The 57,671-nt window shown below is 35.6% G+C and carries 49 protein-coding genes and 1 other RNA gene (1 of these 50 cut by a window edge); 23 read left to right on the top strand and 27 right to left on the bottom strand.

Translation table 11 applies throughout. The features are described 5' to 3' along the window. The first annotated feature begins 15 nt into the window (after positions 1-15). Together GQS07_RS09145 and nhaC are read left to right on the top strand one after the other, a co-directional pair. On the top strand, positions 16-477 hold the full coding sequence (locus GQS07_RS09145; protein WP_158210525.1) for a hypothetical protein: 462 nt from the start codon (positions 16-18) through the stop codon (positions 475-477). A gap of 591 nt (positions 478-1,068) precedes the next feature. Further along, the gene (nhaC, locus tag GQS07_RS09140; RefSeq protein WP_158210524.1) at positions 1,069-2,529 is read left to right on the top strand and encodes a Na+/H+ antiporter NhaC; all 1,461 of its coding nucleotides are present in this window, start codon (positions 1,069-1,071) and stop codon (positions 2,527-2,529) included. Positions 2,530-2,827: 298 nt separating this feature from the next. On the opposite strand, the gene guaB is transcribed toward nhaC, so the two are convergent. From guaB to GQS07_RS09120, 4 genes are all read right to left on the bottom strand, one after another. Beyond that, positions 2,828-4,300 carry an IMP dehydrogenase gene (guaB, locus tag GQS07_RS09135; RefSeq protein WP_158210523.1) on the bottom strand — a complete coding sequence of 491 codons (1,473 nt, stop codon included), beginning with the start codon at positions 4,298-4,300 and terminating at the stop codon, positions 2,828-2,830. A gap of 57 nt (positions 4,301-4,357) precedes the next feature. Then, positions 4,358-5,224, bottom strand: a complete 867-nt coding sequence (locus tag GQS07_RS09130) for a hydroxymethylglutaryl-CoA lyase (protein WP_090406927.1) — start codon at positions 5,222-5,224, stop codon at positions 4,358-4,360. Positions 5,225-5,384: 160 nt separating this feature from the next. Then, positions 5,385-6,011, bottom strand: coding sequence for a LysE family translocator (locus tag GQS07_RS09125; protein ID WP_158210522.1), 627 nt, complete (start codon positions 6,009-6,011; stop codon positions 5,385-5,387). Between the two features lie 8 nt (positions 6,012-6,019). Further along, entirely contained in the window at positions 6,020-7,039 is a 1,020-nt protein-coding gene (locus tag GQS07_RS09120) for a quinone-dependent dihydroorotate dehydrogenase (RefSeq protein ID WP_158210521.1), read from the bottom strand. Positions 7,040-7,254: 215 nt separating this feature from the next. Between GQS07_RS09120 and GQS07_RS09115 the strand changes: the two genes are divergently transcribed. Next, on the top strand, positions 7,255-10,080 hold the full coding sequence (locus GQS07_RS09115) for an FAD-binding and (Fe-S)-binding domain-containing protein (protein WP_158210520.1): 2,826 nt from the start codon (positions 7,255-7,257) through the stop codon (positions 10,078-10,080). 99 nt (positions 10,081-10,179) lie between these two features. Here the strand turns inward: GQS07_RS09115 and GQS07_RS09110 are convergent, their stop codons facing one another. Further along, positions 10,180-10,665 carry a GNAT family N-acetyltransferase gene (locus GQS07_RS09110; RefSeq protein WP_158210519.1) on the bottom strand — a complete coding sequence of 162 codons (486 nt, stop codon included), beginning with the start codon at positions 10,663-10,665 and terminating at the stop codon, positions 10,180-10,182. A gap of 142 nt (positions 10,666-10,807) precedes the next feature. After that, a complete protein-coding gene (locus GQS07_RS09105) occupies positions 10,808-12,313 on the bottom strand; it encodes an NAD(P)H-hydrate dehydratase (RefSeq protein ID WP_158210518.1) in 1,506 nt (501 codons plus the stop codon). A 176-nt stretch (positions 12,314-12,489) separates the two neighbouring features. Here GQS07_RS09105 and GQS07_RS09100 point away from each other — a divergent pair, with 176 nt between their 5' ends. Further along, a complete protein-coding gene (locus GQS07_RS09100) occupies positions 12,490-13,050 on the top strand; it encodes a helix-turn-helix domain-containing protein (protein ID WP_158211356.1) in 561 nt (186 codons plus the stop codon). Between the two features lie 718 nt (positions 13,051-13,768). Here the strand turns inward: GQS07_RS09100 and GQS07_RS09095 are convergent. The 6 genes from GQS07_RS09095 to GQS07_RS09070 all read right to left on the bottom strand — a co-directional run bounded on the left by GQS07_RS09095 (position 13,769) and on the right by GQS07_RS09070 (position 16,857). Continuing rightward, positions 13,769-14,347, bottom strand: coding sequence for a GNAT family N-acetyltransferase (locus GQS07_RS09095; RefSeq protein ID WP_158210517.1), 579 nt, complete (start codon positions 14,345-14,347; stop codon positions 13,769-13,771). Between the two features lie 7 nt (positions 14,348-14,354). Next, a complete protein-coding gene (locus tag GQS07_RS09090) occupies positions 14,355-14,750 on the bottom strand; it encodes a DUF4377 domain-containing protein (protein WP_158210516.1) in 396 nt (131 codons plus the stop codon). 119 nt (positions 14,751-14,869) lie between these two features. Continuing rightward, positions 14,870-15,067, bottom strand: coding sequence for a hypothetical protein (locus GQS07_RS09085; RefSeq protein ID WP_158210515.1), 198 nt, complete (start codon positions 15,065-15,067; stop codon positions 14,870-14,872). Positions 15,068-15,225: 158 nt separating this feature from the next. Next, positions 15,226-15,888 carry a tRNA (5-methylaminomethyl-2-thiouridine)(34)-methyltransferase MnmD gene (mnmD, locus tag GQS07_RS09080; protein ID WP_158210514.1) on the bottom strand — a complete coding sequence of 221 codons (663 nt, stop codon included), beginning with the start codon at positions 15,886-15,888 and terminating at the stop codon, positions 15,226-15,228. Continuing rightward, on the bottom strand, positions 15,885-16,346 hold the full coding sequence (locus GQS07_RS09075; protein WP_233269252.1) for a hypothetical protein: 462 nt from the start codon (positions 16,344-16,346) through the stop codon (positions 15,885-15,887). The genes mnmD and GQS07_RS09075 overlap by 4 nt, the downstream gene beginning before the upstream one ends. 1 nt (position 16,347) lies before the next feature. Beyond that, positions 16,348-16,857, bottom strand: a complete 510-nt coding sequence (locus GQS07_RS09070; protein ID WP_158210512.1) for a DUF4920 domain-containing protein — start codon at positions 16,855-16,857, stop codon at positions 16,348-16,350. Positions 16,858-17,120: 263 nt separating this feature from the next. On the opposite strand from GQS07_RS09070, the gene GQS07_RS09065 reads away from it, so the two are divergent. Next, positions 17,121-18,194 carry a branched-chain amino acid aminotransferase gene (locus GQS07_RS09065; protein ID WP_158210511.1) on the top strand — a complete coding sequence of 358 codons (1,074 nt, stop codon included), beginning with the start codon at positions 17,121-17,123 and terminating at the stop codon, positions 18,192-18,194. Between the two features lie 308 nt (positions 18,195-18,502). After that, positions 18,503-19,639 carry a hypothetical protein gene (locus tag GQS07_RS09055; protein ID WP_199269094.1) on the top strand — a complete coding sequence of 379 codons (1,137 nt, stop codon included), beginning with the start codon at positions 18,503-18,505 and terminating at the stop codon, positions 19,637-19,639. Positions 19,640-19,708: 69 nt separating this feature from the next. Here GQS07_RS09055 and kdsB read toward each other — a convergent pair whose 3' ends face one another. Then, positions 19,709-20,455, bottom strand: a complete 747-nt coding sequence (gene kdsB / locus GQS07_RS09050; RefSeq protein WP_158210510.1) for a 3-deoxy-manno-octulosonate cytidylyltransferase — start codon at positions 20,453-20,455, stop codon at positions 19,709-19,711. Between the two features lie 442 nt (positions 20,456-20,897). Continuing rightward, on the bottom strand, positions 20,898-22,331 hold the full coding sequence (locus GQS07_RS09045) for an ATP-dependent RecD-like DNA helicase (protein ID WP_158210509.1): 1,434 nt from the start codon (positions 22,329-22,331) through the stop codon (positions 20,898-20,900). A 125-nt stretch (positions 22,332-22,456) separates the two neighbouring features. On the opposite strand from GQS07_RS09045, the gene GQS07_RS09040 reads away from it, so the two are divergent. Continuing rightward, the gene (locus GQS07_RS09040; protein WP_158210508.1) at positions 22,457-23,248 is read left to right on the top strand and encodes a DUF3822 family protein; all 792 of its coding nucleotides are present in this window, start codon (positions 22,457-22,459) and stop codon (positions 23,246-23,248) included. Further along, complete coding sequence (locus tag GQS07_RS09035; protein WP_158210507.1) at positions 23,245-23,820, top strand: RsmD family RNA methyltransferase; 576 nt, start codon at positions 23,245-23,247, stop codon at positions 23,818-23,820. Before GQS07_RS09040 ends, GQS07_RS09035 begins: the two co-directional genes overlap by 4 nt. A 91-nt stretch (positions 23,821-23,911) precedes the next feature. On the opposite strand, the gene rnpB is transcribed toward GQS07_RS09035, so the two are convergent. Next, positions 23,912-24,228, bottom strand: an RNA gene (gene rnpB, locus GQS07_RS09030) — RNase P RNA component class A. Positions 24,229-24,389: 161 nt separating this feature from the next. Here rnpB and murQ point away from each other — a divergent pair. The 4 genes from murQ to GQS07_RS09010 are packed head-to-tail and all read left to right on the top strand — an operon-like array spanning position 24,390 to position 26,638. After that, positions 24,390-25,208: an N-acetylmuramic acid 6-phosphate etherase gene (gene murQ / locus GQS07_RS09025; protein ID WP_158210506.1), complete on the top strand. Its 819-nt coding sequence runs from the start codon at positions 24,390-24,392 to the stop codon at positions 25,206-25,208. Further along, entirely contained in the window at positions 25,208-25,441 is a 234-nt protein-coding gene (locus GQS07_RS09020; RefSeq protein WP_090406871.1) for a DUF6095 family protein, read from the top strand. The genes murQ and GQS07_RS09020 overlap by 1 nt, the downstream gene beginning before the upstream one ends. A 2-nt stretch (positions 25,442-25,443) precedes the next feature. Then, positions 25,444-25,827, top strand: coding sequence for a DNA topoisomerase IV (locus GQS07_RS09015; protein WP_158210505.1), 384 nt, complete (start codon positions 25,444-25,446; stop codon positions 25,825-25,827). Positions 25,828-25,846: 19 nt separating this feature from the next. Beyond that, positions 25,847-26,638 (top strand): TerC family protein, encoded by a 792-nt coding sequence (locus tag GQS07_RS09010; protein WP_158210504.1) that lies wholly within the window; start codon positions 25,847-25,849, stop codon positions 26,636-26,638. Between the two features lie 172 nt (positions 26,639-26,810). On the opposite strand, the gene GQS07_RS09005 is transcribed toward GQS07_RS09010, so the two are convergent. Further along, positions 26,811-27,503 carry a TrmH family RNA methyltransferase gene (locus GQS07_RS09005; RefSeq protein WP_158210503.1) on the bottom strand — a complete coding sequence of 231 codons (693 nt, stop codon included), beginning with the start codon at positions 27,501-27,503 and terminating at the stop codon, positions 26,811-26,813. Positions 27,504-27,544: 41 nt separating this feature from the next. Here GQS07_RS09005 and GQS07_RS09000 point away from each other — a divergent pair, with 41 nt between their 5' ends. Continuing rightward, the gene (locus GQS07_RS09000) at positions 27,545-28,234 is read left to right on the top strand and encodes an SIR2 family NAD-dependent protein deacylase (RefSeq protein ID WP_158210502.1); all 690 of its coding nucleotides are present in this window, start codon (positions 27,545-27,547) and stop codon (positions 28,232-28,234) included. Between the two features lie 54 nt (positions 28,235-28,288). Continuing rightward, positions 28,289-28,705 carry a membrane lipoprotein lipid attachment site-containing protein gene (locus GQS07_RS08995; RefSeq protein ID WP_158210501.1) on the top strand — a complete coding sequence of 139 codons (417 nt, stop codon included), beginning with the start codon at positions 28,289-28,291 and terminating at the stop codon, positions 28,703-28,705. 85 nt (positions 28,706-28,790) lie between these two features. Here GQS07_RS08995 and GQS07_RS08990 read toward each other — a convergent pair whose 3' ends face one another. The 3 genes from GQS07_RS08990 to ccsA form a co-directional block, all read right to left on the bottom strand. Next, positions 28,791-30,062, bottom strand: coding sequence for a hypothetical protein (locus GQS07_RS08990; protein WP_158210500.1), 1,272 nt, complete (start codon positions 30,060-30,062; stop codon positions 28,791-28,793). A 21-nt stretch (positions 30,063-30,083) separates the two neighbouring features. Continuing rightward, a complete protein-coding gene (locus tag GQS07_RS08985; RefSeq protein WP_158210499.1) occupies positions 30,084-32,009 on the bottom strand; it encodes a collagen-like protein in 1,926 nt (641 codons plus the stop codon). A 599-nt stretch (positions 32,010-32,608) separates the two neighbouring features. Then, positions 32,609-35,782, bottom strand: coding sequence for a cytochrome c biogenesis protein CcsA (ccsA, locus tag GQS07_RS08980; RefSeq protein ID WP_158210498.1), 3,174 nt, complete (start codon positions 35,780-35,782; stop codon positions 32,609-32,611). Positions 35,783-35,990: 208 nt separating this feature from the next. Here ccsA and GQS07_RS08975 point away from each other — a divergent pair, with 208 nt between their 5' ends. Both GQS07_RS08975 and GQS07_RS08970 read left to right on the top strand, forming a co-directional pair. Beyond that, the gene (locus GQS07_RS08975; RefSeq protein ID WP_158210497.1) at positions 35,991-37,190 is read left to right on the top strand and encodes a pyridoxal phosphate-dependent aminotransferase; all 1,200 of its coding nucleotides are present in this window, start codon (positions 35,991-35,993) and stop codon (positions 37,188-37,190) included. A 1,088-nt stretch (positions 37,191-38,278) separates the two neighbouring features. Continuing rightward, the gene (locus GQS07_RS08970; protein WP_158210496.1) at positions 38,279-39,532 is read left to right on the top strand and encodes a hypothetical protein; all 1,254 of its coding nucleotides are present in this window, start codon (positions 38,279-38,281) and stop codon (positions 39,530-39,532) included. A 52-nt stretch (positions 39,533-39,584) separates the two neighbouring features. Here GQS07_RS08970 and GQS07_RS08965 read toward each other — a convergent pair whose 3' ends face one another. Together GQS07_RS08965 and GQS07_RS08960 are read right to left on the bottom strand one after the other, a co-directional pair. Then, positions 39,585-40,307: a ZIP family metal transporter gene (locus GQS07_RS08965; protein WP_158210495.1), complete on the bottom strand. Its 723-nt coding sequence runs from the start codon at positions 40,305-40,307 to the stop codon at positions 39,585-39,587. 4 nt (positions 40,308-40,311) lie between these two features. Further along, a complete protein-coding gene (locus GQS07_RS08960; protein WP_158210494.1) occupies positions 40,312-41,043 on the bottom strand; it encodes a class I SAM-dependent DNA methyltransferase in 732 nt (243 codons plus the stop codon). 108 nt (positions 41,044-41,151) lie between these two features. Here GQS07_RS08960 and GQS07_RS08955 point away from each other — a divergent pair, with 108 nt between their 5' ends. Together GQS07_RS08955 and GQS07_RS08950 are read left to right on the top strand one after the other, a co-directional pair. Next, positions 41,152-42,300 (top strand): THUMP domain-containing protein, encoded by a 1,149-nt coding sequence (locus GQS07_RS08955; RefSeq protein ID WP_158211355.1) that lies wholly within the window; start codon positions 41,152-41,154, stop codon positions 42,298-42,300. A gap of 3 nt (positions 42,301-42,303) precedes the next feature. Beyond that, positions 42,304-42,537, top strand: coding sequence for a hypothetical protein (locus GQS07_RS08950; RefSeq protein ID WP_158210493.1), 234 nt, complete (start codon positions 42,304-42,306; stop codon positions 42,535-42,537). Positions 42,538-42,576: 39 nt separating this feature from the next. Here GQS07_RS08950 and GQS07_RS08945 read toward each other — a convergent pair whose 3' ends face one another. Then, positions 42,577-43,581 (bottom strand): hypothetical protein, encoded by a 1,005-nt coding sequence (locus GQS07_RS08945; RefSeq protein WP_158210492.1) that lies wholly within the window; start codon positions 43,579-43,581, stop codon positions 42,577-42,579. Between the two features lie 286 nt (positions 43,582-43,867). Between GQS07_RS08945 and GQS07_RS08940 the strand changes: the two genes are divergently transcribed. Then, complete coding sequence (locus GQS07_RS08940) at positions 43,868-44,062, top strand: hypothetical protein (protein ID WP_158210491.1); 195 nt, start codon at positions 43,868-43,870, stop codon at positions 44,060-44,062. A gap of 406 nt (positions 44,063-44,468) precedes the next feature. On the opposite strand, the gene GQS07_RS08935 is transcribed toward GQS07_RS08940, so the two are convergent. After that, complete coding sequence (locus GQS07_RS08935; RefSeq protein ID WP_158210490.1) at positions 44,469-45,482, bottom strand: hypothetical protein; 1,014 nt, start codon at positions 45,480-45,482, stop codon at positions 44,469-44,471. Positions 45,483-45,758: 276 nt separating this feature from the next. Here GQS07_RS08935 and GQS07_RS08930 point away from each other — a divergent pair, with 276 nt between their 5' ends. Beyond that, positions 45,759-46,181 (top strand): N-acetyltransferase, encoded by a 423-nt coding sequence (locus GQS07_RS08930; RefSeq protein ID WP_158210489.1) that lies wholly within the window; start codon positions 45,759-45,761, stop codon positions 46,179-46,181. A gap of 86 nt (positions 46,182-46,267) precedes the next feature. Here GQS07_RS08930 and GQS07_RS08925 read toward each other — a convergent pair whose 3' ends face one another. Together GQS07_RS08925 and GQS07_RS08920 are read right to left on the bottom strand one after the other, a co-directional pair. Continuing rightward, positions 46,268-47,080 (bottom strand): hypothetical protein, encoded by an 813-nt coding sequence (locus GQS07_RS08925; protein ID WP_158210488.1) that lies wholly within the window; start codon positions 47,078-47,080, stop codon positions 46,268-46,270. Between the two features lie 198 nt (positions 47,081-47,278). Then, positions 47,279-49,486, bottom strand: coding sequence for an alpha/beta hydrolase family protein (locus GQS07_RS08920; RefSeq protein WP_158210487.1), 2,208 nt, complete (start codon positions 49,484-49,486; stop codon positions 47,279-47,281). Between the two features lie 204 nt (positions 49,487-49,690). On the opposite strand from GQS07_RS08920, the gene GQS07_RS08915 reads away from it, so the two are divergent. Both GQS07_RS08915 and GQS07_RS08910 read left to right on the top strand, forming a co-directional pair. Beyond that, positions 49,691-51,016, top strand: a complete 1,326-nt coding sequence (locus GQS07_RS08915; RefSeq protein WP_158210486.1) for a metal-dependent hydrolase family protein — start codon at positions 49,691-49,693, stop codon at positions 51,014-51,016. A 504-nt stretch (positions 51,017-51,520) separates the two neighbouring features. Beyond that, positions 51,521-52,930 (top strand): glycosyltransferase, encoded by a 1,410-nt coding sequence (locus GQS07_RS08910; RefSeq protein ID WP_158210485.1) that lies wholly within the window; start codon positions 51,521-51,523, stop codon positions 52,928-52,930. Between the two features lie 745 nt (positions 52,931-53,675). Here GQS07_RS08910 and GQS07_RS08905 read toward each other — a convergent pair. Further along, a complete protein-coding gene (locus tag GQS07_RS08905) occupies positions 53,676-56,645 on the bottom strand; it encodes a prolyl oligopeptidase family serine peptidase (protein ID WP_158210484.1) in 2,970 nt (989 codons plus the stop codon). A gap of 182 nt (positions 56,646-56,827) precedes the next feature. On the opposite strand from GQS07_RS08905, the gene GQS07_RS13860 reads away from it, so the two are divergent. Further along, positions 56,828-57,010 (top strand): hypothetical protein, encoded by a 183-nt coding sequence (locus tag GQS07_RS13860; RefSeq protein ID WP_410505317.1) that lies wholly within the window; start codon positions 56,828-56,830, stop codon positions 57,008-57,010. A 438-nt stretch (positions 57,011-57,448) separates the two neighbouring features. On the opposite strand, the gene GQS07_RS08895 is transcribed toward GQS07_RS13860, so the two are convergent. Further along, a protein-coding gene (locus GQS07_RS08895; protein WP_158210482.1) for a sigma-54-dependent transcriptional regulator crosses the window boundary here: on the bottom strand, positions 57,449-57,671 show its 3' portion. 1,202 nt of this gene lie beyond the right edge of the window; the window shows 223 of its 1,425 coding nt (coding positions 1,203-1,425); its start codon lies beyond the right edge, outside the window — the gene reads right to left on this strand; it ends in the stop codon at positions 57,449-57,451.

The following is a 57,671-nucleotide window of genomic DNA, read 5'->3' as shown; positions in this document are numbered from 1 at the left end:
AAACACTTTTTAAACATGAAAAAATTAGTAGCTATTTGCTCTATCTTCGCTTTAGTAATCGGAACTGCTTCTTGTAATAGTGATGATAATAATAAAATTAGACCTGAAGGAAATATAGAAGGAACTTGGTATGCTGATCAAGTTATTTACAGTTTCAATGGTGATAATTTTAGTAGAAGTTTTATGGAATTAAGAGGAACTGATGCTGTTTCTGAAACTGATAAAATTGTTATTAAAGAAAACAAAGTTACTCTTTTTGAACATAAAATTATAGAGGGTAAAGAAACTCAAACAACTGGTACTATTGATGGAAAATTAATGACTTTTGAAAAGTATAAAGATAACCCTCGTACAATAATTACAGGTAATGACAAGGAGTTAAAATTACAATATAACTTTACTGCAAAAGAAGGAAAAGCTCCAATGATTGTTTCATATTCAAGAGTTAAACCTGTTTTTGTTCCTAAAAATAAATAGTAATTAATAATATTACTATAAATACATATAAGCCCTATAATCTAATTATAGGGCTTTTTTTATGCTTCACTCTGCCATTTACAATTGACAGGCAAACCATTTCCACTAACTGATAAATAAAACCAATCAGTTGCTCTAAATACACAAATAAGCCAACTTCTCTTCTTCAATTGTTACTCTTTTTCTATTTACCCCCTAAAAAATGAGTAACCTACATTTTAAAAAAGAACAAAAAGATGAAGTAACCCCACTTTTTTATAAAAATGATTCAACTTTTTTCTTATCTCAGAAACTTGTGAAACACGCAAAAAAGCTCTACTTCAAAACAATTTATTCAGTTCACTTTTCATTATTAGTAAAAAAGGAAAACTAAGATAATGTGATAGTTATGTAGAAAGACACTAAATAAGACACTTTACAACTACTCACTAAAACACCGACTACAAACTCCTTTTACCCCTACTTTGTCCTACAAACATTAAGCTACTGCTTATTATCAATAATGTAAAATTTATCATTTTATTAAGGTTTGTAATTTCATTTTATTCAAAAATATGTATATTGAAACCCGTTAATCAGCAAAAAAACATAATGAAACCAATTAAAAAAATTAAGCCAAAACCAATTACTTTATTCCAATCGCTAATACCAATGGTATTGTTGATGATCCTACTTGCTATCAACGTTTTTGTATTTGAAGACGAAGCTTTAGCGGGAACCAATCAGTTCGTACTACTTATTGGGGGACTTATTGCTATTGGTGTTGGACTATACAATAAAGTTGACTACGAAGACATCATCAAAAAGATTACTAAAAACGTACGTGAAACTACACGTGCTATCTATATCCTACTTTTAGTAGGTGCTTTATCTGGAACGTGGTTGCTAAGTGGGGTTATCCCAACAATGATTTACGACGGTCTACAAATATTAGAACCTCAAATCTTCTTACCTGCTTGTGTTATTATCTGTTCAATTATTTCATTGGCTACTGGTAGTTCGTGGACTACTTCTGCTACGGTGGGTATTGCCTTAGTAGGTATCGGAAATACAATGGGTATTCCGGTGGGAATGATTGGTGGAGCTGTATTGTCTGGAGCTTATTTCGGAGATAAACTATCGCCTCTATCTGATACTACAAACTTAGCGTCTGCTATGGCGGGAACCGATTTGTTTACTCACATCAAGTATATGTTATACACTACGTTGCCAACGTATATCTTAACCTTGATCATTTTTATTATTATTAGTTTCAATATTGACATTGCAGATAATATTGATATTACATCTACTTTGAGTGCTATTGACTCTACTTTTAATATCTCTCCTTGGTTGTTTGCTGTGCCTATTATCGTAATCGGTGCCATCTTAAAAAAGATCAAACCTATCTTAGCTTTGTTGTTAGGAACACTTTTAGGAGCTTTATTCGCTTTGTTCTTCCAACCAGAAATTGTAGCTGTAGTGGGACAAGGGCAACAATTAAACGCTTACACTGCTTATAGAGGGATTATGAATGCCATTACAACAGACATCGCAATTCTTTCACCTATGGAGAGCTTAAACAGTCTTTTTGAAGCAGGGGGAATGAAAAGTATGTTAAACACAGTGTGGTTAATCATCTGTGCTATGTTCTTTGGTGGAGCTATGGAAGCAATTGGTGCTTTAAAGAAAATCACTTTAAGTTTATTGAGCATTGCTAAGTCGATGTTTGGACTATTCGCAAGTACAATGGCGAGCTGTGTGATTGTAAACTTAACTGCTTCTGAGCAATACTTATCTATTGTAGTTCCTGGTAAAATGTTTACAAAAGCCTACAAAGAAAGAGGCTTAGCACCAGAAAACTTGAGTAGAGCATTAGAAGATTCGGGAACAGTAACTTCTGTTTTAATTCCTTGGAATACTTGTGGGGCTTACCACTCAGGGGTATTGGGAATTGATACTTTTGCGTATGCGCCTTATGCTTTCTTCAACATTATTACGCCTTTTGTATCTTTAGCTTACGTAGCGTTGGATATCAAAATACGTCGTTTATTTACTCCTAAAGTAGCTTAATTAGCTACTTCTAACATAACGAAAACTCCTAAGGTTGCCCTGATAAAACGGCACTTTAGGAGTTTTTTTATGTCCTCGTATCAAACACAATGCTCTTATTAATAGCTGTTGTACACTCTTAAAAGCCACAACAACATACCCTTAGTAGTCTTACAAATCACTATAACACGAGTTTGACCACGCTATAAATGTGGGGTTAATCAATGTAAACAATCTGCTATACCTCTTAGAAATAAGCATAAAAAAAGACCGTTTGCATATACAAACGGTCTTTTTATGGTTTATATCAACCCTTGGACTATCTTGAGTAGTTAGGTGCTGATTTCGTAATTGTAATATTGTGAGGGTGACTTTCTCCAATTCCCGAAGCTGTTAATTGAACAAAACGAGCTACCTCTTGTAAAGTAGGAATATCCTTAGCCCCACAGTATCCCATTCCGGCTCTTAAACCTCCGATAAACTGTAACATACTTTCGTTTAATTCCCCTTTGTAAGGTACACGTCCTTCAATTCCTTCTGGAACTAATTTCTTAACGTCATCTTCTACATCTTGGAAATAACGGTCTTTAGATCCTTGTTTCATTGCTGCAACTGATCCCATACCTCTATAAGCTTTGAACTTTCTTCCTTCAAAGATGATAGTTTCACCTGGAGATTCTTTCGTACCTGCCAACATTGAACCTAACATAACACAGTCTGCCCCAGCTCCAATAGCTTTAGGAATATCTCCTGTGTAACGTAGTCCACCATCACCAATAACAGGAATACCTGTTCCTTTTAATGCAGCTGCCACTTCCATAATTGCTGAGAATTGTGGGAATCCTACACCTGCTACAACACGTGTAGTACAGATAGATCCAGGTCCAATACCTACTTTCACAGCATCTGCTCCGTTCTCTACTAAGAATAAAGCTGCTTCTGGAGTAGCAATGTTACCTACAACCACGTCAATTTCTGGGAATGCGTTTTTAACTGCTTTTAATACACCAACAACACCTTGTGAGTGTCCGTGTGCTGTATCGATAATTAATGCGTCAACACCTGCCTTAACAAGTAATGAAGCTCTATCTACTGCGTCTGCTGTAACTCCTAAAGCGGCAGCAACACGTAAACGACCAAATTTATCTTTATTTGCGTTTGGTTTTAATGTAAGTTTAGTGATATCACGGAAAGTGATAAGACCAACTAATTTGTAATCAGCATTGACTACTGGAAGTTTTTCAATCTTAGCTTCTTGAAGAATTTCTTCTGCTTGTTGTAATGTAGTACCTTCAGCAGCAGTTACTAAATTCTCTGTTGTCATAACCTCTGTAATAGGACGGCTGTTTACTTTTTCAAAACGCATGTCTCTATTTGTGATGATACCTTTTAAAATACCTTTATCATCAACAATTGGAATACCTCCGATGCTGTATTCAGCCATCGCTTTTTTAGCATCCCCTACAGTTGCTTCTAACGAAAGAGTAACAGGATCTATAATCATTCCTGATTCTGCTCTTTTTACTTTGCGAACTTCTTTTGCTTGCTCCTCAGCTGTCATGTTTTTGTGGATTACACCAATCCCTCCTTCACGAGCCATAGCAATAGCCATATCGCTTTCCGTTACTGTATCCATCGCTGCAGATACAATTGGAACATTTAAAGTAATGTTTTTAGAAAATTTAGTTTTTAAGCTTACTTCCCTTGGTAAGATTTCCGAATAATTAGGAACTAATAAGACGTCATCGTAAGTTAATCCTTGACCGATGATTTTAGCTGTGTGTGCTTTCATGTGCAATTGTAGTTGAATTGCACGCAAATTTAGCTTTTTTCTACAAACTAAAAAAATCTAATGATAAAAATTAAATATTTTTAACGCTTCATTATAAGAACTCTCAAATGACATCGCACTTAAATTAGTGTCAACCTTGTTTGCTGTGAAGTAACTTAGCATCTTCTCAGTAGGCATATTTCCTGTTAAATCGTCTTTTGCCATCGGACATCCTCCATACCCTTTTATAGCCCCATCAAAGCGAATACAACCTGCTTTATAGGCTGCATCTACTTTTTCAAACCAACTATCTGCTGTGGTATGTAAGTGTGCTCCAAACTCAATATCTGGGTATGCTTTAATTAAATTGCTATATAAATAGTCGATTACCTCTGGTGTAGAACTACCCACAGTATCTGAAAGCGAAAGAATCTTCACTCCCATTTTTGCCAACTTCTCTGTCCAATTACCCACAATATCAACATCCCAAGGGTCTCCATACGGATTACCAAAGCCCATTGATAAATAAGCTACTACCTCTTTGTTTGACTTTGTTGCTATATTTAATATCTCATCTAAAGTAACAATTGACTCGGCAATAGTTTTATGTGTGTTACGCATCTGAAAGTTCTCCGAAATAGAGAAAGGAAAACCTAAGTATTGTATTTCCTTGTGTTCTGCTGCTTGCTCTGCTCCTCTTGTGTTGGCAATAATAGCCAATAACTTACTCTCCGTTTTAGACAAATCTAATTGACTTAAAACCTCAACAGTATCTTGCATTTGAGGAATTGCCTTAGGCGATACAAAACTTCCAAAGTCAATCGTATCAAATCCCACGCGAAGTAAGGATTGGATATACTGAACTTTTTTCTCAGTCGGAATAAACATTTTAATGCCTTGCATAGCATCGCGAGGACATTCTATTATTTTTACGGTTGGCTTCATAGTGTTTCAAATATATAAGAAAAGCATTGAATTCACAAAATGAAATATTTGAATTTTACAGCCTAATGAATAACGACTTATTTCATTGATACAATGCATTATAACCAAAAAAAAAGCTCCTTACTCATCAAGTAAGAAGCTTTTCTATCTATTTTTATTTTTAGCTCAACAGTAAAAAAATACCTAAACCGCTAAAAACCACTATCTGTAACCATTTCAAAAACAGATTAACCATTTTGTTATCCCTCATATAATCTGTTAGCTGTGCGGCTATACTGCAAATTATGAAGAAAATCACAAGGGCCTCCGTAATAAACACACCTCCTAAGACTAATACTTGGTGTTTTACACTTCCTGCTGCTTCTGATATAAACCCTGGAAATAATGCTAAAAAGAACATCATTACCTTCGGATTTAGGATATTCATCAATAATCCCTTTTTCATAAAACCGACTACGGTCTTATCGTTCTTTCCTGTTTGATTTTCCTCAATAACGATGGCGTTCTCTTCTTGAAAAACCTTATAAGACAACCAAAATAAGTACAACGCTCCAAATAACTTAACTCCCTTAAAGATGAGTTCAGATTGAATGATCAAAGCGGAGATACCAAAAGCAAACAATGACAAGTGAAACATTAACCCGCCCATTTGTCCGATTACCACGGCATATCCGTACTTTTTCCCTCTCGTTATACTTTGTGACACTACGTATAGTAAGTCAGGTCCTGGTGTAATAATTAATAAAAAACAAGTAATAAAAAAAGTATAAAGTACTTCAGTTGACATAGTTTCAATTAATATTTAGAAAGAATCTCTTCGTTTATTTTTTTGATTAATCCTGGTCCTTCATAAATAAATCCAGAATATAATTGAATCAAGCTCGCACCTGCTTCTAATTTTTCGATTGCATCCTCTGGTGAGTGAATACCTCCTACTCCAATAATAGGGAATGCTTTATTACTTTTTTCAGATAAGAAACGAATAACCTCTGTACTGCGTTTAGTCAATGGTTTTCCACTTAATCCTCCTGTTTCTTCTTTGTATGGCGAAACCAACCCTTTTCTCTCAATTGTAGTATTTGTTGCAATTACTCCCGCAATCTTCGTTTCTGCTATAATATCAATGATATCTAACAACTGCTCATCTGTCAAATCTGGAGCAATCTTTAATAGAATAGGCTTTGGTTTGTCTTTTTGTGCATTCTTTGTTTGCAACGCATTCAACAATGCCGTAAGTGGCTCTTTATCTTGCAACGCACGTAAATTAGGTGTATTTGGCGAACTCACATTCACTACAAAATAATCTACATACGGAAACAACGCGTCATAACAAATGTTGTAATCGTCAATTGCATTCTCATTAGGTGTTACCTTATTCTTACCGATATTACCTCCAATAAGAGTGCCCTTGTTCTTTTTCAAACGTTGAACTGCTTCTTCAACACCACCGTTATTAAATCCCATTCTGTTAATTAATCCGTGGTCTTCTTTCAAGCGAAACAAGCGTTTTTTAGGATTACCAGGTTGTGCTTTGGGAGTTAATGTACCAATCTCAATAAATCCGAATCCGAAATTCTCCAATTCACTGTATAATTTCGCATCTTTGTCTAATCCAGCTGCTAACCCTACTGGGTTTTTAAACTTTAATCCAAAAACTTCTCTTTCAAGACGGGGATCATTAATTTGACAATTAGCTCGAATTAGAGCAGAAACTCCAGGAATCTTATTGACTAATTTTAAAGTACTAAAGGTAAAATGGTGTACTTTTTCCGGGTCAAACCTAAAAAAGATAGGCTTTATAAAGCTTTTATACATAGCCGATTACTTGTGTAGTTGTGTGTTTAAATTTTTGCAAAGGTATGCTTTTTACTCCTTATTTCATACCTCCATTTCACTACATTTTGAACCAATTTATCAAACGGTTAATTTGATGAGATTTTTATATTTAAATCCAATATAAATAAGACAGATTCTCAGCAATCTCACACTTTGTTTCGTAAATTGTGGGGAAATAAAAAAGAACATATCTTATGTTACCACTGCAATATCAACAATTCAATGATGAATTAGCGAAACAAATTGACTCTAATCGAATTATTACCAACCCTATACAACTTTTAGCGTATGGTACGGATGCGAGTTTTTATCGCTTAATTCCTAAAGTCGTAGTTCAAATTCACAATGAGAAGGAAGCAATTGCAACACTACAAACGGCTGCTAAATATCAATTACCTGTAACTTATCGCGCTGCTGGAACGAGTTTATCTGGTCAGGCAATTAGCGACTCTATTTTAATGGTGGCTACGCATAAATGGAAAGGCTACGAAATATTTGACCAAGGACTAAAAGCAAAGTTCCAACCGGGAATTATCGGTGGACGTGCAAATATCATCTTAGCACCGTATGGCCGTAAGATTGGTCCGGACCCTGGTTCTATCAACGCAGCTATGATTGGGGGAATTGCAGCTAATAATGCCAGTGGTATGTGCTGTGGTACATCGCAAAACTCATACAACACCATTGCTGATATCCGCATTGTGTTTTATGACGGAACTGTTTTGGATACTGCGGATGAGGATAGTAAACGTGCTTTTCAAGCGAAACACCCTGAGATATTAAGAGAAATCGGTTTCCTTAGAGACAACATCAAAAATGACGATGTACTTTATGACCGTATCAAACGCAAGTTTAAAATAAAGAATACAACCGGATATAGCATCAACTCTTTCATTGATTATGAAGACCCTTTTGACATCATCAAACACTTGATGATTGGTTCGGAAGGTACGTTGGCGTTTATTTCTGATATTACTTATAATACCGTAATCAACTACAAGCACAAAGCGTGTACGTTGATGATTTTTGAAACTATCGAAAAAGCGTGTCAAGCTGTGCCTTTCTTAAAGAAAAGTCCGGTTGCAGCTGTTGAATTATTAGACAGAAATAGTATTCGTTCTATTGAAGACGAGCCAGAAGCTCCTGACTATTTCAAAACACTTCCAGAGTCGGTTTGTATCCTTCTTGTTGAGGCACAAGCAGAAAACGATGAGGAAATGCAGTCAAAACAAGCACAAATTAGAGAGGCTATCGCCACTACTCCTACTTATAAACCATTCGAATTTACGTCTGAACCTAAGCAATATGCCTTCAATTGGAAAGCCAGAAACGGACTACTTCCTACAACTGGTGCATTGCGTAAAACGGGGACAACGTGTATTATTGAAGACGTTGCTTTCCCGGTTGAGAAACTGGCTGATGCTTGTATCGCTATGAAAGCCTTGTTTGCCAAACTGAACTACCACGATGCTGTGCTTTTCGGACACGCCTTAGAGGGTAACTTACACTTAGTGTTCTCTCAGGATTTCTCTACAACAGAGGAAGTAAGCCGTTATGCACAATTGATGGATGAATTGGTTGAAATTGTGGTTGACCAGTTCGATGGTTCTCTAAAAGCAGAACACGGAACGGGTAGAAATATGGCGCCTTTTGTGGAAAAAGAATGGGGAGAACAAGCCTATAAAGTGATGTTGAAAGTGAAAAACATCTTTGACCCGCATAACTTGGTTAACCCAGGAGTGATTATCAACACAAATCCTCATATTCACTTGGAGAACTTTAAACCATCTCCTGCTACAAACGAAATCGTAGATAAGTGTATCGAGTGTGGATTCTGTGAGTCGCACTGTGTGTCTGAGGGACTAACGCTTTCACCAAGACAGCGTATTGTAATTGGTAGAGAAATTGCTCGTCTTAAAAACACGGGGGAAGATGCTACGATGTTAGAAAGTTTAGTTAGCAATGCACAGTACTATTCAGACGAAACTTGTGCTACTGACGGTTTGTGTGCTTTAGCGTGTCCGGTTAAAATCGACACAGGTAAGTACATCAAAGATGTTCGTAAAGCATCGTTAACGCCTAAAAACAGAAAAGACGCAGAGTATTACGTTGATAATATGGACCGCTTTACGGCTTTAGGGCGTACGGGATTAAAAACAGTGCGTTTCTTCCAAAACGTATTGGGTAATAAAAATATGTACAATATATCTGCTGGAATCAGAAAGATATCTAATAATAAAGTACCACAGTGGAACGTGGCAATGCCAACGGGTACAAAGAAAACAATTAAGGAAACAGTGGTTAATCCTAACCAAGACCTGAAAGTTGTGTACTTCCCTTCTTGTATCAACAGAACAATGGGTAAATCAAAAGATTACCCTAAAGACGATGTGGACTTGACAGAGAAAACAATCCAACTTTTAGAAAGAGCAGGATACACAATTATCTATCCGGAGAATTTAAACAACCAATGTTGTGGAATGCCATTCAGCAGTAAAGGGTTTAAAGAAGAAGGATACAAGAAGTCGAGCGACTTAGAACAGGCGTTGTTGAAAGCATCTGAAAACGGAAAATACCCTGTGTTGTTTGATATGAGTCCTTGTTTCTATACTTTCTACGAATCTCATAAAGGGGGACAACTAAAAATGTATGACCCTATTGAGTTTATGTTAGACTTCATTATGCCAATCTTACCAGTGAAGAACCCAAGAAAGGAAATATCAGTATTCCCAGTGTGTTCTGTAAAGAAAGTAGGCTTAGAAGGCAAGTTGTTAGAACTTACCAAAATGTGTGCTGAAAAGGTAAACTACATCGATAGCAACTGTTGTGGTTTTGCTGGAGATAGAGGGTTTACATTCCCTGAGCTAAACAAACACGGAAACAGACATCTGAAAGAACAGATACCAAGTAGCTGTAAAGACGGATTCTCTACCAGTCGTACGTGTGAAATAGGACTAACGGAATACGGAGACGTAAACTTTAAGTCTATTTTCTATCTTATCGACGAAGTAACGAAATAACAATATTTACATATATTCACAAAAAGGGCAGTGTATCCAATGATTCACTGCCCTTTTTGGTTTTATACAACTGCCTTCACAATCAAGTACAAAAACACCCTATCCGTTTTTATGACGAACATACGTCAATCGCGTACGACCGTTATCCAGTACATCTTCTCTTTCTAAAATCATATTGTTTGCCTGAGAAACCTTTATAGAAGCTATATTCTCTTGGTACATACGACAAACAACTTTCACCCCGTTTAACTCGTTAAACACCTTGTGAATTAAGATAGCACATATTTCTTTCCCCAACCCTTTATTCCAATAGTTACAATCCATTATATACCCCAATTCGTATTCATTTGCAAAAGACTCATAGTTATAAATACCTGCTTCTCCTATTATAGAAGACGTAACAATATCCGTTACCACAAATAACTTTCTGTCCGATTTAGGCGAAAATCTATCCATCACATCTTCTCTCGTTATAGTCCCCTTTTTAAAAGGAATAAATCTCATATTTTCTTCCTTATTATATAAGTTTTCGAAAAACACTACATCCTCAGTTGGATTAAAATCTCTCAACAATATATTTCTCATAGTTGGTTTAAATCAGACTACAATATAAAGATTACAGCATAATAAAACTATAAAAACAAAAACGGCAACATAATTATACTCCAAGAAAAAAGGCAGCCTATCTACTGATACACTGCCTTTTCGTATTTAAAATAACCTAAATTTATTCATATAACCTCTTATACGCTGTGCTAATAGCGTTGCTTATATCAGAAGCAAGCAAACTGTAAGGGTGAATACTTTCAACCGCACAATCCCCTGCTAATCCGTGTAAGTAAACGCCTACAATAGCCGCATCTTCTGCAGCATACCCTTGTCCTAACAACGAAGTTATAATTCCCGTTAACGTATCACCAGAACCCGCCGTTGCCATTCCCCAGTTACCTGTCGAGTTAAAGTACACCTCCTCACTTGGCGTTACCACCATCGTATGGGCACCTTTCACTACAAAAACAAGGTTGTGTTTTTTAGCCATCGTTTTCACCTTTTCAATCTTGTCAAAATCGCTGTCCCACGTTCCAATCAAACGAGAAAGCTCCTTTTCGTGGGGAGTCAAAATAGTTTGAGCTGGAACCTTATCCAAGCATTTTTGCTCACTGATAATGTTTAAGCCATCTGCGTCAATCACCATCTTAACCTCTTTAGCGCCCTTTAAAAAGGCAACAAACCCTTTCGCCGTTTCCTTACTCGTTCCTAATCCGCAACCAACCCCTACTGCATCGTAATTTGATACATCAGGAAAGTTTACCAATTGCTTTTCATCCTCACCAACCAAACACATAACCTCAGGAATAGCTGTTTGCATTGTTGTATATCCACAACCTGGTAGATAAGCAGTTACCAAGCCACTTCCCGACTTCATTGCCGCTTTAGACGCTAACACCATCGCTCCAATCTTACCAAAACTACCTCCCATTACTAAGGCGTGTCCAAAACACCCTTTGTGGTCAAACTTACTTCCTTTTTTCAGCTTGCTCTTTACCCTTTCTTTATCTACAAAATAGCTCGTAGTTTCTGCCTTAGCAATAGCATCTGCATCCAAGTTTATGTCCACTACCTCAAACTCCTTCACATACTCCTTAGACTCGGGCAATAGCAGCGACAGCTTAGGCAACTGAAACGTATAAACAATATTAGCTTTGAAAACATTGGCCGTTTTTGGCGTAATCTCATCAGCAAATAATCCAGAAGGCATATCAATAGACACGCGGTCATAGCACTTCTCTTCATTGATAAGTGTAAAAAAGTCGTTCCATTCATCGCCTAAAACCTCAGACAACCCAATGCCAAACATCGCATCAATAACAATGTCGTCTGGCTTAATCTTAATCTTCGTTTTAGGTGTAAACTTCTCAACGGCAATATCTCTTTCTTCTAATAAATCTTGATTCTGCACACTTTCTGGCGTGTACTTTTTGGCTTGTAACAAGTAAACGCGTACAAAAGCCCCTCCTTCTTTCAAAAGACGTGCAAGTGCTAATCCATCTCCCCCATTATTCCCCTTGCCACATAGAATAACAAAAGAAGTTTGGTACAATTTATAACGGTCTTTCAACTTGTCAAAAACCTTCGTTGAAGCACGCTCCATTAACTTAAAAGAGGAGATATATTGACTTGCTAAAGTTTCCTTATCAATAGCAAGAACTTGTTTCGAATTTAAAATTTTCATGGTGGTCAATTAATTTGTTGTTTTAATAGAAACTAAAGATAGCAAATTGTCTATTGCAAAAACATACAGTAGCAAGAAACGCGAATATATTAACACAAAATAGAAACCCTTAAAAAGCATTAGCAATGTCTTTTCTAACTTTTAGTATCTTTGGATTATCAGAATTGGTTTTCAGAATGAAATTATATATAAAAAACATGGTGTGTGAGCGATGTAAAATGGCAGTAGAAAACCTATTGCTATCCACTCAATATACCCCTATAAAAGTTGAACTTGGCGAAGTAGAAATCAAAGAAGATCTGACACCCTCGCAAATGGATAGTTTAACTGAAAAACTACAAAGTTTAGGCTTTGAAATATTAGACAATCAAAAGAGCAAAACGGTTGATAAAATTAAAACCGTATTGATTGAGTTAGTACAAAATCACAATGCTTATTTAGAAACCCCTTTATCGGTTTATATCACAGATAAGATTGGACAAGATTACCAAAGTTTAAGCCAGTTATTCTCTCAGTTAGAATCAACAACCATAGAGCAATACTTCATCTGCTTAAAAATTGAGAAGGTAAAAGAACTCTTGGTTTACGACGAACTGACATTAAAAGAAATCACTTTCTTATTGCACTATAGCAGTGTAGCCCACCTGAGCAAACAGTTTAAAAAGGTAACAGGATTAACTCCTACTCACTTTAAAACTACGGGATCACAAAGACGAAAAGTGATTGATAAATTATAGTATACTATTTACTTTTAAGAAAGACTTTATCTCTACCCCCTATATGCATCCATCTAAAATGCTTTATTGTCACATTGAAGAATTTAGCAGAAACTTTTGTCTTTCTATCTTAAAAGCAATTACTTATAACTAAGTAATATGTTTCGAAAACCTTTAAAACAGGATTAGAGAAGTAGTATGAACATAGTTAAACCAATGAGTTAGGTTAGTAATAGCTACTTGAGTTTAGTATATTTAAATTATACATTCTATATAAATAATCAGCTAAGTCATCTTCCTTTTTAATACTGGATATAAGTTAAATAGCATTCTCATTACAGACTTCTTTCATACTTGTTTCACATAAATACCACACAAGTACCACACACCTTCGGTAAAAAGGGCTTTTTTCCGAGCCTCTGTGGTACTTGTGTGGTAGATGTCTCGAACATGGTCCGTTTAAAACTACTCTTTTCTATCTTCTTTATTGCAAGCATTACATTTTAAATCTTCGCATATTTTATTTTTCATATAAAAGAAATGTTTACACTCCCTCCACATCTATTATGCCTGTTCTTTAATCACAGATCAGTATAAAACACAAAAAAAGCCTGCAATCTTCCTTGCAGGCTCTTATCTAATTATCACAAAAAATCTATTATTCTATTGTTTTTTGAAGCGAGGTAATTTGTTTTCAACCTATACGGCAAACAAAACCCTAACTTTTACTTAGTGCAACTTACAGTCGCTCTTCTAAGTTCTTTTTAACGTGGTTAAACCACTCTTCTCTTAAAATACTAAGTATTACCGTATCTCTGCGCGAACCATCGTTAATGATAATCTCTTTGCGCAACACACCTTCTTGTACTGCACCTAAGCGTTTCATTGCCCCGATACTTCTTTCATTTCTGGCATCAGCGCGAAACTCTACGCGTTCCATCTCCATAAACTCAAAAGCGTATTTCAACAGTAAATACTTACAATGCACATTAATTCCAGTACCCTGTGTTTGCTTGCTATACCACGTATAACCGATTAGCAAACTCTTTTGTTTCTGATTAATACCGTAAAAACGAGTAGAACCAACGTATTTCTCTTTTTCTAAATCAAATACAATAAACGGAAGTGATGTACCTTTATCCCGTTCATCTAACGCGTATTGGATGTAATCTTTAATCCCTTGTTCGCCAACCAACGGGGTGTGAGCATACTTCCAAATATCCGTTTCATTAACGGCATATTCGAGTAAGTCTTCCCAATTGTATTGCTCCAACGGTTTTAAAAGAACACGTTCGTCTGTTAATACAATATTTTTCATCAAAGTATTATTTTTTCACCTTCGATATCTCTTTCACTAACACATAGCGAAATGATGAAGCATCAGCAGGTGGATTAGGTACTTCTTCTCTTCTAACCTCAACTTTGTATTCGAAACCTTCTTGATAGTCTAATCCTTCAATTCCTTGATACATCAATTCCCATTCTGCATCTTCTCCTTGTTTAACTAACAAACACTTCATCGGACCTACCCCTACACAATCTTCTTTTTGAGGAGCAATGTACAATGTCATAATATCTTCTAATTCATCTGTAACCTCAATCGAATCAGTAGCTACTTGTTCTACTTCCGCAACCTCTTTTACAGGTTCGTTTGCTTGTTCTCCCTTACACGAAGTAAGTGTACCTAAGGCAATTGCAACTAACAGAATTACTTTTCTCATACTTTATTTAGTTATACTTATGGGGTAAAAGTATGAATTATATCCAAAAATCAAATCTTTTGAACAGATAAATAAAAAAAGAGCTCCCTAAATAAAATAGGAAGCTCTTGGCATATCGTTTAAACTGTTTCTAATAATGACTCGTGTAATTCTGGCTTTTCTTTTACGAAGCTATCAACCCATAAGGCTAATTGGTCTGCCTCATAAGGCAGCATATTATCCATTATTTTTTCTAATTCTTTGTAAAAAAGCTGAGGGTCAAAGCTCACGTTTTGTAAAACCACTTTCGCGTACTCTAACATTTCTCCTGTTTTCATAGTAAAAATATCTCATTAACATTTCTTACACAAATATACTAATGATATATCATATCCACCAATAATACATTCATTAATGTTAAAAAATCATATTACACTACCATTTAATCACAAAACAACTACAATAACACAAACAAAAGCCTTTAAATTCAGTAATCTCACTTAAACGCAACAAGCATTTCTCTTTTTCCTGGTGGTCCAGGTACCTTTTCTGTTCTAAATCCTACTTCTTTCATCGCTCGTTTAATAGGACCTCTACACGCATAGGTAACTAATACGCCTCCCTCTCTTAATGCGTCATATACCTTTTGAAAGATAGCGACAGACCATAAGTCGGGTTGAAACTGATAACCAAATACGTCAAAATACACCAAGTCAAAATAACCTGCTTCTAACTGCATATCTTCAAACTTGCTGTGCATTTTGTATAATGAGAATTCGTCTGAAATGCGATTCAACACATTCCACTCTCCGTAGTGCATAGCTTGAAAATTAGCCTCGTCTTCTGCCTGTGAATACAGAGCGGTGAAGCTAAGGGCTTTCATTTCTTCTTCCGTAACCGGATATGCCTCTACACTATAATACTCAACTGTTTTACCCGCATTTCTTGCTTCCACTAAGGTTAAAAAAGCATTTAACCCCGTACCAAACCCCATTTCTAAAATGCGCAAACTCGGCTTTTCTATTCTGTCAAAACCATTGTTGATATACACGTGTTTGGCCTCTTGAATAGCACCGTGTATAGAGTGATACGTTTCTCCCCAATCTTCTATCTTGATTGAGGTTGACCCATCGGATGTTGTGATTACATTTCTTTTCACTGAATCTTTAATTTTTTTATTCTCGGTATTGGGCCACCACATTTCTGTTGGTGACACGTTAAACACGAATTGATAATCGCGTTGTACTCTTCTATTTTATCGCTTTTCTTACTTTCGTAAAATGCTTTTTCATAAGCTAAAAACTCCTTTGCTTGTGTTTCAAAAAACATATCGCGGTCAGTCGGATCGGTCATCTTTGCCTCCATAAGCTTCAAATGACTTTCTGGAAACTCGCCAAACTCCGTTTCTCCTGCTTCTAACTTTGCTTTAATAGCTAAAGCATTAGCGTGCATTTCTTCCATCAACTGAGCCATCGGACTCAGTGCATACATTTTAAAAGACGTGTTTTCCGTTGTCTTTTCTTCTGTAACAACCTCTTGTTTCACTTGCTTATTTTGACAAGCAAACAAGATAAGTGCTGTAAACACAAGTAAACTAATGCGCTTTAATACCAGCACCTTACTTCGCTTTATCAATTGCAATTCCATCTGCTACAAAGCTGTACGTTACTTTAGGGTCCACAATAGCGGCAATTTCCTCTTCAGACTTACCAGCGTCTTTTGCATAGTGCTTTAATTCGTCTACAGAAATCACAGATACAAACGCCTTCCCGTCAACAACCACTTCGTGACCAGCTGCATTCATTGGAGCAAAGAATCCGTAATCTGTAAAGCGTACAAAACTATTCTTATCTCCTGGTAATTCAACACTCATCCAACATCCCTTTTTCTGACATACCTCAACAATATTAGATTGAAACTTTACTTGAAGAGTATCACCTGCCTGCATCGTTTTAAACTTCTCAAGCATCTCGTCTTTTGACAAGACATCTGCAAGGGCAATGCTATCACCGAAATACTCATATTTAGTAGCATCAAACATTTGTTCTGCCACAGGAGCAGTTTTTTCATTTTTACATCCCGTAAAAACCAAGGTTAATAAACCTAAACAAGCAACAACTTTACGCATAGGATTCCATATTTATTATAATAGTGTAAAATTAAGTCAAAAAAATACACCAAAAACAAATCGTTTAGATAAACAAAATTCATTGATTATGATAATTTCAGTAATTAATTTTGATTAAACAATAATTATCACCACATTTTAGATAAAGTTCAACAACAAACTATTTTTGAGTCCTTTTTTTGATAATTTTGTAAAGTCTTGCTTTTTTAATACATTGCAAGCATAAGTTCAAATACACGACAATTAAAAAAACATTATAAGAAATGAGTTCACAAACAATTAATGATTTCTCTATTCAAAAAGTAGAAAAATCTAAAATAGCTTCAATTGATTTTGAAAACGTAAAATTTGGTTCTGTTTTTACTGACCATATGTTAGTTTGTCATTATAAAGATGGTAAATGGGGACAAGTAGAAATCAAACCTTACGGACCAATGTCATTTGAGCCTTCTATCAATGTATTTCACTACGGACAAGCAATCTTCGAAGGAATGAAAGCATACAAAGATACTGAAGACAAAGTTTGGTTATTCCGTCCACAAGAAAACTGGAAACGTTTCAACAAATCTGCTGAGAGATTAGCAATGCCACATATAGACGAAGAGAGATTCGTGGGAGGTTTAAAAGCCTTATTAAACTTAGATAGAGATTGGGTACAAAAAGGAGAAGGTAATTCTTTATATATCCGCCCATTTATGGTAGGTACTCACCCTGGTGTTGTAGCTGGACCATCTACTGAGTTTATGTTCTGTATCATTTTATCTCCAGCTCGTACATACTACTCTGGAAAGGTAAAAGTTCAAATCGCAGAACACTACAGCCGTGCTGCTAATGGTGGTGTTGGTTCTACTAAATGTTCTGGTAACTATGCTGGACAATTCTACCCAACTAAATTAGCTCAAGATGCAGGATACCAACAAGTAATCTGGACTGATGATGCTACTCACACTAAATTAGAAGAAGCTGGAACAATGAACGTATTCTTCAGAATTGGAGATACTTTAATTACTGCTCCTACAAGTGAGCGTATCTTAGACGGTGTAACTCGTAAGAGTTTAATCGAAATCGCTAAGAGCAAAGGAATCAACGTAGAGGTTAAATCTATCGTTGTTCAAGATTTACTTGACGCACACGCTAAAGGTGAATTAAAAGAAATCTTCGGTGCTGGTACTGCTGTAACTGTTGGACAAATTGAAGGATTTGCTTTCCAAGAGAAATACTACGAATTACCAGAAGTTACAGATGAAGATTCTTACGCTATTCAATTGAAAAAAGCGCTTCAAGGTATTCAACAAAAACACATTGAAGATACTTTTGGATGGACTCAAAGCATCTAATTACATCTTTTTAAAGATATATTTACAAAACGGCAGAATTCCTGCCGTTTTTTTTGTACCTCATATCAAGGTTTTGCCTATTTTTGCTAAAAAATAATTATGTTCACACCGGGTCAATTACAATTTGCTCTTTTTTTTATAATTACGTTTACCATTGTATTGATTATAATGTATAGAAAGGATTTGAAACTACACCGTATCTATTATAAAAATAGACTATGGGTACTTCTTGCATTCCTTGCTTTTATTGGTTCTCTTTTCATTTTGAAAAACCTTTTAAAATAAGTTATTCACTGTACTGAAGCGTTATGAAAATTCTGAAATATTTCTTCTTATTATTCGTGTTGGGACTTGTGTCCCTTTTTGTATTTATTCTTACGCAGAATCCTGAATACAAAGTAGAACGCAAGTTTACTGTAGATGCTCCTAAACAAGTAGTTTACGAATACATCAGTAATTTAGATAACTGGACTGACTGGATGAAATCAGAAAAGGTTGGTAATGGTATCTATGATATTGAATTAGAAAAATTAGGAAAATATACTATTCGTCCTGAATACACTCACCCTTATGATAGCTTGTCTCAAGATATCTTGCACGATGCTACTATTTCAAATATTAAGTGGAAACTTGATAGAAAACAAGGGAAAACAAATGTGTCTTTTTCTTTTTCAGGTACGTTAGATTTGAAAACTAAAATCATCACTTTCTTTTCTGGAACGCCTAATCAAGTAGCTACAAATAGTATTGATAAAAACATCAACGCTTTTATTGTGTACTTTATCAAACAGTACAAAGATTACACCGTAACAATTGGAGAGGTACAAAAGAGTACACCTACTAATTATGTGTATGTGGAACACCTTTCTTCTTTAGGGTCGTTAAATGACGATTTGGTTGCTATGCACAAAGAGCTTGACCAATTCTGTAAAGACAATAAGGTAACAAAAACAGGGGATCCTTTTTTACTGTTAGGAGAAGAAAAATCAAGAGAAACGATTAATTATAAATTTGCTATTCCGATTAAAGAAGACATCTTCTTAAATGAGGAAGAACGCTTTAAAGTGGCAAGTATTGATTCGAGCAACTACTTTGAATCGACTTTAACAGGTTACTATACTTTCTTGCCAGAGGCGGTTCAACAAACAAGAACGGCTATCGCTAATCAAGAAATGCAAATTAAAACAGACGAACCGTTTGTTTTGGTATTGAGAAATTCTGTTATTGATTCCCGATTAGCATCTGAATGGAAAACAGTGATTAAAATACCAATCATTAAAAAAGAAGCGCCTGTTGTACCGACTTACCACTATGGTACGTCACACACTGGTGGTGCAACGCGTGATAGCATTACAACGGCTATTACACCTGCTGCTACAACAACAGTAACTCAACCTGTAAATACAGCACCTGTGGTTCCGACTACTCCACCTACGGAGGAATAGAAACGACAACTGCTTTAACTAATAAAAAAGGGTATCAATGTGAATTGATACCCTTTTTACTTGTATGATCTATTGTAATGCAGGATTACTTGCCAATAGTGCCTTAGCCTTTGCTAAGTCCTCCGGTGTGTCTATCCCTACTCCAATATGTGTCGTAATTGCCATTTTAATACGTTTACCATATTCTAAGTAGCGTAATTGCTCTAACTTTTCTGACGCTTCTAAAAACTTCATTGGTAGCGTAGTAAACTCTAACAAAGCAGCTTTTCTAAAAGCATAAACCCCAATGTGTTGGTAATACTGTACGCTCACTTCTTTATCACGTGGATAAGGAATAACCGATCTTGAGAAGTATAAAGCGGTATTTGTATCGTCAACCACCACTTTTACATTATTAGGATTTTCAATAACCTCCCACTCGTTAATCGGAGTCATTAAAGACGCTAAATCAACTTGCTTCGTGTGGTCTGCCTCAAAGATTTCAATCAAACGCTGTAGATTTTCCTTACTTACAAAAGGTTCATCTCCTTGTACATTAATAACAATATCAGCCTCCATATTTTCCACCGCTTCAGCTATACGATCACTCCCACTTTCGTGTGATTTGATACTCATAACTGCTTTTCCACCGTGGGCTACAATATCATTGTAAATTAAGTCCGAATCTGTTACTACAAATACATCGCTAAAAAGTCCGGTTGCTACAGTAGCATCATAAGTTCTACGAATTATCGTTTTCCCTCCTAAATCTTCCATTAACTTACCAGGAAAACGCGTTGAAGCATAACGCGCTGGTATTACTGCTATAACTTTCATCTGTGTCTAAAATTAAGTACTCAAAGATAGTAATTTCATTACAACCAACGGAAAAGGATAGCGACATTTCACAGGACAAATACACACTACTTTGCGTACATCTATCAACAAAATACCCTTGTTTTTGTACTGATGCCATACTTTAACACCCAATACGTAGCCAAAAGTGGTAATTGCAACTTATCGAGCAATCCTTGGCATAATTATAGCGTACGTTCACCCCTAAGATGCTAATGCTGTTTCCTTCTGAATTCTCGCTATTTTTACTGTGTTGGTGCTATAGATGAAAGAAGGTTAAACAGCATAAATCAGAGGTTTTTTAAATATCAATCCACATCTTAAATAAGCCACTTACAACCTATACAATCACCTAAAAAAGTAAACACGAAGTATAAATCATAAAAAAGGCGATTACGCTATGTGCAGTAATCGCCTTTTTCTATTATTCTTGTTCAAAACTATCGTCGTTAAAGCCGATTAAGTACAGCTTATCTTTTGCCCTTGTCATAGCAGTGTACAACCATTTCACATAATCCTGTGTGATCCCTTCTGGTAAATACGGTTGTTCTATAAACACCGTTTCCCATTGTCCACCTTGTGATTTATGACACGTAATCGCATAAGAGAACTTAACTTGCAAGGCATTGAAATACTCGTTTTCCTTAACCTTTTGCACCTTTCTGTACTTCGTAATCTCATCTTCATAATCCAACAGCACCTCTTGATACAAGCGATTTGTCTGTTCGTACGACAAAGCCGCAGACTCACTGGTTAATGTCTCCAAGAAGATAATCGTGTCAAACGGAATCATATTAGGATAGTCAATCATTCTAACGCGTACAGAGGCAAATCGGAAACCGTATAACTCGACTACTTTGTATATCTGAAGCACCTCAATAATATCACCATTAGCAATAAAATCGGTAACTGTTGAATCTTTCAACCAAAAGTAGTTGTTCTTAACAACCATCAGTAAGTCACCCGCTGATATTTCACTCTCCTTATCCAAAATACGCGCACGTATCTGTTGGTTATAAGCATTTGCTCTTTTGTTAGAACGCACAATAAACGCTGTTTCCTCTGGCCCACTGTTAGAATAAGCCGAGTGAATAGCATCTTGAATGTCGTAACCATCTGTCAGGCGAATGATATCTTTAAACCCTTGTAATTGAAACTGAAACGCATCAAAAAAGTAAGAGTCTAACGCCATTCTCAACTCCGTAGCATTGTATAAAATACCCGAGTTTTCTTCTTGACGCATTACCTCGTCTAATTCGATGTGTTGCACATCCATATTGTATTGAAAACCCAATTGATCTATGTCCAAAGCCGGACTAATAGTCATATTAACCGGAGGTAACTGTGCAGTATCTCCAATCAAAATAAGCTTACAGTTAAACCCTGAATACACGTAGTAAATCAAATCGTCTAACAACGAGCCGTGTGGGTACATACTTGTATCTCCAGCACCGCCATCGCCAATCATAGACGCCTCATCCACAATAAAAATAGTATTTCTATTCTTATTGGCACGCATTGTATATTGTACCCCTCCCCCAGTTTTACTGGCTTTCGGGTAATAAATATTCTTGTGAATGGTAAATGCAGGTCGGTTAGAATAGTTGCTAATTACCTTTGCCGCACGCCCCGTAGGAGCCAGCATAACGGAAAACTTATTAATACTCTTTAATTCGTTTACTACGGTTGACAACAACGTCGTTTTACCCGTACCCGCGTATCCTTTAAGTACAAACAACTCATCTTGCTGATCATTTGTAACGAAATTCGCTATTTTTTGCAAAAAGATGTCTTGCTTAACCGTTAGTTCAAAAGGGAATTTATTGCGCAGTAATTTATAAAACTGAGGTCCAATCATTATAAAACAGAATCAAATTTATATTATTCTTCAAAGATACTAAGCTTTTTAGGGCTTAACTATAAGATTGCCATAAAATTGTTTAATTTTGCTATTCACATTTCAATTTTATTTTTAAACTTACGATGTCAGAGAATTATCATAAACTACAAATACAGGTGTCTTTAAACAAATTTACGTTTGTGGTAAAAGATATGTTAGCTCATGAGATAACACACTTTGCATCTGAGGCTATCTCTCAGTTGAAACCTATGGATGAGCAATTAGATAAGATCTTTGCCAAGTATCCTGAGTTGTTAGAAAAATATGCTGAAATAACTGTTTTACACGACAATACCTTGAATACGTTTGTACCACAAGCATTCTTTAAAGAGGAGGCAATGGGAACGTATTTACAGTATAACACCAAGGTATTTTCTACTGACTTCTTTGCCTTTGATGAGATGACAGAACCGCAGATGAACAATGTTTATGTGCCTTATGTAAACATCAACAACTACTTGCTTGACAAGTTTGGTTCGTTTACATACCAGAACATCAATACACAGTTGACAGAAATTCTTTTAAAAAAATCACAACAGTCTAAAGAGATACAAGCTTACGCTTTTTTACAAAAAGACCACTTTGAAATTATCATTGTACAAGAGGGCAAACTCGTGTTGTTCAACTCTTTTCAATATCAAACGGCACAAGACTTTATCTACTTTGTATTGTTTGTATACGAGCAGTTATCACTTGACCCAGAGGTTACGCCCTTGTTCTTAATGGGCCGCGTGGACCAAGATGATATCTTTTACCAACAAGCTTATAAATATGTTAGACACGTAAGTCTAATTGAAGATAAGTTTTTCATTAGTGATGATTTATTATTACATCATCAAGTACCAAAACAACATTACATTTTATTCCATTCATGAGAATTATATCAGGAAAACTAAAAGGAAGACGCATTAGCCCTCCAAGAAACTTGCCAGTTCGCCCTACAACGGATATGAGCAAGGAATCCCTATTCAACATTTTGAATAACCACTTTAACTTTGGTGAATTAGTCATCCTTGATTTATTTGCAGGAACAGGTAACATCAGTTACGAATTTGCATCAAGAGGCGCTGAATCAGTAGTTAGTGTTGACGGTGATTTTGGGTGTGTTAACTTTATTAAAAAGACCGCTAAAGAATTTGAATTAAACATTACGCCTTTAAAATCAGATATCTTTAAGTTCTTAGAAAGACATAAAGCTTCTTATGATATCGTATTTGCCGATCCTCCGTATGACTTTACGCAAGAGCAATTTGAGAAAATCGTTACTGACGTTTTTGCCAATGACCTTTTAGACGTACAAGGTATGTTGGTTGTAGAGCACTCTAAGTTTACACCGTTAAACCATTTGCCTTACTTCTCTTTTGAAAAGAATTATGGTGGTTCTGTGTTTACTTTCTTTGAATACGAAACAGTTGAAGAAGACGAGGATGAAGATGATTTAGACTAATCACCTCTCCCCTATAAACATAAAAAAAAGGAATATTTGAACTTACTCAAATATTCCTTTTTTTGTTTACTGTATGACTGACATACAAATAAAAAAGAGCAAACCTATAAGCCGGATCCTGTATGTGTTCGAAAACACACCCTTATCATTTATCTCGGCTATCAATTACTCGATAGCTCTATCTGCCTACCCCTAAAGCATCGGGCGGGAACCCTCAAACGCTAAATATACATGACATTTCACCGCATAGAGTTTACCTGGTTTCACTACAGCATTACCTGTACATACTTTCTGTTGCACTTGTCCTCATGGCAAGCCACGGATGGGTGTTATCCATTATGCATCCCTATGGTGTCCAGACTTTCCTCTATTTCCATAAATGGAAGTAGCGATAAGGCGGTTTGCTCGCGACAAAAGTAGTCTATTTATGCAAACCTGAAAAATATATTTTTACTTAATCTGCGAATACTTTTAACCTTATATTATTATCAACGTCTAACTATAACTGCATTAGTAACTAAACTATTTTGTGTACTTTTGTGCACACACATTTTAAGAACATTATTAAGGTGAATTTCACAAGAATTACAGAACAGTCTTCTAATTACAACGATTTGGATAAAATGTCGGTACACGAGATTTTAGACAATATGAACAAAGAAGACCAAAGCGTTCCTAAAGCAGTGGAGCGTGCTATTCCTCAAATAGAACCTGCTGTAGATGAAATAGTCAACAAACTTAGCAATGGGGGTAGATTATTCTACATCGGAGCAGGTACATCGGGTAGATTAGGTATTTTAGATGCGTCTGAATGTCCTCCTACGTATGGAGTCTCTCCTAATTTGGTAGTCGGGATCATTGCCGGGGGTGATTATGCCATCCGCCACGCAGTTGAAAACGCAGAAGATAATCCCCTTCAAGGATGGGTGGACTTACAACAACACACAATTACCTCAAAAGATATTGTGGTTGGTATTGCCGCTTCTGGTACTACTCCTTATGTTATCAAAGCATTAGAACAATGCCAGGAAAACAATATTGTTACTTGTTGTATTACCTGTAATCCCAATAGTCCATTAGCACACGTTTCTAACTTCCCTATTGAAGTGGTTGTAGGTCCTGAATTCGTTACCGGTAGCTCTCGTATGAAAGCAGGTACAGCTCAAAAACTGGTCTTAAATATGCTCTCTACTGCTACTATGATTAAGCTGGGCAGAGTAAAAGGCAATAAGATGGTGGATATGAAAATGACCAATAGCAAACTGATTGAAAGGGGAATTCAAATGATTATAGCCGAACTAAATGTAAGCTATGACGTGGCAAAAGCATTATTAGACGAGTTTAAAAATGTGCGTGCAGCAGTTGAACACTTTAAGAATAATAGATAATGGAACAAGAACATAAAACAGACCGTAAGCTACTTGTAAAAGGAGTTAAGTACTTAATGATAACCTTGCCTTTGATGTTTTTAGGCCCGCTTGTAATCAATAGTGCTTTCAAAAACCAAGCTCACCCGTTTTACTACGTGGTGTTAGGGTTAGGATGTTTAATTTGCATTACATCTATGCTCCTTTTTTTCAAAGGATTACAAACAATTATAAAATCACTTTTTTCTAAATAAACATGAAAACAAAATTATTATACTTTTTACCATTTTTATTTATTTTTACATCTTGCTATAAACAAGAAAGAAATTGTGCTAATTTCAGAACTGGTAAATTCGAATTCGTTGCAGAAATAAACGGAGAAAAGAAAGTTTCTACTTTTATCAGAACCGACAGTTTGGAGATTGAAACATTTGAAGGTAAGACGGATACAGCTACGATTAGATGGGTAAACGATTGTGAGTTCATTCTACAAAAGATAAACCCTAAAACAATGGCTGATAAAAAAGCAGTGAGTATGAAAATCGTTACAACGGATGGAAATACGGCTGTTTTTGAATATGGTTATACAACAGATGCCAGAAGAGAAAGAGGTACGATTAAAAAAACAGCTGACTTATAAATTATAGCGACCTACTTATATGGAAGTACTATTTACAGCAGACGCCATTGTTGCGTTTATTACATTAACCTTTTTAGAGATAGTCTTAGGGATAGACAACGTAATCTTTATTTCTATCGTTACTGGTAAGTTGCCAGAAGAACAAAGAAAGAAGGCTACTAAAATCGGTCTTTTCCTTGCTATGTTTATGCGTATTGGTTTGTTACTTGGGGTAACGTGGTTAATCGCAATGAAAGAGCCGTTGTTCAGTATTAACTGGAGTTGGTTTACAGCCGACTTTAACGGACAGGCATTAATTCTTTTGGGAGGGGGAATCTTCTTGATTTACAAATCGACAAAAGAGATACACGAAAAGGTGGCTCACGTGCACAACCAAGAACCTATTGACGAAAAACCAGATGCTAAGAAAATAGCGGTTAAATCGTTTGGGAACATTATTATACAAATCTTGATGATTGACATTATCTTCTCTATCGACAGTATTTTAACTGCGGTGGGTATGACCAATGGTATTGAAGGAGCTTTGTATATTATGATTGCTGCAGTAGTTGTTTCTGTTGCCATTATGATGTTGTTTGCTATTCCAGTTGGAAACTTTGTAAACAATAACCCGTCTATTCAAATATTAGCATTGTCTTTCTTAATCTTAATCGGATTTATGCTTACAACGGAAAGTATGCATATTTCTCACGCTGTATTAGCAGGACAAGAGATAGGTGCTGTTCCTAAAGGATACTTATACTTCGCTATTGCGTTCTCTCTTATTGTTGAATTCATCAATATGAAACTGCGCAAAAGAGCAGATAAATAACATAAAAAAGAGGCTTACAATAATTAAATTGTAAGCATCTTTTCTTTTATATCTATTGCGTTATATAGCCTAACTCCACTATCATAGGGTACCTATACTAACGTATCTCTGTAAATTATTACCGTGTTATGTTATTGATAACTACAACAAGCTACAAACTTGTCTGCAACCATTACAACGCCTCGTTGTTTTTACTTTCAATATAGCGCTCCGTTACAAAGTCAATATCTTTAATAGACTTTCTTGCCCAATCAATTCTCTTTTCTATCAATTGTGCCTCCGTCAACTTCCAATCAATAGGTGAATTGCGAAGACGTGTTGTTAGATTCTGAATAATAATAGCCGCCGATACAGAGATATTTAAACTCTCTGTAAACCCAACCATTGGAATCTTAATATAAGCATCTGCTTGCTCAATAATCTCAGGAGATAGCCCGCTCTTTTCAGTACCAAAGAAAATAGCCGATGGTTTACTAATATCAAAATCTTCTAAGTGATTTGCCTCCACGTGTGGCGTAGTCGCTACAATCTGGTATCCTCTACTGCGGATATCATCAATAGTCGCTTGTACTGAGTTATAACGATGAATATCAACCCACTTCTCAGCGCCTAACGCAATCTCTTTATCTATTCGCTTTCCAAACTTTTGTTCAATCACACATAAGTCTTGAACCCCAAATACCTCACAGCTTCTCATTACAGCACTTGTATTGTGCAACTGATATACATCTTCTGCTACAACAGTAATATGCTTCGTACGATTTTGAAGAACTTCTTTAAAGCGTTCAACCCTATTCTCAGTTAAAAAACTTTCTAAATACTCTAAATAATCAACATCTTGAAATAGCTTTTCTGAAATATTCATTTTATATTTATTTTTAAGACAATTGCAAAGGTAACAATATTATGGAAAAAAGCTTAGTAGTCTTATCTGGTGCTGGCATAAGTGCTGAAAGTGGTATTAAGACATTTAGAGATGCAGACGGATTGTGGGAAGGCCACGATGTTATGGAAGTCGCTTCTCCTATGGGATGGGAACAAAACAAAGCGCTTGTCTTACAGTTTTACAACGACAGACGAAAGCAATTATTAACGTGTGAACCCAATCAGGCTCATAAAGATATCACCGCTTTACAAGAGCATTTTAAGGTGCAGGTAATCACACAAAATGTTGATGATTTACACGAAAGAGCAGGTAACGCTAATGTACTACACTTACACGGGGAACTCTTTAAAGTGAGAAGTGAGGTTGACGAATCCCTTGTTTACGAGTGGAAAGACGACCTACACGCTGATTCTACAAACAAAGAAGGACACTCCTTAAGACCACATATTGTATGGTTTGGAGAAATGGTACCAGAATTGAACAACGCATTACCTATCGTTGAAAAGGCAGACATCATCCTTATCATAGGAACATCACTTCAAGTGTACCCAGCAGCCTCGTTGATTGAGTATGCTAAACAAGATGCTATAATCTATTACATTGATCCTAATCCAGCTACTATTTACAACAACAAGCAGATTATAACCGTGCAAGATAAAGCAACAACAGGTTTAAGAAGTATTATGACAGCGCTAATTGACCTTAAATAAAAGTAGGTTGTACCCTATTTTTTATTAACTTTCAAAACCATTAAACTTTAAAAGATGAAAAAATTAGTATTCTTCCTATTAACGGCAGTAGCTGTTACAGGATGTTCAAGTGACGACAATACTTCACAACCAACAAAAATAGAAGGCCCAGAAATTAACACAGTTGATTTTAGTGGCGTTAAAGTCGGAGATGAAGTAGCCTTAACAGGTAAAGGATTTAGAGATTTTGACGAAAAAGACTATAAAATCCTTTTCGTTGAAAGATTACCAGAACAAACAAAAAGTATTTCAAGTATAGGAAATACAACAAGAGCACTCCCTCCTACTGAATCTGATAGAGATGTATCCGCACAGATTATAGCAGTTAAAGAAGATAAAATTATCTTTCTTGTACCCAATACAGCTGGGAATGGTGATGTGAAATTTGTTTATAAGCAAACGACAAAACCTTTTGGTTATTTCACAAGATAAAATAAATAGAAAAAGCCCCTCACGAAATTGTGAGGGGCTTTTTTTCTAACAAACTATTATGTCAATATAGTTGAATCAATTTATTTTATTTCACAATAAACTCAACTACAACTCTATAATTACCTGATTCAATAGGTGTATAAAACAAGCCACTACCTAAAGAAAATTCAATTTTTGATTTTTCTACAACAATATCTGTAATACTTACTTTTACTACTTGATTTTTTTCGTTGTACAATCTAATATCTAAAACCTCAATATTCTTATCTTGGTATGCTGGAGGAATAGCTACACCTCCTGTTTCAGCGTCAAACTCTCTTATTCCTGTATAAGCACCAAAGGTAAAAATTGTATTATTAAAAAATTTATTTCCTGTGGATACAACATCAGAACTAATGTTATAACCTAAACCATCTCTAACTGCCTCAATTATTGAAGTTTCTTTCGTAAGAACCTCTTTAATCGTATGACTTAGATCAAGAAGATGTTTTTTTCCAGTATTATCGATCGTATAAAGAGCGTATGGTGTAGCATCGTTTCCATCGTGGTCACCATAATACACGTTACCACCATCCTTTGTAAAGTTATTTACGGTATTGAAAATCTCATTCTTAATTTCCTGATTATTCTTAATAGTAGTTAGAACATCAGAAGTCATATTAATGTACTGAGGAACAGGCTTTCCATCCTTATCAACTTCTTCTCCGAAGTATTCATAAAAGATTTGTCCTTTTTTCAACTTTGTTGCATCCAATGAAACCAACTCTTCTGCAACTGGCATTTTTCCATCTTCTTCAACTTTACCTTTTTTGAAGTAAGTCTTTGTTTCTGCACCTTTGATAGCGTTACTCAAATCTAAATCTACTTTCTCTACTGTACCATCTTTATTAGTAATAAGAGTATAGAACTTGTTTTCTACTTTATCGTATAAAACAACAGATGCACCAGGTTTATCTCCTTCTTTTCCTGTTAAGTTATCTACAACTGTAGTAATTTCAACAATCTTTTCTGTAGATTGTGTATCATTTTTTTCAATGATACTCAAAATTTCTGATGTATTTGCAATTCTCTCCCAACTTGTACCATTCCAAAAATAAAAGCCTTCAGTCAAACCACCTTCAGGAGCAGTTTTTGTATTAAAAACCAACAACCCTAAATTAGCTTTAGCATCTCCTTTAATTGGATCAAAAGTTTTATTACTTTTTAGCGCTACACGCGGTATTAAAACCCCTTTATCTTCAGATACAATATCAAGCATTGCAGCAGAAGAAGGTGTTTTTGTACCAATCCCTACTTGGGCGTGTCCTAAATAAGACACCCCAAATAGAGCAGCACAAATGATTAAATATCTTCTCATAGCATAATTTTTTGTTATTGCTTACTTAGCAACAAATTCATAAACAACTGTATACTCACCATTTTCAATTGGTGTATAGAAGTTTCCTGTTCCAAACGAGAAAGTAAATCCTTTCTCTCCCACTCTCTCAACATCTGTAGCCGAAGTTATAACAAGATCTCCACTTTCATTTTGAACAGCAATTTTTAAAAGTCTTCCAAATTCAACATTTGGATTAGAAATCGTAATACTACCTGTAAAATCACTATCATATCCAGCAGCACCATTTACCTTAATAGTAGTCATACCTTTGTAAACTTTTTTACCATCGATTTCTTCACCTGTTTCAATAACTGCTCCTGCCTCTCCTTCTTTACCTGCCTCAACTCTAACAGTAGTAACTTCTTTAATCTTCTCAATTACAGCAGCATTGTTGTGAATTTCATTAACGATATTCGTTGCAATGTCAATGTATTTTTTATTACCGTCTTTATCTAAAGTATAAAGTACGTTACCTTTCGTAGGATCTTTAGGATTTACAGGACCGTAGTAAACGTTACCCCAGTTTTTATTTTCTTGGTTTGCGTTCCCTTCTCCTGGTTTAGTCTCTCCTGTTCCACCAGTTCCGCCTTCACCTGGTTTAGTTGGTTTAGTTTCTACCGTTCCCCCACCACCTGGAGCTTCTGGATCTTTTGGTGTAGCACTTCCTCCGCCTTCAGTTTCATTATCTCCTGGTAAAGCTGGGTTATTAATAACCTTAACGATCTCATCACGAATACTTTGGTTACTTGTTAAAGTAGTTAAGATATCTCCTGTAATATCAATATAAGAAGGTATTGGTTCTCCTTTATCATCCTTTTCCTCACCATAGTAAGTATATAAGATTTTCCCTTTTTCAGTTGCATTACTTGGTATAGTTTTCACATCTTCCTCACCTGCAGCTGTACCATTTCCTTTTGTCTTTTTAAGATATGTTTTAGTCTCTAAATCGTTTAATTCAAATTTATCTGAACCACCTTTATCGTTTCCTACTTGGATTTCCCACTTAGGTTCATCAGCAGTACCTTTGTTTACAATAGTTACATTACCTTCTACATTATTAATAACCTCAGTAATTTCTTTTGTATTCTCTTTAATAATTTCCTTAAAGCTTGTACCTACTGCACCAACGATATCTAACTTCTTACCAAATTCTTTTGTAATATCATTAACAGATGTTCCAATAACTACTGTTTTTTTCCAAGCTGAAATATCAGACTCACCAAAGTAATAGATCTCTTTTACTTCTTTATCTTCTTTTCCATCTTCTTTAACAGTCTTAGTAAACTCTTTAAAGAATGTATTTGTTTCTGATTCTCTTAATAAATCTCCTATGTCGATTGGTAAATCATTACCTTCTCCATCTTTAATAACTATTTGTCCTGGCTCTCCTGGTTTCCCTGGCTCTCCTGGTTTCCCCGGCTCTCCTGGTTTCCCTGGTCGGTAAATCACAGTACCTCCACCTTCACCTGGATTAACTCCTGGTTTAACTCCTTCTCCTTCACTTCCTCCTGGTGTAACACCAACTGATTTCTCAACTGTAGTAATTCTCTCAAGAATTTTAGTTGTTTGTGACTCTGAAGTAACTAATTCCCATTTACCTTTTCCTTCATTAGAAGCCGCAGACCAGTAATAGAAACCTGTAGGTATTGAAGTTGACCCTTGAGAATTATAAATTAAAATACCATCATTTTCCTTTGCAAACGAAGCCTTTGCAACCTCATCTAAATCTTTAGAACCTTCTAAAGCAAATTCTGTTAAACTCAATAATGGTATGCGTGGAATAAGCACCCCTTTGTTAGAAGCTACGATATCTAACATAGCTGCTTGTGATGGCAATGGTTGCCCGATACCGATACCTGGCTTATCCTGTGCGTAAGACACAGCCCCCATTGCTAATAAAAACAGAGTAGTAATTTTCTTTTTCATCTTTTTCTTTTTTAAATGTTTGTAATCGTTAAAAAATAAGTCAGATAACAACAAGTCCGACAGAAACACTTTCTTAATAAAATCACAATACGCGACTATTCTATTGCAGTATTTCTACTACAAAGTTATAAAAAAAACGATTAAAATTACACTATATGTTAATTATCAATTATTATTTATACAAATTAACTTTATTTGGAATATTATCAATAAAACAATAAGAAATTTTAAGTAAACCTTGTTGTTAACTCTTATACATTAACAAATCAATTTCTACTCTTTTTACTATAATTCCAAAACATACTAAAAAACAGCGTTTTATGAAAAACACAAATATTTTAAATAACACAAACACCACAATTTCACATAATTTAATTATAAAAACACATTGCAAACTAAAAACAAGGTTATACAGACTTAACGCAATCACTTCTTTCTGCGAGCAAAAAACTGACCTATAATCGCCTCAACTATAACCACAAATACCAATAACGCAATACCACATCACTACTTCAAAAGGATATTATAGCCAACAAAAAAAGGTCGGCATCTATTAGATACCGACCTTTTAAGTCTTACGTTATATATAAACGTATATATTATTTTTTCAAGTGCTTCTTGTACTTAAAGAAAGACAACACTCCCAACACCGTAATAAACGCTGCTGAATACCAAACGGCAGCGGGAGTAATTACCTTATCTCCTGATGCGTATGAGTGTAATCCACTTAAATAGAAGTTAACTCCAAAATAAGTCATCATAATTGAGTAGTACGCTACAACACTGAATAAGTTATATAGCCAAGTACCTCTCATTGCTGGAACTAAACGAGCGTGAATCACAAAAGCATAAACCATAATACTAATCAATGCCCAAGTTTCTTTTGGATCCCATCCCCAGTAACGTCCCCAACTCTCGTTAGCCCATTGTCCTCCTAAGAAGTTACCAATAGTTAACAATACAAGTCCTACCGTAAGTGCCATCTCATTAATATAAGTCAACTCTTTAATATTAAGATCCATTCGCTTCTTGTTCTTCTCATTGGTAAGAATCATCAAGATTAACGAAACTACCCCTAATATCATTCCCAAAGTAAATGGCCCGTAACTACCTACGATAACCGCCACGTGAATGATTAACCAGTATGAGTTTAAAACAGGTTGTAAGTTAGAAATAGCAGGGTCCATATAATTAAGGTGTGCTCCCCATAAAATCATACCCGCTACGAATGCTGTAGAAGCAATTGTCAATTCAGACTTACGTCCAAAGTACAATCCGAATAAAGCTGTAGCCCAACCAACGTAAATAACAGACTCATAAGCATCACTCCAAGGTGCGTGTCCAGAAACGTACCAACGTACTCCTAAACCAATGGTGTGAATAACAAATAGTAGAACAGTAAACCAACTTCCTACTTTAATCATAGTTCTGTTGATTTTACGCGATTTTAATATTTCTGAAACGATAAAAACAAACATTAAAACAGCTGCTAACATATAGTAGCTATACAATGTTTTAAAAATATCATACTTATTATATAAAATCTCAAACTTAATCTTACTTTCTGAAGGGATAATTGTTTTACCGTATGCCTGTTGGAAAGTTTTCAGGTTACTCAAGTACTCATCTGCCTTGTCGTAATTACCCGATTCTTTTGCTTCAAACAAAGCAGGGATATACATACGAGGTAAAATACTCTTTGCAAACGTAGAATCCATTCCTTTCAATCCAGCTTCGTTTAACTCCAACGGAGAAACCCATTTGCTGTTTTCGTGTCCAGGTATTGGAAATACCGTTAACATACGCGTCATAAATGCAGAGTTTAACAAAGCAATCTTCCCATCCATATCTAAGAAGTCCGTTTGAAACTTATTCTTAATGGCACTGTGATTTGCTTCATCAACATAATCAGCTAACTTATAATTTGCGTTATCATCAAAGAAATCAACAAACGTAGCATACTTCTCATTCTTTGGAAGTCCTAAAATCTCTGTCATTTTATCATTACCACGAGGTAATTTGATGATAGGCACATAATACCAAAAGTTAGGAGCACCTTGCATTTGCTGTGCCACAGTAAACTGCGTCATAGATAAAAACACCTGATCGGCATTCAATCCATTATAAGTTTCCTTTTGGTAAATTTTACGCATTAACTCAGAAGAGAATGTGTTGATAGGCTTCATACGTCCACCGTAATCTTGCACGACCAACTCTCCAAACTTAGCTGCGTGTTCCGGCTTAATCGCATTTGCTGTAATAATCGAGTCGATTACAGCAGCAGATGGTTTAGTCGGTGCTTCGTGATTGTGTTGAGCGAAAGAACCAATAGAAAAGAACAACAATAGCATAGTAAGCATTGAAGCCTTTTTCTCTCTCACTTTATTTAATTTACGTTTCAAATCGCTAAATCTTGTGTTTTTATCAAATAAGATTGCTAATAACCCGATGTATAAGAACGTATATCCGATATACGTAATCCACGTTCCCCAGAAATCGTGGTTTACAGAAAGGATAGTCCCTTTCTCATCACGGTCAAACTCTGCTTGGAAGAAACGGTATCCTTTGTGATCAAGAATATTATTCATATAAATTCTCGCATCAAAAGAATCATTACCATCAATTACAGAAACCTGGCTTTCAAAAGCAGAATAGCTTCTTTCTGTTCCAGGGTATTTATCAGCAATAAATTTGTTTAATTTAATTTTGAAAGGAGTAGTATATACTTTACTACCAAACATCATTGTAAACTCTAAGTCTCCCAATTGAAATGCTTGAGGTTCTCCCATTCTACCTGCTTTCCCCATAAGAGTTACTTCTTCCTCTTTTCCTTGAGATTTTACAGTTAGCACAAGAGCGTCAGTACTTGTTCTACTTTTGAAATCTCCGTCAGACTTCAATACTTTTTTACCTTTAATAGGCATTTCAGGCAATACAAATTGCGTACCTGCTAAGCTATATAAAGAACGGAAGTTTAACGGTTCTTTAGTTCCTGCAAACACGTCATTTTGAGCTTGTGTTGCCATTACCATAAAAGTACCGCCAAAAGGAGTCTCCATAAAATAGTTATCTCCCTCTTTAGTAATGTTAATTGCACCATCTGTAGGTGAGTTGAAAGAGAACAATACATTGTGAATGTTTGCAACTTGTCCTTCTTCTAAATAATGTTCGTGACGATCTCCATCACCTGATTCTACTAATTTCAAGAATAGCTTACCATTCGCATCTTCTTCCACTACTTCCTCAGCTCCCATAATAAAGTCTTTATACTCTATTTCGAAAGGAATACCATTAAAGTCTTTTTTCATTGTAAAACTGTTGTCTGTTACAGCTGAAAAAAGAATTGGTTTTTCAAATGTTCTTCTTCTTGTCTCTCCTTCATATTCTCCATCTGCCATTACCGTTAAAAACGTTTTGTCAGAAAAAATACTATCAGCAGTTTCACCTTCGCGAATCGGCATCATACCCTCAAAACTGATATAACGAGTAATAAACGCACCGATCAAAATAAGAATGAAAGCCGCGTGAAGCATAAATGTTGCCCACTTTTCTTTAGTAAACAATCTATACTTTTTAATATTACCGATAAAGTTAATCAGGAACACTAACATAATGGCTTCAAACCATTTAGTATTATAAATTAGTATTCGAGCTGTGGTGGTATTGTAACGGTCTTCAATGAAAGTACCTATCGCCAAAGCAACAGCAAAAACAATGAAAAGAACCGCCATTAACCTTGTCGAAGAGAAAAAAGAAATAATTTTTTTATCCATGAGTTGTTAATACGTTGTTTTATAGTTCAACAAAAATAACCAAAAACCTAAGCTATAAGGTATATTTAACTTATTATTTAGTAATGATTTTACTATTCAACTATAACTAAAATCAATTACATTTGTGGATGCTTACACTACGCAATATTTAAAGCACACATTTAACACAGTAAAATATTGCATAAATTGACAAACTAAATTATAAATTATGCCAAAGATCTCAAAAAAAGGGCACTTGATGCCAGAGTCTCCTATTAGAAAATTGGTTCCTTTTGCTGAAACGGCAAAAAGAAAAGGAAACCACGTTTACCACTTGAACATTGGACAACCAGATATAAAAACGCCAGAACTTGCACTTCAGGCGGTTAAAAATGCTACGATTGACGTTTTAGAATACAGCCACTCTGCTGGTTTTGAAAGTTATAGAAAAAAATTAGCTAAATACTACCAAACAATTGACCCTACGGTTGAATTCACAGATATTATTGTAACTACAGGAGGTTCTGAAGCTTTATTATTTGCTTTAGGAAGTACAATGGACCCAGGAGATGAAGTAATTATTCCTGAACCATTCTACGCTAACTACAACGGATTTTCTGCTTCTAATGGTGTAAATATCGTTCCTGTTATGTCGTCAATCGACAACGGGTTTGCTCTTCCGGCAATCTCTGAATTTGAGAAATTAATCACACCAAAAACAAAAGCAATCTTAATCTGTAATCCAGGTAACCCAACAGGTTATTTATACTCTGAAGAAGAGATGAATCAGTTGGCAGAATTAGTGGTGAAACACGATTTATTCTTAATTGCTGACGAGGTTTACCGCGAGTTTGCTTATGACGGATACAAACACGTTTCTGTATTGAGCATCCCTGCTTTGGCAAACAACGCTATTGTAATTGACTCTGTTTCTAAACGATACAGTATGTGTGGTGCTCGTATTGGATGTATTGTTTCTAAAAACAAAGAATTGATGACTGCGGTTATGAAGTTTGCTCAAGCGCGTCTTTCTCCTCCTACATACGAACAAATTGCTGCTGAGGCTGCTTTAGATACTCCACAATCTTACTTTGACGAGGTTATTACAGAATACAAAGAAAGAAGAGATGTATTTATTGCTGAACTTCAAAAAATTGAGGGAATCCAAGTAACTGTTCCTCACGGATCTTTTTACTGTGTGGCTAAATTCCCAATTAAAAACGCAGAGGACTTTGCTAAATGGTTATTGGAAGAATACGACTACAACGGAGCTACAGTAATGATTGCGCCTGCAGAAGGATTCTACTCTACGCCAGGTGTTGGTCTTGATGAAGCACGTATGGCTTATGTGTTGAAAAAAGACGATTTAATTCAGTCTGCTAAAATCTTAAATGAAGCTTTAAAAGTGTACAAAACTATCGAAAAATAGTCCATTCTACTTTTAAACCCGCTTATATACAGGGCTATCTATTTTTAGATAGCCCTCTTTTTTTGTGTTTACTTGTCCTCTATCCCCTGCCAACCAATACAATATTCCCCTTGTTTTCTATTCACCAAACGCATAGTACAACTATCGCTCACCCCACAATAGTACAAGCTTTAGACAGGTTTTAGACGGCACTCCTTCGAGACATCTTCGACACAAGTACCACAGAAGTTCGGAAAACACCCCCTTTTTCCGAACGTCTATGGTACTAATGTGGTATTAGTCTGAAACATGGTCTAAAGCAAACCTCTACCAATCTGCGTTATAACAGCAATAACACTCTTTACACTACAATTCCTTTTTGAACCAACAACCACAGTGGGCATTGCACTTTACTATTTCAAAGAACGACCAATAGGATACAAACACCACCCTAATATTCCTCCCTTTCTGTCGCTGTATTCAAAAATAAAAAAGGGTGCCTCACAGCTCGACCAACATTTAGGGGGTAATCAGAAAATAACATCACAGGTTTTGTTTTTAGTTTACAAGGCAAAATTAGTCATACGCACAACAGAATATTTTCAAAGCGGTTATTTTGACATCATTTGCTATCAAATGCTATCAAATGCACTATTGACTCTGTCCCACTTTTGTCCCCAACCCCCTCCAAACGCTTATAAACAAAGGGAATGACAGTATCTCAATTGTATATTAGTCGGAGATAAGTCGTAAATAAGTCGGAGATACCTCACCTAAAGGCCTTTTTCGCGAACTAAATACGGCTTATTTACGACTCATTTACGACTCAATCCCGTTTAAAACCTTGGTGAGCCCTTTAAAACAAAGGGATGAGCGCCAATTGGGCACTTCAAAATCTACTTGTCCTTTGTTTTGAATAGCCTTATCGGTACAGGAATAATTCGTCAAAAATTAGCTTATGCTAACATTCTCAAATAGTGCGAACTCCTATTTCTTATAGTTCAGAGTGAGAAAAACCTCTAATTTCACCCCTAATCAGCGGCTTTTACGCCTTGTAGAACAACTGTTTTTAGGAGATTTTACTACCTTTAAACCTTAGCAAATCAGGTATGAATATATTTAAGAGAAAACGCCGCTTTCCCAATGAGGATAAACACAGGGGAATACTACACCTCAGCGAAACGCAGATTGTTATTGAAAACACAGCGTATAGCAGGGAAATAGAGGTTATCGAAATCGGTGAAATAGAATATATCTACCTTGAAATCTGCAATTATAGTAGCCCTGGATTGATGATTTACCAAGGCAGACAACACTATATTCCGGTTGATTATGTCAATACGGAAAAACTGTGCTTGCAGTTGGCTAAGCGTTTTAACTTTGATATGGCTCTTATTTATGACAATATTTATAAAGAAGAAAATGCGGTACACCAATTGTTTCGCACTACTTATCAGCAGAATTTTGAGTTGGTTTCTGGCGGACAAAACGATTATACAAAGGGCTTTGAAATCATAGCGCCCACCCCTTATTTTGTACCGTGGACAACCACTAAAAGTGAGTTGCTAAACAATCCGCATACGCACTTAGAAAACGGTTATTTGAACATCGTTTATCCGGTGCGAATTGGCAATATTATCGTGCGTGATTTTGGAGCTTATGTCGATAATATTCGCCCTGAAATAGCTCTGGAGGAATACTATGCTAAATGCTATACTACTGATGGTTCGGACAAGAGTTTATACCTTGTTAAAGAGCAGTTAGAACGCGACCTTGCGGATAAGGCTGAGTTTACTTTTCACAGTGATTTCAACTTGTTTTTCTATGCTAAAATAGGCCAAATTACCTTTGAGGCTACCTATTCCATTGACGATAATGAGATGAGAAATATCGCGTATAGTTTTACTTCCTTTAGCGCGAGGCTACAGTTTGATTATCCGGCTATGCTTATTGCTTCTGACTATGAGCAAAATGGCGTGGTATCTCAGCTGTTTATGTGGAACGAGGCTTTGAGTACACCTGATAATTACAAGACGAATACGCATATCAAACAGACACCTGAATTTGTCTTAGCGGCTTCAAAAGGAAAAGCTGTTATTTGGAAAGATGAGGCGAATAACCTACTTGGATTTGCCGATGCGGAACACGCCCAATGGTATGCTATATCTGAGATTGAGCGTTTTACTTTGTGGAACACCTTACCAGCTAAAGGCGGTGGATTTAGTTCTCTTTCCATCACTTTTACGGATGGACAACAAAAGACGCTTTTTGAAGGAGCACACGATACAATGAGTAAACATTTAGACGAAGTAAAAGCCTTTTTAGGATTTGATATACAGTTTTACGAAGATTATAACTGCTAAAAAAAGAGTACAAAAAAAGAGACGATATTCGCATATCGTCTCTTTTGTGTTCTTATATAAAATAAGCGGCTATCACCCCAATGATAATAGCGATAAGCTTATTGATATTAAACGAGTGTTCTTCGTTACTTTCAAAAATGATAGTAGACGAAATGTGGAATAAAATACCTACCACAATGGCTGATATCTCGGCGTAGTAATGACTTAAAAAGTCTACATTACCAGAAATCAAAGTACCCAAAGGTGTCATTACTGAAAACACAAGCATAAAAAATAACACTGATTTTTTACTCATATGCGCATTGATAAAAAATGCGGTTAGAATCACTGCAATAGGCAAATGGTGTATCCCAATTCCCCACGCAAGCTCCTCGTGCTGACTGACTGGCATTCCCTCAAATAACGCGTGGATACACAAACTAATAAACAACAACCACGGAATTTTATCAAATTTGTCGTGTACGTGAACGTGTCCGTGTTCTACACCTTTAGAAAAATATTCTAAGACAATCTGAAACACAATCCCTATCATAATGAAGAACCCGATGTTTCCTGATGCGTGGTTATGACCGTGAGCATCAGCAGCTTGTTCTACTAATGGGGTAACGTGATTGTACTGATACACATCTGGTAAAAGGTGTGTAACGGTTAATGTTAATAAGAATGATCCACTAAAAGCCATTAATAGCTTTAAGTTTTTTTTGTTCTTAGGTTCTAATATCACTGCTATTAGATACCCTATTATTACTGAAACTAAAGGAATGATATAAACCATAGGCTTATTTGAAAATCATGATTAATCGATCTGATTCGTTTTTATAGAATTTTCTTAGTTTGTAATCACCAAACACATCTAATAGATAAATTTCTTTTTCATTCATCATTTCTTCAAAATCCTCTAATCGCAATGCTTTTACTTTTTCAGTATAGTCGTGGTGTTCACCGTCTGCGTCAAATACAATGTTTTTAATGATAAACCCATCTTCGTATTTACGCGTAATATGGAAATCAATTCCATCTACTGTTTTCACTTCAGAAGGAACAAGGTTAGCAATTACTTTATCAACATTCATAAAGTCGATAACTGCTAATCCGTATTCAGACAAACTTTGGTGAATAGCATCTAACGTACGAGCATTATCTGCTGGATCTTGAAAATACCCAAAACTTGTAAATAAGTTTAATATAGCGTCGTATTTCTGCGTTAACGGTTCTCTCATATCGTGTACGTGAAAATGAAGTGTATCACTTTCAAATTCTTTAGCACTTTCGATACTATTGCCAGATAAGTCAACTCCCGTTACGTCGTATCCCAATTTGTTTAAGTAAACAGAATGTCTTCCTTTACCACAAGCTAAATCTAAAATCTTAGCGTCTTCCTCTAAATTTAAGTAGTGACTTAAGTTATCAATTAACATTTGTGCTTCTGCGTAATCCCTATCTTTGTATAAAGTATGGTAATAAGGGGTATCAAACCACGATACATACCAAGCTTTGTTCTCTTTTGACATACTTTTGTTTTAAATCTTTTATTAGCCTACAAATTTACTTTATTTTTGTGGATTAATTAGATGAAGTAAATTATTCCTTATATAACAATAAAGATGGAGAATTTTAAAATGGTTGCTAAGACATTCTTTGGTTTTGAAGATGTATTAGTAAAAGAATTGCAATTATTAGGTGCAGTAGATGTGAAACCGGGAACGCGTATGGTTAGTTTTAAAGGAGATAAGGGCTTTATGTATAAAGCAAACTTAGGCCTTAGAACAGCTTTGAAGATACTTAAACCTATTTCAAGCTTTGCAGTTTATAATGAGGAAAACTTATATAGAGGTGTTCAAACTATTGATTGGTCAGAGTATATTTCTGCTCATCAATCGTTCGTAATTGACGCTACGGTGTTTTCTGACAACTTCAACAACTCACAATTCGTTGCTTTAAAAGCGAAGGATGCTATTGTTGACCAGTTCAGAAACAAATTGGGAAAACGTCCTAATATCGACAAAGACTTCCCTGATTTAAGAATTAATATCCACTTACAACAAGATATGTGTACGGTATCTCTTGACTCGTCTGGGGCTTCATTACACCACCGTGGGTATAAAACAGCTACGAATATTGCGCCGATTAATGAGGTGTTAGCAGCTGGAATGTTGTTAATGTCAGGTTGGGATGGTAGAACAGATTTTATCGACCCAATGTGTGGTTCGGGTACAATCTTGACAGAAGCAGCTATGATTGCTTGTAATATTCCTGCTAATATCAACAGAAAAGAGTTTGCTTTTGAGCGTTGGAACGATTGGGATGCTGACTTATTTGACAAAATACAGGAATCGCTATTAAAAAGAGTACGCGAGTTTCATTATACAATTAAAGGGTATGACAAAGCGCCGTCTGCTGTATTAAAAGCAATTGACAACGTGAGAAATGCTAACTTAGAGGAGTATATTCAGATTGAAACGGCTAACTTCTTTGACTCAAGTAAGGAAACAGAAGGACCACTACATATGGTGTTTAACCCACCGTATGGAGAGCGTTTGGACATTGACTTAGAGCGTTTTTACAGAGAAATTGGAGATACGTTAAAACAAGGATATCCGGGTACTGAAGCTTGGTTTATTACGGGTAACGTAGAAGCGTTGAAATTTGTTGGATTAAGACCATCGAGAAAGATTAAACTTTTCAACGGTAAGTTAGAGGCTCGTTTTGTAAAATACGAGTTGTATGCTGGAAGTAAAAAAGGAAAATATATAACAGATAATCAATAGATCATGAGCGTTAATACAAAGACTATCATTTTGCAGTTTGTTAGCTTTGCTATCTTATTTATTATAGCAAGAGTTATCATTGTTCAATTTACGGATTTACAAGGCTTTTGGGGTCCATTGGTAAGTGCGGTTATCGCTACTATCTTAGCTCCACAGTTTAAAGTATTCAAAACTGAGAAAGGTGATAAGATCTGTATGCGTTGGATCTTTATGAAAGGTGTGAAAGTATTGAATTAAACAAAAAAGGTTGTTATTTTAAAAATAACAACCTTTTTTTTAGTTTATAACTATCATTCCAGTATTCGATTTTTCATCGTCTCCTAATACAAATACACTTTTTTCTTTTGTATCTATATTGTAAGCTGTGAAAAGTTTCTTGTCTTCTCTACTTCCACTTATAAAATAAAGAGAGTTCATATTCTTATCATACGTCATTACCTCAAGATTAAATAACTCTAACAAATTATTCAATTCACCTGTTTTTGTATCAACAAGAGCAACAATATTAGTATCTAGTTTATCATAAGCTATGAAATAGTTTTGATTTTTATCTACAACAATACCATGAGCATTTGACTGATAATTTAATTCTTTAATAGTGATAGTTTTTTCCTCTGTTTTTGTATCGAAATCTGCAAGATTATGAGGATTAAGCAATAACAATGAAAAGTTAGTTACTCCTTTTTCATAGTCACTTTCTTCACAAAAAGCAACGACTCTATCTTGCTGTTCATTATACGTTAAATAAAAGATTGATGCATCCTCTAATTTCTTATTCAACTCTTTACTTACGCCTTTCGGTGTACCTATCGCTTTTTCCTTATCTATTGTGATGAAACTATTAAATACATCAAATTGTCCTCTATCATATCCATAAGCAAGTAATTCTCCTCTTTTATCAATAAAAGAATAATCAATATCAACTTCTAAAGTTGGTGTTATGTCTTTAATAAAAACTGTTTCCTTCTTTTCCAAATCGAACTTCAACAATTGATTTTCAAAGGAAATACCATACAATTTTTTATCAACAGCATCATAATTAATGCTTTCCATATTATCAATTTCCTCAAACTCCTTTATCATTTCAAATTTACCATTTGAAGGATCTAATTCATATAAACCAATTCCTCTTTTATCAGGAAAATTCTTAGAAACAATAACTTTTGATTTAGTAGGCTCAGTCACAGCAGGTGGTGTTACTTCTGGCTCTTGATTTGAATCATCGCTTGAACAGGCAGCAAATAATGCCGTACATGCAAATAAGTAAATTAACTTTTTCATTTAGACTATTTTTAAATTTTAGTTAAAATTAATGATAATAAAGTTTATTTATAAACCAAAAAAGCTTTTTATTGATAACTAAAAGACATAGACTTTAAATCATTAAAAACACATTTTAATCAATAGACAACTAACTTTTTTTAATCGTCTTTGTCACATTTTTTAATGTTTTTCAAGTCATTTTTAGTCAATAATTATCAGATGGTACTTTCATTTTACAATAAAACCTCTAATAGCCCCTATACCTTTACTAAAACTTATAATTTAAACCACTTAGAACTCTTAAATGATTAGACCTTATCATATAAACGACTGCCAACAAGTAATCGATATTTGGCTTACTGCTTCTATTAAAGCGCACAACTTTATTCCTGCAAATTATTGGAAGTCAAAAGTACCTGCTATGAGGGATGTTTACATACCATCAAGCAATACATTGGTTTACGAAGAAAATTCTTTGAAACAACAACTTTTGAGTTAGTAGGCTTAATCACCGAAGGTGGTGGTACTTCTGCTCTTGATTTGAATCATAGCTTGAACAAGCAGCATATAATGCCGTATATACAAATAAGTAAATTAACTATTAAATTACTCGTAAATAAATAGTTAATTATTTCTATCAATAACCAAACAATAGAAAATCCAAGTAAACAATTAAATTAGATAAAAACACACTAAAATAGCCTTAAAACAAGTATTTATAACGAAAATAGGTTATCAAAACTTATTATCAGTACAAACTATATTAGTAAAAGCCCCCCTTATTCCTAATCAAGTATTTAACCAAAAGCTCAAAACATATCGAAAAAAAAACAGCAGTAAACTTATGTCTACTACTGTTTTACTCTATAATTATAAACTATTAATCTTGTTTGGTTATTTTAAGACTACTCATTAATAACTGTTAATCCAAAAACTTCAAAATCATTACCTTTTAATTCAATTGATCTTTTTTCTTTCGTATCGATATTGTAAGCTGTAAAATACACTTTATCATTTTTTTCTTTACTGAATACATAAAGAGAATTACTATTCTTATCATACGTCATTCCGTAAATACTATATAAATTAAACAATTTATGTAGTTCACCTGTAGTTGTATCTATAAACGCGACCTCATCCTCATCGTATACTTCATAACCTATATAATAGTTTTGATTCTTATCTACCACTATACCAAAAGTATCTGCTAAATGATCTAATTGTTTAATTACAATAGTGTTTTTCTCCTTTTGTGTATCAAACTCCTCAAGGTTTGTAGGATTAAGCAACAATAAAGAAAAATCACTCGTATCTGCTTCTCTGTTGAAACTTTCAAATAACGCTACTACTTTATCTTGTTGCTCATTATATGTGTAATAAAATATCGAATTACCAACCAACATTTTACTTAATTCTTTGCTTGAATTTCCTTTTATTCCTGTTGCCATTTCTTTGTCAATAGAAATAAAGTTGTTAAACAAAAGAGGATTCATTTTATTATACCCATAAGCAAACATCTTCCCTCTTTTATCAATAAAAGAATAATCAATATCTACTCCAAAATCAGGTGTTATAGTTTTTATAGAAATTGTCTCCTTCTTTTCTAAATCAAATTTCAACAATTTTTGTTCTGATGAAATTCCGTAGAAAATCTTATTAGTAGCATCGTAACTAAAGTTCTGTAAATTATCAATTTCAGACTCTTTAAACTCTTTTATTTTCTCATACTGACCATCTACCGGGTTTAATTCATATAAATAGCTTATTCTATTCGTGTTATCATAAGTTGAAAAAACAACTTTTGATTTAGTAGGCTCAATCACCACAGGTGGTACTACCTCTGACTCTACATTTGAATCATCGCTTGAACAAGCTGCAAATAATGCAGTACATGCAAATAAGTAAACTAACTTTTTCATTTAGGCAATTTTTTAATTTTGTTAAAAATACCTATAATAAATCATAAAAATAAATAATTATTATTTTTTTACCGAAAAATAAAGAATAAACAATTAAAATAAATAAAACAACACTAAAAAGACAATGAAGTTACCATTCTTCTTTGTCACAAGAAATATTACTATATTTTTATGATTCACTTCTAATCAATATTAATCAGATAGTACAATCATTAAACAATAAAACTTCTTAAAGTCTTTATATCTTTGAAGTTTATCTCCTTATTCAATCAAAAAATGATTAGACCTTATCATATAAACGACTGCCAACAAGTAATTGATATTTGGCTTACTGCTTCTATTAAAGCGCACAACTTTATTCCTGCAAATTATTGGAAGTCAAAAGTACCTGCTATGAGGGATGTTTACATACCATCAAGCAATACATTGGTTTACGAAGAAAATGGTAAAATAGTGGGATTTATCTCTTTGGTGGATAGTTACCTTGCGGCTATTTTTGTTCTACCTACTACACAGGGAAAAGGCATTGGAAAACAACTAATCGCGTGGGCAAAAGAGAACTATTCTTCTTTGCAACTTAGTGTTTATGTGGATAATGTTAACGCAGTGGCATTCTACAAAAAGCAAGGGTTTGTAGTTCTTGAAACGCGCCTTGATGAAGAAACAAACAAAGAAGAGTTTGTTATGCAGTATAATTAATTAGGACACTTACGTTAAATAAACAGTACAAACACATTACTTATAAATACAAAAAAAGCTACCTTAAATGAGGTAGCTTTTCTTTATTATTTCAATCTAAATTTCAGGGGAACTGAGAAATTCAACGGATATACGTTGCCATTTCTGTCTTTTGGAAAGGTAAACTCCTCATTTGGCAAGGCATCAACTACAGCCGTTAATCGCTTTGCAATAACATCATTGTCTTCTTTTGAAATACTAAACTTTGTCAAGTCGTCAAAAAACAACTTCTTCTCTCCTGTTTTTGGGTCAATACTAACCTGCGTCATAATCACCAAAGGAATTGTGTACTTGTACTCGTTGTAAATAGCTATTGCCTCATCGCGTAATGTACAAGTAACTAATTCTCTATTTTTAGCAGCATTTTCTTTGTCCATTGTTACAAAACAACTCGCATCAGCCACCTTAGTTCCCTCTACATTATGGCACTCATATCTACTTTGCTTCTGGTCTGATATTTTAGTTTCTAACAAACCATCTTCAATAAAAAAGGTAGTTACCGTTGTGTATTTCTTTGCATCTTTATATTTATACGTACGCACACTGTTAGAATAACGCTTTTCATCAGCAGTATTAGCAGCTGCATCTTTTGTAAAAACATCACTTGTTACAATATAATCTTTACCCTGTTTCTCTCCCTTAATCACCATTTTTCTTGTCCAACCCTCCGTATCCGTCGTTGGGAAAATTCCGTCAAAGTAGTTTACAACAATGGTATCTTCTCCTTTTTTTACAAGATCAGTCATCACAATATTCCCTTTGGCAATATTGCGCGTATCTTCTACATAGTTTTTTGGAGTCTGTGCATTAGCACTTAAAACGCTCAACAAGCTCAAAACTCCGATTAGTGTGTATTTCATCGTGTTGTGTTTAGTTGACAAACATAAAGCATAAAACACAGAAATAAAAGCAATTAATTTTACTAAAGTTGCTTTTACAACACAATAAATCACCTTAAAATGCGATACACAAGCTACACTTTAACTTAAATACACGCGGCAAGACAAGTAACAACAAAGCATAAAAAAAGCTGCCTTTTACAAGACAGCTTATCTTTATTATTTCAAGTGTTCTGATACAAACCCCATCATACATTTGTAAAAAGAGATACTGTTTTCTTCTTTTGAAAACCCGTGTCCCTCGTCGTATTTCACCATATAAGGAACGTCAAACCCTTTATTTCTTAACGCTTCAACAATCTGGTCAGACTCGGCAATCTTAACCCTTGGGTCATTAGCACCTTGTACAACAAACAGCGGTTTTGTAATCTTGTCTAACTGGTAAACAGGAGAAACCTCTTTTGCTATTTCACGTTCCTCTGGATTGTCAAGGTCATACCATATCTCCTTCACCATCTCTTTATACGGTTTCCAATATTCAGGGAACGACTCAAAGAACGTAAAGATGCTCGACACCCCCACATAATCAACTCCACAACGGTATAAATCAGGGGTTTTAATCAATCCCATCAACGTAGCATATCCACCGTGGCTTGCTCCGTAAATAGCAATCTTATCCGCATCTACCCATCCTTGTGCAATTACATAGTGTACCCCATCTTCTACATCATCCATCACTTTACGCCCGATTTGCTTGAAACCAGACTTAAAGAACTCTTTTCCGTACCCTCCAGAAATACGGAAGTTTACTTGTAAAGTTGCATATCCTCTACTGGCAAACAACTGCGTTTCTGGATTAAAGCCCCAACTATCTCTAATTCCTTGTGGTCCGCCGTGTGGGTTCACAATCAACGGTACTTTTTGTCCGTCTAACGCCGCTTTTGGCAAAGTGATATACCCGTGTAATTTAACCCCATCTCTACTGATAAACGAAATAGGACGCATCTCTGCCATATCCTCCTCTTTTAACTGTGGCATCAAATCATACAAAGGCGACACCGCACTTGTAGCTGTATCGTAATTATAATACGTTCCGTACAATTTATCACTTTGAACAATGATTAAATAACGGTCTTCTTTATCTGTTTTAGCAACAATAGAGTACTCATACGCTCCGAAATGGCTTTCCAAATCGGCATATATCTTTTTAAAAGTCTCACTTACTGGTTCTATGATTACCTTTTCTCCTTCATATCCCAAATAGTCAATCTCCCAATTGCGTTTGCGCGACAAGCCAATGATAGAAGCGTCAAACTCAGGATTAGCATATACCTCTTTGACCACTTGGCGAGTTTTAAAGTCGTACAATACAATGCGTTGTTTGTCAGAATCTAAGTTTGTCAATACATACGCCTCATCTTTGTTGTCAGAAGCATAGTTGAACGCCATAACCGAGAACGTATCAGACCAGTTGATGGTTTGAAACAATTCAAACTCCTCTGCTCCGTCAACCTTAAAGAAATACTGCGATTGTACACCGTTGTACATTTTAGAGTAGCCTCTTAAGTTACCGTCTTTGTCAAAATCATAACCCGCAATCGGATTAGCAGGGTCGTCATTGGTAAACAACTTCACATACTCCCCTGTGTTGATATTCATCTTATACGGCTCAAACACCTGCGGATTATCTAAGTTCATCGAAATGATGATGTAGTCTTTTTGCTCTTTCAGCATATTGACAATCCCCGCTTGCACCTTGTCAAACGGCGTTAAATCCATATTATTCTCTCCGTCTACATTCACCGCATAAATGTGGTAATTCTCATCTCCACCTTGGTCCATAATATACACCAAGCGCTCATCGTTAATCCATCCATATGCACGTACCAACTCCTCTCCTTCTTCAATTACGCGAAGTACGTTACCTGTTTCAATCTCCTTCACGTAAACGTGGCGTTTATTCTTCTCGTCTTTCTCGCGATACGACAAGTATTTACCATTTGGCGACAACTGAAAAGCAGACGATTTAGGTCGCTGAAAGTAATCTTCCACTTTGTATTTATAAACCCCACTCTCCTGATTAGCCAATGCTTGCAACTCCTCATCCGTAGAAACCAACGCAGGATTACCCGGTAGTTTAATCTCCGTAGGTTCAAACACAACAGGCATTTCTTGTTCCATTTGCTTGATAACGCCCACTAACTTCTCACCTTCCAACGCACCAGCAAATGAAAGTCCCATTGCGGCAACGCTAAACGATAGGCTGTCTCCTTCACAAACTACATTTGTAGCCTCTAACCCCATTGCCCCTTGTGTTGGCAAGTCTAATGTAACCGTTAATTCAGCAGAAATATGAGCAATTAAGTCTAATTGCATTTCTCCCAAGTCTAATACTGCTTTGTAATCTCCTATTATCTTGTTTGCCATAATTTGTATTTTAAAGTAACCGTACCCCTGACGTTCATCAAGCGTATCCGTTTTCTATTTGTCTATGTATACCTACAAAAATAGTCCATTTTTTGAAAACAAGTAACTGCACTATTCCTCATAAATAAACATATAACTCAATTTAGTTAACCATTAAGAATGTTAAATACCTATCTTTACGATAATAAACAAAACGACACAACTATGTTTAAATCAATTAAGAAAATAGGTTTTACGCTTGTTTTAAGTTCATTTGCCTTTGTAATGAATGCACAAAACGGCATTGTACTTGAAAATGTAGAGATATTCAACGGAAAGGACCAAAAGACTACAAAAGGGTCTGTGTTGATTGAAAACAATAAAATCACCAAAGTTTCTACTGGAAAAATAGACACGAATAACAATCCACAAATACAAGTAATCGACGGTAAAGGCAAGTTTGTAATGCCGGGATTAATTGATGCACACTGGCACTCCTTCTTAGCAGCAAACAGCAATCAGATGATTATGTTGGGCGATGAGAGTTTCCTTTTTATCAATGCGGCAAAGGAGTCTGAGAACACGCTACAACGCGGTTTTACGACTGTTCGCGATTTAGGGGGACACGTAACGGGGATTAAACAAGCGAATGATATGGGGCTAAACAAGGGACCGCGTATTTACCCAAGTGAGGCAATGATTTCACAAACAGGGGGACACGGAGATGCTAATTTCCCTTGGGCTGAACCGCGTATGTTAGACCATACTCCTCCTCGTTTTCAAACCCTTGGTGGTAGTGTAGTAGCTGATGGAGAATATGAAGTTACTGTAGCTACGAGAGACCAACTTAGAAAAGGGGCTTCTCAGATTAAGGTAATGGCTGGTGGTGGAGTTGCGACTATCTACGATCCGTTAGACGCAACGCAATATACAGTTGAGGAAATTAGAGCTGCTGTGAAAGCGACTGACAACTGGGGTACGTATGTAACCGTGCACGCTTATACAGCTAATGCGGTTAGACAAGCTGTAGAAGCTGGGGTGAAGTGTATAGACCACGGTCATTTGTTAGACGAGGCTACGGTAAAATTATTAGCAGATAAAGGGGTTTGGTTGAGTATGCAACCTTTTGACTCTGATTCAAGTAATTATACAGACCCATTGCAAAAAGCAAATAAGGAATATGTGGGAACAGGAACTGATAATGTGTACAAATGGGCTAAGAAACACAAAGTGAAATTAGCTTTTGGTACTGACCTGGTTACACGTCCGAAAGACCCGTTAATTCAAAACAAAATATTATTGCGTTTGAAACAGTGGTTTTCAAACTATGAAATCTTAAAGATGGCTACGTATGACAATGCCCAATTGCTGAAGTTAAGCGGACCACGAAATCCGTATCCTGCTGATTTGGGTGTGATTGCTGAAGGGGCTTATGCTGATATCATTTTATTAGATGAGAGTCCGCTTGAAAACATCGACATCTTACAAGACCCAGCAAATAAAATATTGCTGATTATTAAGGATGGTAAGGTGTATAAAAACAAGCTGTAAACAATATTAATTTGAGCTGACATATCCTGGTAAATAAAGTAAACAATACTTATTTAAACACGAACATCAATAGTGGTAAAATGATGTGTAAACAACAGATTTTTGGCCATTTACAACAGACAAAGGAGCTGACTTAATGCGAAGTCAGCTCCTTTTTTATTTCCCCTACCTTCTTCCATATTCACTTTCTAAATTTTAAGTTAATATCTAATAATGAGGACTTTCTCTACAATTCTCATAGAGTAATTATACCTCAAAGCGTTGCCTATATCTCTACATAGTGTAGTTTTTTTTTGATGAAATGCCCTCTACTCCCCATTTTAGGCGTTGGCACAACTATTGAACCTATGTAAGTACCGAATGAAAGCAAAGGACTGTTTTTTTAACATATCACCACCTTTTAAGTAAAGTCATCCTTGAGGATTAAACCTCGCTTTACTGAATTTATGCTAAAGCTTTTCTCTTTGAACAATCGGCAAAAACAAACCACTTAAATACAATATTATGCGCACTGATAAAAACATCGAAACCGTAGAAAACAAACAACCTAAAAAGAGTTTTTGGGGCAAGTTTGTAGACAAGAGTTTAAACACAACAGATTACTTAGTATTATTAGGAACTTTTATGGTAATGACTATTGGGGTAATCTTAGTTTATCAATTACAACCACACTTTGAGAAATTACATTTAGAGCGTTTAGAGTCTGTTTGGGGAACGTTTATCATTAATCTGGGAATTGTTCTACTAAGCATACAAATCGCGTTCTTACTTTATATTGTTTATCTGTATTTCCGCTATAAACCTGTTGCTTCTGTAAGTGATGAGGAGTTGCCAACGTGTACGGTTCTTGTACCTGCTTATAACGAAGGGAAATTAGTTTATGAAACGCTTTATAGCTTGGTAAAAGGAAACTACCCTGCTGAAAAGTTGGAGATTATTTCTATTGACGATGGTAGTAAAGACGACACTTGGCAGTGGATGTTGAAAGCAAAAGAGGAATTAGGAGATAGAGTAACTATTTTACAACAACCCAAAAACCAAGGTAAGAGACACGCTCTTTACAGAGGTTTCAACATTGGAAAAGGAGATGTATTTATTACGGTTGACAGTGACTCAATCGTTAAGAAAGACACCCTTAGAAACCTTGTTAGCCCATTTGTAACCAATGAAAAATGTGGTGCTGTGGGTGGAAACGTACGTGTATTAAACACAAAAGATGGTATTATACCTAAAATGCTAAACGTGAGTTTTGTGTTTAGTTTTGAGTTTATTCGTTCTGCGCAGAGTGCCTTAGGTTCAGTATTATGTACTCCTGGTGCCTTAGCGGCTTATAGACGAGTAGCGGTGATGAACTGTTTAGAAGATTGGATTACCCAAACATTTATGGGGCAACCATCTGACATCGGTGAAGATAGAGCAATGACTAATATGATTCTGAAACAAGGATACCACGTGCTGTTTCAACGAAATGCTTATGTATTGACAAACACTCCTGAAGAGTATAAAAACTTGTACAAGATGTTTATCCGTTGGGAAAGAAGTAACGTACGTGAAAATATTATGATGAGTAAGTTTGCTTTTACCAACTTTAGAGAAGGTTCAAAAGTAGGTCCGAGAATCTTATTGCTAAACCAATGGTTACGTGTTATTATGGCTTATCCAATGACATTCTTAATGCTGTACTTCATCATCACGCAACCGTTGTTATTCATCAGTTCTGCTTTGGTAAGTATCTTTATCTTTTCAAGTATTCAAGTATTCTTTTACTCTAAGAGATATAGCGTGGCTGAGTCGTTTTGGGCATACCCATATAGCTTATTCTACACATTTACATTGTTCTGGATTACGCCTTATGCTATTGCAACAGCTAATAAAAGAGGATGGTTAACGAGAACGTTACCACAACAAAAATAAGTGCACCCATATTGTTATTATACGAAAAGAGGTTAACGTGATAAGTTAACCTCTTTTCACTTTTGTTTTGCTATACGCAATCCTACAGTTACAGCAAATAAAAAGAGTGGTGAATAAGCACATTACCACAACAAAAATAAATGTCCCCACATTATTTTATCATAGAAAAGAGGTTAACCTGATTAGGTAACCTCTTTTCACTTTTATATACTTCAAATTCAACACCTTTCACGTCTTACAGTATTGTTTGTTTATACATAAACAACAGGAAGGATACGTGATATACATCGTGTCGTATGCCGTGCGGGCGAATAATAATTCCCCTACGATGGTTAAATTGTAATGTTCGGTTGTAATGACATTTCGGGTTTTTATGCATCGGTTGAATTGTGATGTTTTTGTTTGTAATGACATTTCGGGTTTTTATGCATCGGTTAAATTGTGATGTTCGTTTGTAATGACATTTCGGTTTTTTTATGCATCGGTTAAATTGTGATGTTTTTGTTTGTAATGACATTTCGAGTTTTTATGCATCGGTTAAATTGTGATGTTTTTGTTTGTAATGACATTTCGGGTTTTTATGCATCAGTTGAATTGTGATGTTTTTGTTTCGACGCATTACGTTTTACGCATTACGTTTTACGTTTCACGCATTACGTTTCACGTCTTACATTTCGCGCTTTATACAAACAAAAAGGGCTATCTACATCACTTGTAGATAGCCCTTTCTTGCTATAATAATGGATTATTTCACTTGTTCATCAGTAAGTTCAAATCCCCAATCTTTTCCTTTCATTGTAGCTGGTACACCTTTTACCATCCAAACCGGTGCTTTACCGTCTTTTAGATAATAATCAAAGAATTGTTGTTGGCGAATTTGGATATCCTTTCTATTCTGACGTTTCATCAAATTGTGCTCATCTCCGTTGTAATTCAACATCCAAGCTGGTTTTCCTAAACGACGTAAAGCCATAAACATTTCAATTCCTTGGTACCACGGCACAGCTCCATCGTTGTCATTGTGCATAATTACCACGGGGGTTTTCACATTTGGCATATTGAATAAAGGCGAGTTTTCAACGTATAAGTCGTACCCTTCCCAAAGTGTTTTACCAATTCTACTCTGTGTTTTCTCATATTGGAATTGGCGACTCATACCACTTTGCCAACGGATACCTCCATAGGCTGATGTCATATTTACCACTGGTGCTCCTGACCACGCTGCAGCATACATATCTGTAACCGTGATAAGGTGTGCCACTTGATAACCACCCCAGCTTTGTCCTTGAATAGCGATTTTATCACCATTCACCCAGTTGTTCTTTTTCAAATACTCAACCCCAGAGTTGATATACTCCTCTGCTGATTTACCCGGATGTCCGTCAACATAACTAACGTCTGGTGTAAACACTAAATACCCGTTACTTACAAAAAACGGAATATTCAAACGTGATGGCGTTGGTGCTGGCGACTCATAACGGTGTAGGTTGTCAGACAGTTTTTCATAAAAGTACACAATCATCGGATACTTCTTCGCTGGATTGAAATCCTCTGGTTTAAACAACACTCCCGTTGCCTCATTCCCCTTAGGTGTAGTCCAATGAACTAACTCATTTGTTCCCCAGTTATACTCACTTTGTTGTGGATTGATAGCTGTTAGTTGCACTGCATTTTTCAAATCCTTAGTGATGTATAAGTTGTTAGACTCTGTAAACGATCCTTTTAAATAACCATAAACAGCCGCGTCTTTTGCTTTAAATAACGAGCTAAACCCGTTATAAGGTTGCATTGTAACCAATTGTGGCTCTTTTGCACTCTTCACTTCCGTTGTAAAGTACCCCGCCTCTTTTGTATTCTCATTAAAAGCAGCTAAGATTAATTGCTCATTTCTACTGAAAGAACGTTTATCATCTTCTACATTTAACAAGTCAAAAGCGATATTATTCTTACGTCCGTATCCGTTAGTAACCATTCTTGGCGCTTTATTACTCGACAAGAAAAACTCCCAAATATCAAAGCGGTCGCGAATTAAAACAGACTCATCATTGTCTGTCCACCCTTGAATACCATAAGAATACGCATTATCAGGCATATCAAATGTTTCATCTGCAAACGATACATTAAGCCCTTTATTCAATTGTTTCTTTACTTTTGACTTCACGTCATAAGCATACCAATTACCTTCTACATTATTGTAATACACTACGGCATTCCCATTTGGAGAAATACGTGCTGAACCACGTAAATCAGCCACAACCTCCGTTTGTTTACCTGTATTTACATCAACGATATAGTATGAACGTACCCCAGAAATATCCCACTGTGTAGAAACTCTATTTCCGAAGTCAGAACTTGAGAAAACGATGTTTGCATTTCCCTCATCTACCAATTGCGTACTATTCACTCGCTCATTAGCCAAAGCGACAATACCCGCTTTTGTTTTCAAGTTCATTGAAGCCATAAACGACTTTTTCAAATCTCTATCTAAATTAGCCAACTGCTGTGGTTGCACGTAATCTTCGTTAAAGTGCCAAATATCCACTATCGCGTGGTCATCAGCAATAAGCGTTGTATCCTTAGCAATCGGTTCTGGCGCAATACCAATAAACATACGTTGCCCGTTTTTGCTAAATCTCGGTTTATAGTTTTCAGACAATACCCACTTAGCAGGCATTCCCTTTGTTTTGTCATTTGCTAAAACCGTAGCCCCTTTTGTCAAATCACTGTAATAAAGCGTGTACTTTTTAACCAATACTTTCTCTTCATCCTCAGTACCTACAAAAGCCAACTGCTTTCCTTTATCATCAAAAGAAAACTGTGTGTACTTCCCTTTTCCTTCCAAAAGAGTTGTTACTTTCTTTGTTTTTAAATCTACAACGAACACACCAAAAGGACCTTTTGCCTCTTCAGCAACCTCCTCTTTTTTCTTGTCTTCCTCTTTTTCGTTAACTACAACTGCAACTTCTTCTGTTGTTTCAGCTGTTTTTTCCTCCTTAGCGTCGTCTTTCTTATCCTCTTTCTTCTTAGCATTTGGATCCTTTGTTACAAACACTAAATACTGTCCCTCACTATCAAAGTAGTAATCACTTACATTGTTATACGTAATCTTTTCCCCTGTTTGTAGGTTTTCCAACACCAAGTCTAACGGAGTATCTTTACCCGCTTTTTTAGCTGGCTTTTTGTCTTTAGACTTTGCTGTGTCTTTCACAGGTTCTAAAAGGTAAGCTAAGTGTGCCCCTTTTTTCTCAGGTACTTTAAACGACTTAACATTAGCGTATTTTACTAATGCTCCCGTTTTTAAGTTGTAAATACCCAATGAGTCCTTTGCAATCTCATCTTCTTTCTTCTTCTTTGTTTTCACCGCTTTTAAGTCGGCAAACGTCGGTCTAATTGCAAAGACAGAATAATCAGAACCACCTGTAAACACAGGCTTCTCTCCTCTATTTACAGTTAACTTCTTCGATTTATCTGTCGTTTCTATATAAAGTGTTTTATCGCCTTCCTGTGGATTCACAGCATACAAAACCCATTGTCCGTCATTAGAGAAAGCTCTCGCTCCTATATTTTGCCAACCATCATAAACAGAATGATCAAGTGGCTTCTTTTGTGCTTGTGTCGTAAGTGCACTCAATACAAAAACACCAAGTCCAAGTTGCTTTAAAAGCGTACTCATTTTACCTGTCTGCTTTGATTGAATTGTTTGTTTGAATTTCATATTATGTTTGTTAGGAGTGTGAAAGTTACCTTATTTTTCCACTTTTGACAAGAAAACACTAATATTAACATTCATACACTAAGTTTTAGTGGCTCGAAATACCCATAAAAAAGCTACAATAAACCACAAAAAAAAGGGTATCAATAACGACACCCTTTTCTTAAAACACCTATTATAAGTGAATTACTTATTTCTTTAATTCTGCTAAAAACGCTTCAACATCATTGTCAAAAGTTGTTTCTTGCATCAATTCCAATGCTAATTTAGTCATCTTTTTAAAGTGTACTTTTGAGAAGCTTCTACCTCCGAAACTCGCTTTACAAAAATCACCAATAATACCAAATACACCATTTACCTCTTCTTGAGTTACTTCTTTCTGATCAGCAAAACGCCCTCTCAAAACAGCAGCACCAACGTAAGCTCCGATTTTAACTACTAAATCAGTATTTAAAATTTCTTTCTTATCTGCTAAGTAAAACAGCTCATCTAAATTCTGATGAATCAATGTTTGAATATCCATAGTTCTCTTGTTCCGTATTATAACTGCAAAGGTAAAAAGAAAACACAAGAATCATAGACTGTCGCCTTGTAATTTTAAGCAGAACACTGCGCAACACCTTATAAACTGACAAGTATTAACAGTAAACTACTCATTATTACAATAACACCTAAAAAGAAGTCCTCCTCTTATCGAATGACTTTCACTGAAAAAAGAGTATAAAAAAACAGCAGTAAACATTTGCTTACTGCTGTTCTATTTTTATCTATAATCCTCACATATAATCAGATTAGTCAATATCGTCTTAAAGCTCAATATTGTACAACTTCATTTTGTTGTAAAGTGTTTTTCTGTCAATTCCCAAAACTTGTGCAGCTTTCGTTTTATTGAACTTTACTTTCTCTAAAGCTGTACGAATAGCTTGCTCTTCATTTCTTGATGAAAACAGCTTTAAATCGTCTTCTGGAGCATCATTACTTACAGATGAAGTAACAACACTTGTCTCTGCTCTCGGATTTAAAATCTCC

Source organism: Myroides phaeus, assembly GCF_009799805.1.
Taxonomy (GTDB): domain Bacteria; phylum Bacteroidota; class Bacteroidia; order Flavobacteriales; family Flavobacteriaceae; genus Flavobacterium; species Flavobacterium phaeum_A.
Note: the sequence above shows the minus strand (reverse complement) of the source record. Positions and strands in the feature narration are given on the sequence as shown.

Bases quoted from the DNA above. Each gene is read 5' to 3' on its own strand.
- GQS07_RS08930 (WP_158210489.1), top strand. From the start codon at position 45,759: ATGATTAGACCTTATCATATAAACGACTGCCAACAAGTAATTGATATT.
- GQS07_RS09040 (WP_158210508.1), top strand. From the start codon at position 22,457: ATGTCAGAGAATTATCATAAACTACAAATACAGGTGTCTTTAAACAAA.
- GQS07_RS09035 (WP_158210507.1), top strand. From the start codon at position 23,245: ATGAGAATTATATCAGGAAAACTAAAAGGAAGACGCATTAGCCCTCCA.
- GQS07_RS08970 (WP_158210496.1), top strand. From the start codon at position 38,279: ATGAATATATTTAAGAGAAAACGCCGCTTTCCCAATGAGGATAAACAC.
- GQS07_RS09085 (WP_158210515.1), bottom strand. From the start codon at position 15,067: ATGAAAACAGGAGAAATGTTAGAGTACGCGAAAGTGGTTTTACAAAAC.
- ccsA (WP_158210498.1), bottom strand. From the start codon at position 35,782: ATGGATAAAAAAATTATTTCTTTTTTCTCTTCGACAAGGTTAATGGCG.
- GQS07_RS09130 (WP_090406927.1), bottom strand. From the start codon at position 5,224: ATGAAGCCAACCGTAAAAATAATAGAATGTCCTCGCGATGCTATGCAA.
- GQS07_RS08920 (WP_158210487.1), bottom strand. From the start codon at position 49,486: ATGGCAAACAAGATAATAGGAGATTACAAAGCAGTATTAGACTTGGGA.
- GQS07_RS09090 (WP_158210516.1), bottom strand. From the start codon at position 14,750: ATGAGAAAAGTAATTCTGTTAGTTGCAATTGCCTTAGGTACACTTACT.
- GQS07_RS09045 (WP_158210509.1), bottom strand. From the start codon at position 22,331: ATGATTGGACCTCAGTTTTATAAATTACTGCGCAATAAATTCCCTTTT.
- GQS07_RS08995 (WP_158210501.1), top strand. From the start codon at position 28,289: ATGAAAAAATTAGTATTCTTCCTATTAACGGCAGTAGCTGTTACAGGA.
- GQS07_RS08925 (WP_158210488.1), bottom strand. From the start codon at position 47,080: ATGAAATACACACTAATCGGAGTTTTGAGCTTGTTGAGCGTTTTAAGT.
- GQS07_RS08945 (WP_158210492.1), bottom strand. From the start codon at position 43,581: ATGAAAAAGTTAATTTACTTATTTGCATGTACGGCATTATTTGCTGCC.
- GQS07_RS09015 (WP_158210505.1), top strand. From the start codon at position 25,444: ATGAAAACAAAATTATTATACTTTTTACCATTTTTATTTATTTTTACA.
- GQS07_RS08975 (WP_158210497.1), top strand. From the start codon at position 35,991: ATGCCAAAGATCTCAAAAAAAGGGCACTTGATGCCAGAGTCTCCTATT.
- GQS07_RS09020 (WP_090406871.1), top strand. From the start codon at position 25,208: ATGGAACAAGAACATAAAACAGACCGTAAGCTACTTGTAAAAGGAGTT.
- GQS07_RS09110 (WP_158210519.1), bottom strand. From the start codon at position 10,665: ATGAGAAATATATTGTTGAGAGATTTTAATCCAACTGAGGATGTAGTG.
- GQS07_RS09115 (WP_158210520.1), top strand. From the start codon at position 7,255: ATGTTACCACTGCAATATCAACAATTCAATGATGAATTAGCGAAACAA.
- GQS07_RS08910 (WP_158210485.1), top strand. From the start codon at position 51,521: ATGCGCACTGATAAAAACATCGAAACCGTAGAAAACAAACAACCTAAA.
- GQS07_RS09010 (WP_158210504.1), top strand. From the start codon at position 25,847: ATGGAAGTACTATTTACAGCAGACGCCATTGTTGCGTTTATTACATTA.
- GQS07_RS08935 (WP_158210490.1), bottom strand. From the start codon at position 45,482: ATGAAAAAGTTAGTTTACTTATTTGCATGTACTGCATTATTTGCAGCT.
- GQS07_RS09095 (WP_158210517.1), bottom strand. From the start codon at position 14,347: ATGAAAAATATTGTATTAACAGACGAACGTGTTCTTTTAAAACCGTTG.
- GQS07_RS09000 (WP_158210502.1), top strand. From the start codon at position 27,545: ATGGAAAAAAGCTTAGTAGTCTTATCTGGTGCTGGCATAAGTGCTGAA.
- nhaC (WP_158210524.1), top strand. From the start codon at position 1,069: ATGAAACCAATTAAAAAAATTAAGCCAAAACCAATTACTTTATTCCAA.
- GQS07_RS08950 (WP_158210493.1), top strand. From the start codon at position 42,304: ATGAGCGTTAATACAAAGACTATCATTTTGCAGTTTGTTAGCTTTGCT.
- GQS07_RS09145 (WP_158210525.1), top strand. From the start codon at position 16: ATGAAAAAATTAGTAGCTATTTGCTCTATCTTCGCTTTAGTAATCGGA.
- GQS07_RS08990 (WP_158210500.1), bottom strand. From the start codon at position 30,062: ATGAGAAGATATTTAATCATTTGTGCTGCTCTATTTGGGGTGTCTTAT.
- kdsB (WP_158210510.1), bottom strand. From the start codon at position 20,455: ATGAAAGTTATAGCAGTAATACCAGCGCGTTATGCTTCAACGCGTTTT.
- GQS07_RS09055 (WP_199269094.1), top strand. From the start codon at position 18,503: ATGAAAATTCTGAAATATTTCTTCTTATTATTCGTGTTGGGACTTGTG.
- guaB (WP_158210523.1), bottom strand. From the start codon at position 4,300: ATGAAAGCACACACAGCTAAAATCATCGGTCAAGGATTAACTTACGAT.
- GQS07_RS08955 (WP_158211355.1), top strand. From the start codon at position 41,152: ATGGTTGCTAAGACATTCTTTGGTTTTGAAGATGTATTAGTAAAAGAA.
- GQS07_RS08915 (WP_158210486.1), top strand. From the start codon at position 49,691: ATGTTTAAATCAATTAAGAAAATAGGTTTTACGCTTGTTTTAAGTTCA.
- GQS07_RS08985 (WP_158210499.1), bottom strand. From the start codon at position 32,009: ATGAAAAAGAAAATTACTACTCTGTTTTTATTAGCAATGGGGGCTGTG.
- GQS07_RS09120 (WP_158210521.1), bottom strand. From the start codon at position 7,039: ATGTATAAAAGCTTTATAAAGCCTATCTTTTTTAGGTTTGACCCGGAA.
- GQS07_RS08965 (WP_158210495.1), bottom strand. From the start codon at position 40,307: ATGGTTTATATCATTCCTTTAGTTTCAGTAATAATAGGGTATCTAATA.
- GQS07_RS09070 (WP_158210512.1), bottom strand. From the start codon at position 16,857: ATGCGTAAAGTTGTTGCTTGTTTAGGTTTATTAACCTTGGTTTTTACG.
- GQS07_RS08940 (WP_158210491.1), top strand. From the start codon at position 43,868: ATGATTAGACCTTATCATATAAACGACTGCCAACAAGTAATCGATATT.
- GQS07_RS08960 (WP_158210494.1), bottom strand. From the start codon at position 41,043: ATGTCAAAAGAGAACAAAGCTTGGTATGTATCGTGGTTTGATACCCCT.
- GQS07_RS09065 (WP_158210511.1), top strand. From the start codon at position 17,121: ATGAGTTCACAAACAATTAATGATTTCTCTATTCAAAAAGTAGAAAAA.
- GQS07_RS09100 (WP_158211356.1), top strand. From the start codon at position 12,490: ATGAAATTATATATAAAAAACATGGTGTGTGAGCGATGTAAAATGGCA.
- GQS07_RS09125 (WP_158210522.1), bottom strand. From the start codon at position 6,011: ATGTCAACTGAAGTACTTTATACTTTTTTTATTACTTGTTTTTTATTA.
- GQS07_RS09005 (WP_158210503.1), bottom strand. From the start codon at position 27,503: ATGAATATTTCAGAAAAGCTATTTCAAGATGTTGATTATTTAGAGTAT.
- GQS07_RS09105 (WP_158210518.1), bottom strand. From the start codon at position 12,313: ATGAAAATTTTAAATTCGAAACAAGTTCTTGCTATTGATAAGGAAACT.
- GQS07_RS08905 (WP_158210484.1), bottom strand. From the start codon at position 56,645: ATGAAATTCAAACAAACAATTCAATCAAAGCAGACAGGTAAAATGAGT.